The 56,006-nt window shown below is 69.4% G+C and carries 60 protein-coding genes and 1 pseudogene (1 of these 61 running past the window's edge); 41 read left to right on the top strand and 20 right to left on the bottom strand.

Annotated features, from left to right (window positions below; genetic code table 11):
• On the bottom strand, nt 1-805 hold an 805-nt coding region (locus tag DL991_RS34910; RefSeq protein ID WP_255433410.1), incomplete at its 3' end, for an amidase family protein.
• Between the two features lie 75 nt (nt 806-880).
• Between DL991_RS34910 and DL991_RS34915 the strand changes: the two genes are divergently transcribed.
• On the top strand, nt 881-1,885 hold the full coding sequence (locus tag DL991_RS34915; RefSeq protein WP_125788630.1) for a D-cysteine desulfhydrase family protein: 1,005 nt from the start codon (nt 881-883) through the stop codon (nt 1,883-1,885).
• Between the two features lie 78 nt (nt 1,886-1,963).
• On the opposite strand, the pseudogene DL991_RS34920 reads toward DL991_RS34915, so the two are convergent.
• Both DL991_RS34920 and DL991_RS34925 read right to left on the bottom strand, forming a co-directional pair.
• Nucleotides 1,964-2,515 (bottom strand): annotated as a pseudogene (locus DL991_RS34920) (DUF998 domain-containing protein); the annotation flags it as partial.
• 53 nt (nt 2,516-2,568) lie between these two features.
• Entirely contained in the window at nt 2,569-3,342 is a 774-nt protein-coding gene (locus DL991_RS34925; RefSeq protein ID WP_125788631.1) for a protein phosphatase 2C domain-containing protein, read from the bottom strand.
• A gap of 62 nt (nt 3,343-3,404) precedes the next feature.
• On the opposite strand from DL991_RS34925, the gene DL991_RS34930 reads away from it, so the two are divergent.
• The gene (locus tag DL991_RS34930) at nt 3,405-3,614 is read left to right on the top strand and encodes a sigma factor-like helix-turn-helix DNA-binding protein (protein WP_004559389.1); all 210 of its coding nucleotides are present in this window, start codon (nt 3,405-3,407) and stop codon (nt 3,612-3,614) included.
• The gene (locus tag DL991_RS34935) at nt 3,614-4,138 is read left to right on the top strand and encodes a Clp protease N-terminal domain-containing protein (protein ID WP_125788632.1); all 525 of its coding nucleotides are present in this window, start codon (nt 3,614-3,616) and stop codon (nt 4,136-4,138) included. Before DL991_RS34930 ends, DL991_RS34935 begins: the two co-directional genes overlap by 1 nt.
• Before the next feature lie 114 nt (nt 4,139-4,252).
• Here DL991_RS34935 and DL991_RS34940 read toward each other — a convergent pair whose 3' ends face one another.
• Nucleotides 4,253-4,885, bottom strand: coding sequence for a YitT family protein (locus tag DL991_RS34940; RefSeq protein WP_125788633.1), 633 nt, complete (start codon nt 4,883-4,885; stop codon nt 4,253-4,255).
• A gap of 61 nt (nt 4,886-4,946) precedes the next feature.
• On the opposite strand from DL991_RS34940, the gene DL991_RS34945 reads away from it, so the two are divergent.
• A complete protein-coding gene (locus DL991_RS34945) occupies nt 4,947-6,401 on the top strand; it encodes a PLP-dependent aminotransferase family protein (RefSeq protein ID WP_125788634.1) in 1,455 nt (484 codons plus the stop codon).
• Between the two features lie 513 nt (nt 6,402-6,914).
• Here the strand turns inward: DL991_RS34945 and DL991_RS34950 are convergent.
• Entirely contained in the window at nt 6,915-8,003 is a 1,089-nt protein-coding gene (locus tag DL991_RS34950; protein ID WP_233599178.1) for a hypothetical protein, read from the bottom strand.
• 376 nt (nt 8,004-8,379) lie between these two features.
• Here DL991_RS34950 and DL991_RS34955 point away from each other — a divergent pair, with 376 nt between their 5' ends.
• On the top strand, nt 8,380-8,853 hold the full coding sequence (locus DL991_RS34955; RefSeq protein WP_125788635.1) for an RNA polymerase sigma factor: 474 nt from the start codon (nt 8,380-8,382) through the stop codon (nt 8,851-8,853).
• A gap of 12 nt (nt 8,854-8,865) precedes the next feature.
• On the opposite strand, the gene DL991_RS34960 is transcribed toward DL991_RS34955, so the two are convergent.
• The gene (locus DL991_RS34960) at nt 8,866-10,029 is read right to left on the bottom strand and encodes a pyridoxal phosphate-dependent aminotransferase (RefSeq protein ID WP_125788636.1); all 1,164 of its coding nucleotides are present in this window, start codon (nt 10,027-10,029) and stop codon (nt 8,866-8,868) included.
• A 29-nt stretch (nt 10,030-10,058) separates the two neighbouring features.
• On the opposite strand from DL991_RS34960, the gene DL991_RS34965 reads away from it, so the two are divergent.
• Nucleotides 10,059-11,357, top strand: a complete 1,299-nt coding sequence (locus tag DL991_RS34965) for a DUF445 domain-containing protein (protein ID WP_125788637.1) — start codon at nt 10,059-10,061, stop codon at nt 11,355-11,357.
• A 357-nt stretch (nt 11,358-11,714) separates the two neighbouring features.
• Here DL991_RS34965 and DL991_RS34970 read toward each other — a convergent pair whose 3' ends face one another.
• On the bottom strand, nt 11,715-12,215 hold the full coding sequence (locus tag DL991_RS34970) for a CGNR zinc finger domain-containing protein (RefSeq protein WP_125788638.1): 501 nt from the start codon (nt 12,213-12,215) through the stop codon (nt 11,715-11,717).
• Between the two features lie 60 nt (nt 12,216-12,275).
• On the opposite strand from DL991_RS34970, the gene DL991_RS34975 reads away from it, so the two are divergent.
• From DL991_RS34975 to DL991_RS34985, 3 genes are read left to right on the top strand one after another with little or no spacing between them, the layout of a single operon-like run.
• Nucleotides 12,276-12,644: a VOC family protein gene (locus DL991_RS34975; RefSeq protein ID WP_125788639.1), complete on the top strand. Its 369-nt coding sequence runs from the start codon at nt 12,276-12,278 to the stop codon at nt 12,642-12,644.
• Between the two features lie 33 nt (nt 12,645-12,677).
• Nucleotides 12,678-13,052 (top strand): zf-TFIIB domain-containing protein, encoded by a 375-nt coding sequence (locus DL991_RS34980; RefSeq protein WP_125788640.1) that lies wholly within the window; start codon nt 12,678-12,680, stop codon nt 13,050-13,052.
• Between the two features lie 2 nt (nt 13,053-13,054).
• Nucleotides 13,055-13,711, top strand: coding sequence for an AAA family ATPase (locus DL991_RS34985; RefSeq protein ID WP_125788641.1), 657 nt, complete (start codon nt 13,055-13,057; stop codon nt 13,709-13,711).
• Here DL991_RS34985 and DL991_RS34990 read toward each other — a convergent pair.
• Nucleotides 13,676-14,806 carry a methyltransferase domain-containing protein gene (locus DL991_RS34990; RefSeq protein ID WP_125788642.1) on the bottom strand — a complete coding sequence of 377 codons (1,131 nt, stop codon included), beginning with the start codon at nt 14,804-14,806 and terminating at the stop codon, nt 13,676-13,678. The two genes, DL991_RS34985 and DL991_RS34990, sit on opposite strands and share 36 nt — an antisense overlap.
• 151 nt (nt 14,807-14,957) lie before the next feature.
• Here DL991_RS34990 and DL991_RS34995 point away from each other — a divergent pair, with 151 nt between their 5' ends.
• From DL991_RS34995 to DL991_RS35015, 5 genes are all read left to right on the top strand, one after another.
• On the top strand, nt 14,958-15,365 hold the full coding sequence (locus DL991_RS34995) for a helix-turn-helix domain-containing protein (protein ID WP_125789044.1): 408 nt from the start codon (nt 14,958-14,960) through the stop codon (nt 15,363-15,365).
• Nucleotides 15,362-16,042, top strand: coding sequence for a hypothetical protein (locus tag DL991_RS35000; RefSeq protein WP_125788643.1), 681 nt, complete (start codon nt 15,362-15,364; stop codon nt 16,040-16,042). Before DL991_RS34995 ends, DL991_RS35000 begins: the two co-directional genes overlap by 4 nt.
• An 86-nt stretch (nt 16,043-16,128) precedes the next feature.
• A complete protein-coding gene (locus DL991_RS35005; protein WP_125788644.1) occupies nt 16,129-16,422 on the top strand; it encodes a DUF2516 family protein in 294 nt (97 codons plus the stop codon).
• Nucleotides 16,423-16,435: 13 nt separating this feature from the next.
• Nucleotides 16,436-16,990, top strand: a complete 555-nt coding sequence (locus DL991_RS35010) for a YbaK/EbsC family protein (protein ID WP_125788645.1) — start codon at nt 16,436-16,438, stop codon at nt 16,988-16,990.
• Nucleotides 16,987-18,420 (top strand): aromatic amino acid lyase, encoded by a 1,434-nt coding sequence (locus DL991_RS35015; RefSeq protein ID WP_125788646.1) that lies wholly within the window; start codon nt 16,987-16,989, stop codon nt 18,418-18,420. The genes DL991_RS35010 and DL991_RS35015 overlap by 4 nt, the downstream gene beginning before the upstream one ends.
• Here DL991_RS35015 and DL991_RS35020 read toward each other — a convergent pair.
• Nucleotides 18,417-19,133 carry an ABC transporter permease gene (locus DL991_RS35020; protein WP_125788647.1) on the bottom strand — a complete coding sequence of 239 codons (717 nt, stop codon included), beginning with the start codon at nt 19,131-19,133 and terminating at the stop codon, nt 18,417-18,419. The genes DL991_RS35015 and DL991_RS35020 overlap by 4 nt on opposite strands.
• Nucleotides 19,130-19,813: an ABC transporter permease gene (locus DL991_RS35025; protein WP_199754229.1), complete on the bottom strand. Its 684-nt coding sequence runs from the start codon at nt 19,811-19,813 to the stop codon at nt 19,130-19,132. The genes DL991_RS35020 and DL991_RS35025 overlap by 4 nt, the downstream gene beginning before the upstream one ends.
• A gap of 173 nt (nt 19,814-19,986) precedes the next feature.
• On the opposite strand from DL991_RS35025, the gene DL991_RS35030 reads away from it, so the two are divergent.
• The 3 genes from DL991_RS35030 (at nt 19,987) to DL991_RS35040 (ending at nt 22,577) form a co-directional block, all read left to right on the top strand.
• On the top strand, nt 19,987-20,883 hold the full coding sequence (locus DL991_RS35030; RefSeq protein WP_125789045.1) for an ABC transporter substrate-binding protein: 897 nt from the start codon (nt 19,987-19,989) through the stop codon (nt 20,881-20,883).
• Nucleotides 20,884-21,039: 156 nt separating this feature from the next.
• A complete protein-coding gene (locus DL991_RS35035; protein ID WP_125788649.1) occupies nt 21,040-21,474 on the top strand; it encodes an SRPBCC family protein in 435 nt (144 codons plus the stop codon).
• A 104-nt stretch (nt 21,475-21,578) separates the two neighbouring features.
• Nucleotides 21,579-22,577 (top strand): NADP-dependent oxidoreductase, encoded by a 999-nt coding sequence (locus DL991_RS35040; protein ID WP_125788650.1) that lies wholly within the window; start codon nt 21,579-21,581, stop codon nt 22,575-22,577.
• 78 nt (nt 22,578-22,655) lie between these two features.
• Here the strand turns inward: DL991_RS35040 and DL991_RS35045 are convergent, their stop codons facing one another.
• From DL991_RS35045 to DL991_RS35065, 5 genes are all read right to left on the bottom strand, one after another.
• Nucleotides 22,656-23,285 carry a pyridoxamine 5'-phosphate oxidase family protein gene (locus tag DL991_RS35045; protein ID WP_125788651.1) on the bottom strand — a complete coding sequence of 210 codons (630 nt, stop codon included), beginning with the start codon at nt 23,283-23,285 and terminating at the stop codon, nt 22,656-22,658.
• Between the two features lie 15 nt (nt 23,286-23,300).
• On the bottom strand, nt 23,301-24,185 hold the full coding sequence (gene purU / locus DL991_RS35050; protein ID WP_199754208.1) for a formyltetrahydrofolate deformylase: 885 nt from the start codon (nt 24,183-24,185) through the stop codon (nt 23,301-23,303).
• The gene (locus DL991_RS35055) at nt 24,163-24,822 is read right to left on the bottom strand and encodes a DedA family protein (RefSeq protein ID WP_125788653.1); all 660 of its coding nucleotides are present in this window, start codon (nt 24,820-24,822) and stop codon (nt 24,163-24,165) included. Before DL991_RS35055 ends, purU begins: the two co-directional genes overlap by 23 nt.
• Before the next feature lie 63 nt (nt 24,823-24,885).
• Nucleotides 24,886-25,683 (bottom strand): class I SAM-dependent methyltransferase, encoded by a 798-nt coding sequence (locus DL991_RS35060; protein WP_125788654.1) that lies wholly within the window; start codon nt 25,681-25,683, stop codon nt 24,886-24,888.
• Complete coding sequence (locus tag DL991_RS35065; protein ID WP_125788655.1) at nt 25,665-26,162, bottom strand: DUF2505 domain-containing protein; 498 nt, start codon at nt 26,160-26,162, stop codon at nt 25,665-25,667. The genes DL991_RS35060 and DL991_RS35065 overlap by 19 nt, the downstream gene beginning before the upstream one ends.
• A gap of 26 nt (nt 26,163-26,188) precedes the next feature.
• Between DL991_RS35065 and DL991_RS35070 the strand changes: the two genes are divergently transcribed.
• From DL991_RS35070 to DL991_RS35100, 7 genes are all read left to right on the top strand, one after another.
• Nucleotides 26,189-27,253 (top strand): UDP-N-acetylmuramate dehydrogenase, encoded by a 1,065-nt coding sequence (locus DL991_RS35070; RefSeq protein WP_125788656.1) that lies wholly within the window; start codon nt 26,189-26,191, stop codon nt 27,251-27,253.
• A gap of 209 nt (nt 27,254-27,462) precedes the next feature.
• Nucleotides 27,463-28,638 carry an Ig-like domain-containing protein gene (locus tag DL991_RS35075; protein ID WP_125788657.1) on the top strand — a complete coding sequence of 392 codons (1,176 nt, stop codon included), beginning with the start codon at nt 27,463-27,465 and terminating at the stop codon, nt 28,636-28,638.
• Between the two features lie 111 nt (nt 28,639-28,749).
• On the top strand, nt 28,750-29,562 hold the full coding sequence (locus DL991_RS35080) for an alpha/beta fold hydrolase (RefSeq protein ID WP_125788658.1): 813 nt from the start codon (nt 28,750-28,752) through the stop codon (nt 29,560-29,562).
• Between the two features lie 21 nt (nt 29,563-29,583).
• Complete coding sequence (mshA, locus tag DL991_RS35085) at nt 29,584-30,888, top strand: D-inositol-3-phosphate glycosyltransferase (RefSeq protein ID WP_199754210.1); 1,305 nt, start codon at nt 29,584-29,586, stop codon at nt 30,886-30,888.
• Nucleotides 30,885-31,400: a YbjN domain-containing protein gene (locus tag DL991_RS35090; protein WP_125788659.1), complete on the top strand. Its 516-nt coding sequence runs from the start codon at nt 30,885-30,887 to the stop codon at nt 31,398-31,400. Before mshA ends, DL991_RS35090 begins: the two co-directional genes overlap by 4 nt.
• Nucleotides 31,401-31,467: 67 nt before the next feature.
• Nucleotides 31,468-32,400: a DUF4349 domain-containing protein gene (locus DL991_RS35095; protein ID WP_125788660.1), complete on the top strand. Its 933-nt coding sequence runs from the start codon at nt 31,468-31,470 to the stop codon at nt 32,398-32,400.
• Nucleotides 32,401-32,865: 465 nt separating this feature from the next.
• A complete protein-coding gene (locus DL991_RS35100; protein WP_125788661.1) occupies nt 32,866-33,615 on the top strand; it encodes a phosphoglyceromutase in 750 nt (249 codons plus the stop codon).
• Nucleotides 33,616-33,684: 69 nt separating this feature from the next.
• Here DL991_RS35100 and DL991_RS35105 read toward each other — a convergent pair whose 3' ends face one another.
• Nucleotides 33,685-34,602 (bottom strand): hypothetical protein, encoded by a 918-nt coding sequence (locus DL991_RS35105; protein WP_125788662.1) that lies wholly within the window; start codon nt 34,600-34,602, stop codon nt 33,685-33,687.
• On the bottom strand, nt 34,599-35,246 hold the full coding sequence (locus tag DL991_RS35110) for a DNA-binding response regulator (protein WP_125788663.1): 648 nt from the start codon (nt 35,244-35,246) through the stop codon (nt 34,599-34,601). Before DL991_RS35110 ends, DL991_RS35105 begins: the two co-directional genes overlap by 4 nt.
• A 292-nt stretch (nt 35,247-35,538) precedes the next feature.
• Between DL991_RS35110 and DL991_RS35115 the strand changes: the two genes are divergently transcribed.
• From DL991_RS35115 to DL991_RS35165, 11 genes are all read left to right on the top strand, one after another.
• Nucleotides 35,539-36,771 (top strand): cell wall metabolism sensor histidine kinase WalK, encoded by a 1,233-nt coding sequence (locus tag DL991_RS35115; RefSeq protein ID WP_199746233.1) that lies wholly within the window; start codon nt 35,539-35,541, stop codon nt 36,769-36,771.
• Entirely contained in the window at nt 36,768-37,457 is a 690-nt protein-coding gene (locus DL991_RS35120) for a response regulator transcription factor (protein ID WP_125788664.1), read from the top strand. Before DL991_RS35115 ends, DL991_RS35120 begins: the two co-directional genes overlap by 4 nt.
• A 129-nt stretch (nt 37,458-37,586) precedes the next feature.
• Nucleotides 37,587-38,576, top strand: coding sequence for a Ppx/GppA phosphatase family protein (locus DL991_RS35125; protein WP_125788665.1), 990 nt, complete (start codon nt 37,587-37,589; stop codon nt 38,574-38,576).
• Nucleotides 38,577-38,681: 105 nt separating this feature from the next.
• Nucleotides 38,682-40,268 (top strand): hypothetical protein, encoded by a 1,587-nt coding sequence (locus DL991_RS35130; RefSeq protein WP_125788666.1) that lies wholly within the window; start codon nt 38,682-38,684, stop codon nt 40,266-40,268.
• 22 nt (nt 40,269-40,290) lie between these two features.
• The gene (locus DL991_RS35135; RefSeq protein WP_125788667.1) at nt 40,291-41,088 is read left to right on the top strand and encodes a sugar phosphate isomerase/epimerase; all 798 of its coding nucleotides are present in this window, start codon (nt 40,291-40,293) and stop codon (nt 41,086-41,088) included.
• Between the two features lie 141 nt (nt 41,089-41,229).
• Nucleotides 41,230-42,060: a thioesterase family protein gene (locus DL991_RS35140; RefSeq protein WP_125788668.1), complete on the top strand. Its 831-nt coding sequence runs from the start codon at nt 41,230-41,232 to the stop codon at nt 42,058-42,060.
• A 24-nt stretch (nt 42,061-42,084) separates the two neighbouring features.
• Nucleotides 42,085-42,900: a pyrroline-5-carboxylate reductase gene (proC, locus tag DL991_RS35145; protein ID WP_125788669.1), complete on the top strand. Its 816-nt coding sequence runs from the start codon at nt 42,085-42,087 to the stop codon at nt 42,898-42,900.
• 366 nt (nt 42,901-43,266) lie between these two features.
• A complete protein-coding gene (locus DL991_RS35150; RefSeq protein WP_005151704.1) occupies nt 43,267-43,491 on the top strand; it encodes a helix-turn-helix domain-containing protein in 225 nt (74 codons plus the stop codon).
• A 145-nt stretch (nt 43,492-43,636) separates the two neighbouring features.
• Nucleotides 43,637-43,738, top strand: a complete 102-nt coding sequence (locus tag DL991_RS35155; protein ID WP_007030867.1) for a 30S ribosomal protein bS22 — start codon at nt 43,637-43,639, stop codon at nt 43,736-43,738.
• Between the two features lie 286 nt (nt 43,739-44,024).
• The gene (locus DL991_RS35160) at nt 44,025-45,074 is read left to right on the top strand and encodes an NAD-dependent epimerase/dehydratase family protein (RefSeq protein WP_125788670.1); all 1,050 of its coding nucleotides are present in this window, start codon (nt 44,025-44,027) and stop codon (nt 45,072-45,074) included.
• Nucleotides 45,071-46,174: a lysophospholipid acyltransferase family protein gene (locus tag DL991_RS35165; protein WP_125788671.1), complete on the top strand. Its 1,104-nt coding sequence runs from the start codon at nt 45,071-45,073 to the stop codon at nt 46,172-46,174. The genes DL991_RS35160 and DL991_RS35165 overlap by 4 nt, the downstream gene beginning before the upstream one ends.
• A 95-nt stretch (nt 46,175-46,269) precedes the next feature.
• Here DL991_RS35165 and DL991_RS35170 read toward each other — a convergent pair whose 3' ends face one another.
• From DL991_RS35170 to DL991_RS35180, 3 genes are all read right to left on the bottom strand, one after another.
• The gene (locus DL991_RS35170) at nt 46,270-47,172 is read right to left on the bottom strand and encodes an HAD family phosphatase (protein WP_199746234.1); all 903 of its coding nucleotides are present in this window, start codon (nt 47,170-47,172) and stop codon (nt 46,270-46,272) included.
• A gap of 96 nt (nt 47,173-47,268) precedes the next feature.
• Nucleotides 47,269-48,357, bottom strand: coding sequence for a DUF5667 domain-containing protein (locus tag DL991_RS35175; RefSeq protein WP_125788672.1), 1,089 nt, complete (start codon nt 48,355-48,357; stop codon nt 47,269-47,271).
• A gap of 109 nt (nt 48,358-48,466) precedes the next feature.
• The gene (locus tag DL991_RS35180) at nt 48,467-49,177 is read right to left on the bottom strand and encodes a sigma-70 family RNA polymerase sigma factor (RefSeq protein WP_125788673.1); all 711 of its coding nucleotides are present in this window, start codon (nt 49,175-49,177) and stop codon (nt 48,467-48,469) included.
• Between the two features lie 293 nt (nt 49,178-49,470).
• Here DL991_RS35180 and DL991_RS35185 point away from each other — a divergent pair, with 293 nt between their 5' ends.
• The 6 genes from DL991_RS35185 to hemC all read left to right on the top strand — a co-directional run.
• Nucleotides 49,471-50,955: an AMP-binding protein gene (locus tag DL991_RS35185; protein WP_125788674.1), complete on the top strand. Its 1,485-nt coding sequence runs from the start codon at nt 49,471-49,473 to the stop codon at nt 50,953-50,955.
• 11 nt (nt 50,956-50,966) lie between these two features.
• On the top strand, nt 50,967-51,203 hold the full coding sequence (locus tag DL991_RS35190; RefSeq protein WP_125788675.1) for a glutaredoxin family protein: 237 nt from the start codon (nt 50,967-50,969) through the stop codon (nt 51,201-51,203).
• A gap of 58 nt (nt 51,204-51,261) precedes the next feature.
• Nucleotides 51,262-52,797, top strand: coding sequence for a molybdopterin-dependent oxidoreductase (locus tag DL991_RS35195; RefSeq protein ID WP_125788676.1), 1,536 nt, complete (start codon nt 51,262-51,264; stop codon nt 52,795-52,797).
• Nucleotides 52,798-53,145: 348 nt separating this feature from the next.
• Nucleotides 53,146-53,973: a redox-sensing transcriptional repressor Rex gene (locus DL991_RS35200; RefSeq protein ID WP_005151741.1), complete on the top strand. Its 828-nt coding sequence runs from the start codon at nt 53,146-53,148 to the stop codon at nt 53,971-53,973.
• A 1-nt stretch (nt 53,974) separates the two neighbouring features.
• On the top strand, nt 53,975-55,285 hold the full coding sequence (locus DL991_RS35205) for a glutamyl-tRNA reductase (protein WP_125788677.1): 1,311 nt from the start codon (nt 53,975-53,977) through the stop codon (nt 55,283-55,285).
• Nucleotides 55,282-56,006 carry the 5' portion of a hydroxymethylbilane synthase gene (gene hemC / locus DL991_RS35210; RefSeq protein WP_199746235.1) on the top strand. The gene runs 223 nt beyond the window's last position, so the window shows 725 of its 948 coding nt (coding positions 1-725); it begins with the start codon at nt 55,282-55,284; its stop codon lies off the right edge, out of view. The genes DL991_RS35205 and hemC overlap by 4 nt, the downstream gene beginning before the upstream one ends.

Raw genomic sequence — 56,006 nt, forward strand, 5'->3', positions numbered from 1 at the left:
GTGTGGACGGCCAGATCCGCGCCCGGCCGGGTTCGCGGGGGGCGGCGGACTGGAACGGGGGGCGGGTGCCCGCCGCGACGTCGAGCAGCAGGGCCGCGTCGGCGACGGTGCGCGCGAGCGGGCCGACCACGGTCAGGCCGTGGAAGAGTTCGCGTTCGGTCGGGACACGGCCGCGCTGCGGTTTGATCCCGACCAGATCGGTCCACGCGGCCGGGATCCGGATCGACCCGGCCCCATCGGAACCCAGCGCGGCGGCGATCACCCCCGACGCGATGGCCGCCGCCGCGCCGCCCGAGGAACCGCCCGGGGTGCGTTCGGTGTCCCACGGGTTGCGGGTCGCGCCGAACGCCGGGCCTTCGGTGAACGGCCACTGGCCGAGTTCCGGGGTGTTGGTCTTCCCGATCAGCACCGCGCCCGCCCGCCGGAGCGCGGCGACGGGCGGGGAGTCCGCCGTCGCGACGGAGAAGTCGCCTTCGCAGCCGAACGCCGTGGGCAGCCCGGTGACGTCGAGGTCGTCCTTGATCGCGGTGGGGACGCCGAGCAGGGGAGCGGTTTCGCCGGCGGCGAGTCTCCGGTCGGCCTCCTCGGCCTCGCGAAGGGCTTCTTCGGCGCGAAGGCATTTGAAGGCGTTGAGAACCGGCTGACTGGCTTCGGCCTTTTCGAGCGCCAAGCGCGTGAGCTCGACTGACGTCGTGACTCCGGCGACGAGCATCGAGGCCTGTTCGGCCAGGCCGGTGAACGCGAGGTCCGAGGCACTTTTTACCGCCGAGGGCCCATCGACGAGGTCCGCCTTCGAGGTGGTCATGGGATCCCCCTGCACGTCTCGTTCGTTCAAACGAACGATACCACCGAGTAGCTTCGATGTGGTTACGTGACTTTCATGAACCTCGATCGCTTCCCCCGCGTCGACCTCGGCGGCTACCCGACGCCGCTGCATCCGGCACCCCGGCTGGGCGAGGCCCTCGGTCTGCCGAACCTGCTGCTCAAGCGGGACGACGTGCATCCACTCGGCGTGGGCGGCAACAAACTGCGCAAACTCGAGTTCCTGCTCGGCGCGGCGATCGAGAGCGGCGTCGACACGGTGATCACCTTCGGCGCGCTTCAGACCAACCATGGCCGCCAGACCGCCGCGGCCTGCGCGAAGCTGGGATTGCGGTGCGAACTCGTGCTCACCGCGAAGGTCCCTCGCGACGGCGACGCGTACGAGCGGTCCGGCAACGTGTCCCTCGACCACCTCTTCGGCGCGAACGTGCACATCTGCCGCGACGGCGAGGAGACCGGAAGGACCTACGAGCGGCTGATCACCGAGGCCGCGGCCGAGGGCCGCGAGGTGGCCACGTTCCCGGTCGGCGGTTCCGACGGCGTCGGGGCGCTCGGCTACGTGGCTGCCGCGCGGGAGATCGCCGGGCAGCTCGCCGAGCTGGGCATCACCAAGGCACGGCTGGTCGCCCCGCACGCCAGCGGCGGGACCTCCGCCGGGCTCATCGTCGGAACGGCGGACCTCGACTGGCTGACACTGGACATCGCTTGCGTCAGCCATCCGGTCGACGAGGCCCTCGACAACCTGGCCGATCTCACCATCGCGGCGTCGGTACTGCTGGGGACCGAGCCGCCGTCACTCGACGGCCTGCATATCGACGACCGCACGATCGGCCCCGGCTACGGCATCCCGACCGACGGGACCTGGGACGCGGTGCGGCTTTTCGGCCGTACGGAAGGGATCGCGCTCGATCCCGTGTACACCGGCAAAGTGGGCGCCGCGCTGATCGACTGGGCCGCCGAAGGCCATTTCGCGGCCGACGAGCACGTTGTCTTCCTGCACACGGGCGGTTTGCCCGGCCTCTACGGTTACGCCCCCGAATTCGCCGACGCGGTGAGCCGCTGACGCGACCTTCAGCATCCCGGCGATCAGGACCACGTGCGCCACCAATGAAACCCGCTGCATGACACCGACCGGCGCGATGTCGGTCAGCGTCTTGAAGAACGGGATGTCGGACAGGCGCACGAAGATGAAACTGAGCCCGAAGACGATCAGCCCTGCCGCGCTGCCCCACGCCAGGCGGCCGACCAGCTTGGCCGCGGGCGTTCCGCGCAGGTTGTCGCGCAGGGTGAATCCGGCGGCGGGCAGGCTGAGGAACGCGATCAGGCACGCGTACAGGTGGATCTCGCCGCTGACCGGATCCGGGAATTCGGGGTAGCTCGCCGGGAAGATCGCGGCCGCCGCCAACCCGAGCGACCACAGCACGAACAGCAGTTTCGTGGTGCGGCTGAGCTGGATCCCGGCCGCGGCCAGCGCGCCGAGCGCGGTGAGCGAGCCGATCGACAGGGAGAGCACGCTGGCACCGAGCATGCCGGTGCCACGGTCGACGTAGGCGTAACTGGACAGCGTGTCGAACACCGGATCGCGTGAGCTGATCAGGTGGAGCACGACCATCGTGAACAGTGCCCAGCCGATGGCCGCGCCAGACGCGATCAGCCAGGGCTTGGTCCTCGATCTCTCCCCAGGGAACGTCATGCGTTCAGCGTGGTCGTGCCGTCGCGGATTTCCGATCCGGGAAGCCCCCGGTTTTACCCTGGGGCTACCCCGAAGTCGACCAGTACCAGTAGCTGGTCATCGTGCCTTTTCGCGCGGGGCCAGCGCTCGCCGTCCGGGTCCTGTTTCTCCGCCGTGCGCACCGCGTCGAGCACGGCGTCCGGACCACGCTGCCTGCTGATGTCGAGCACTTCCGGCCAGTCGAACAGCTCGTACTCGTCGACACCGATCGCGACACCGTCCGTCGCCAGGAGCAGGGCGTCGACCTCCGAGCGCGGCCAGCTGCGGCGTACGGCTTCGGCGGCCGCCTTCGGTTCCGCTTCGGCGACCCAGAAGCCGTCCGGCGCGTTGCGTTTCGCGCGGACGTCGGCGCCTGTACGGAGCTGGCCGCCTTCGCGCAGGGAGACCAGCCTGTCGTCGGTGAGCGCATCGGCACCCGAAGGACCGAAGGCGACGATCGGGCTGTCGGCGAGCACCAGCCCGTCGACGGTGTCGTCCGTCCAACGTGCGATCGCGACCGTGCTCGACGGCGATCGCCCCGGTTCGAGGCCTTCACGACGTGCGACGTCGGCTATCGACTCGGCCAGGAGCACCGCGAGATCCGCCTGGGGTTCCGTGCTCAAAGCCCGCGACAGACTGTGAACGAGCAGGCTCGCGTACCAGCCGCCGGACGGCAGATCCGGCCGCGGCGCGGTCGCCCCGTCGAGCACCACCACGGCGTTACCGAGTACGGCGACATGGTCTTCGGTCGGGCGCGTCGCTCCGTCCGCGCCTACTCCGTCCCTTTCCGCCACTGAGATCTGGGGCATGTCCCCGACCCTAACTGTCAACCGAGGTTGACGTGGGCGTGATGTCAACGTAGGTTGACGTCATGACCGAAGCGACAGATCTGGCCGCGCGAGCCGGTGACCGCGATCCCCGAGTGGGATTGCGCGCCGTCGCCGCCTTGCGCCGGCTGTTGGAACAACTCGAGGCCGTGCAGGTCCGCAGCGCGCGGGTGCACGGCTGGTCCTGGCAGGAGATCGCGGCCGAGCTGGGGGTCAGCAGGCAAGCGGTGCACAAGAAGTACGGGAGGCACTGATGTTCGAACGCTTCACCACCGAAGCCCGCGAAGTCGTCGTCGGAGCCCAGCGCGTCGCGTCGGACGAGGTGTCCGGGAACGTCGACCCACTGCACCTGCTGACGTCCCTCGCCCGGCACACCGGCGTGCTCACCGCACTGGGCTGCCCGGCGGACGAACTCGCCGACGACCTCCGGCGAGTACGCCGCCGGGGTGGGATGAGCGACGCCGACGTCGAAGCACTGAGCGGCTTCGGCATCGACGTCGAGCACGTCGTCGAGCGGGTCGAGCAGACCCACGGCCCCGGCGCGCTGACCGGCGGCCGTCGTACCGGGCGCGGCCATCGGCCGTTCACACCGGAAGCGAAGAAGGTGCTGGAGAAGAGCCTTCGCGAAGCCATCGACGTCGGCAGCAAGCGCATCGAAGGCGAGCATCTCCTGCTCGCGATGACCGCCGTCCCCGGCGTGGCCGCCGACGTCCTCGCGCAGCGGGGTATCGACTACCTCGCCGTCCGGCGCCTGCTGGACCAACGGGAGGCCAGCTAGTGTCACCGGACTCGCGTGATCCGAGGCCGCACACGCGAGTTACGTCTCCAAGCACGCGAGTTACGCCTCTGATCACGCGAGTCACGTCCCTGATCACGCGAGTTACGCCTCCGATCACGGGTGGGTGCGCTCCCGCCAGATGACGTACGGCAGGAACGCCTGCGTCAGCGGTCCGATGGCGAGCGCGTAGAGAACCGTGCCGACGCCCACGGTGCCGCCGAGCAGCCAGCCGGCGGCCAGGACGGTGATCTCGATGAGGGTCCGGACGAGGCGGATCGACTTGCCCGTCCGGGCCGACAGCCCGGTCATCAGACCGTCGCGGGGGCCGGGGCCGAGCCGCGCGCCGACGTAGACCGCGGCGCCGAGACCGTTGAGCACGACACCGGCGACCAGGTTGAGGAGCTGCCAGCCGAGCACGTCCTGGTCGGGCAGGAAGAGCCGCACGAAGTCGACGGTGAGCGAGATGACCACGATGTTGGCGACGGTGCCGATCCCCGGCCGCTGCCGGAGCGGGATCCACAGCAGGAGCACCAGGACCGACGCGATCGCGGTGACCGTGCCGAACGACAGGCCGGTGATCTTCATCAGGCCTTCGTGGAGCACGTCCCACGGGTCGAGGCCGAGTCCTGACCTGGTCAGCATGGCCATGCTGCCGCCGTAGAGGACGAGTCCGGCGACGAGCTGGATCGAGCGGCGGATGGTGTCTTGGGAGATGCCGACGGGTCGGAGATCGAGTTTCAGTGCCACGAGTGCACGATCGGGGGTAAGTGGCTACCTTGACCATGGCCAATCTGGAACAATTGGCCTTATGGAACCGCTGATCCCGCTGACTGGACGCGTTTCGGGTGCGAAATTGGCCGTTTTGCTGGGGAATTGGCGGCAGAGTGGTTCTCGACACGGTGCGGCGGATCTCGCGGCCGCCGTCGAGCTGCTGGTCCTCGACGGCAGGCTCCCGCTCGGCACCAGGCTCCCGGCCGAACGCGAGCTCGCCGACGCGCTGGAGGTCAGCCGCACGCTGATCGGTGCCGCGCTGGACAAACTGCGGGCCGACGATCTGGTCGCCAGCCGTCGTGGAGCCGGTTCCTGGATCGCGTCACCCGGCGGCCGCGGCCGGGACCCGATCCTGCCGACCGGCGAGGACCTCATCGACCTCGCGCAAGCCTGTCCGCCTGCCATCCCCGGCCTGGTGCCCGCCGTGGACGCCGCGCGGAAGGCGCTCGTGGATCACCTCGGCGAGAACGGCTATCACGTACGCGGCCTGCGGATCCTGCGTGAGCGGATCGCTCGGCGCTACACCGAACGCGGGCTGCCGACGAACGCCGATCAGGTGATGGTCACCAACGGCGCGCATCACGCGTTCGTGCAGGTCCTGCGCATGCTGGCCGGTCCCGGCGACCGGGTGCTGGTCGAGCAGCCGACGTACCCGAACTCGCTGGAGGCCATCGGCGCCGCGCACGCCATCCCGGTCCCGGTGCCGCTGGATCCGGTCACCGGCTGGGACATCGTCGGGATCGAGGCCGCGCTGCGGCAATCCGCGCCGAGGCTCGCGTACTTCGTCGCGGACTTCCAGAACCCGACCGGTCTGCGCCTGGACGCCGTCGGCCGGGAGCGGCTCGCGGCCGCGCTGAGCCGTGCGCGGACCCCGGCGATCATCGACGAGACGCTGGTCGAGCTGGACCTCGAAGGCGATCCGGTCGACGGGCCGCCGCCGCTGGGCGCGTTCGCGGGCGATCTCGGCATCACGATCGGCTCCGCGTCCAAGTCGCATTGGGCGGGGCTGCGGCTCGGCTGGATCCGCGCTTCCGAGGACGTCATCGGCAGGCTGATCGCGGCGCGGTTCGCCGTCGACCTGGGGTCGCCGGTCTTCGAGCAGCTCGTCCTCGCCGAACTGCTCGACGACGGCGGGTCCGCGCTGGCGCACCGCCGCCAGGAGACGCTGGCCCTGCGTGACGCGTTGACCGGCGCGCTGAACTGGTACTGCCCGGACTGGACGTTCACCGTGCCGCCCGGCGGGCTTTCGCTGTGGTGCCGTCTGCCGGAGCCGATGAGCACGCGGCTGGCCGTCGCGGCGGCGGGGCACGGGGTGCAGGTGGCGCCGGGCTCGCGGTTCGGTGTCCACGGTGGACTGGAGCGCTGGCTGCGGCTGCCGTACGCGCTTCCGGCCGAGAGGCTTTTCGAGGCCGTACGGCGGCTGGGCGCGGCCGCCGCTTCGGTGGCCGCGACACCCGCGACGGTCGCCCCGGTGGCCGTCCAGGTCACCTGACTCCCCGCAATTCGTCACCTACTTGCGAAGGGTGAAAGCCGCAAGTAGGTGACGAATTGCGGGAAAGGGGCGGAAACGGAAATAGCCGGTGCGCCGGCGGGGCGGCCGATGCTCCAGGGAGGGCATCGGCGCCGCACGACCAGCGCACCGGCTATCCGGCCCGCCCCGAGGTCGAAACCCCGGGACGGGCACCGCGGCGGTTACCCGGCACAGCCCCTCGACGTGCCGGGAACCGCCCGCGGTTCAGGCGGACTTCGAGCTTGGCCGGCTCCTGCTCGGCGCGGTGAGCAGAAGCCCCCGAAGTCCACCCGGTGCTGGTCCCGGCGCCGCAGGGGCAGCGCGGCGCCGGGGCCGGGATCCGAACCGGCCGGGCGCGGTCGGCCGTTCGGAAAGACAAAGGGGTTGCCTGAAAGAGGGGCAGGCGAAAGCGGCTTGTGCCAGAGGAGTCAACGGACGTCGAAAACCGAAGTTGATCTTGGTTTGGACGTACTTCTCCCCGGCGACCCGGTCAGGTCAGTCGGGGGAGGTGGCGGGAAGCGCGGCTTCCCTGCCGGTGCGCTCGCCTTCGTGGTCGCAGCCGGTTCCGAGGAGTTTCAGCTGCGTGGCGGGGATACCGGCGTCGAGCACGGCGAGCGGCCCGCGGCCGCCACCGGTGTTGTCGTGCCCGGGCTGGGCGGTCGTCGTGGGCGCGATCGGGGCCACCGGCGTGTTCGGCATGCCGCCACCGCCGCCCGAGCCGCCGCCATCGGGGGACGCGTGCGTGTCGGACTCGGCGGGCGCGCCCGGAGCGGGCTGGACGTCGGACTTGACCCGGACCGGCAGGGTGACGCGGTGGTTCTGGGCCGCCGTCGCCGGAACGGGCGCCTCGGCGGGAGCGGACGGACTCGGCGCCGGGGTGTTCGGCGCGGGCGTGTTCGCCGTGGCGGTCTTGGCCGGGACGGCGATGCTGACCGAGCCGCTCGCCGACCCACCGGAGCCGCCGCCGAAAACGGGATCGAGCATGTCGCCGGTGCCCGGCAGGATCACCGGGTCACCCCCGCCGCAGCACGGATTCGGCGTGAGGATCGGCGCGACGACCTGGTCGCCGATTCCGCCGACGACCCCGCCGACGGTTTCGACGACGCCGCCGACCGTGTTGGTGACGACGTTCAGCACGCCGCCGATGAGGCCGCCCAGCAAACCGTTGGACGACTTCGCGGTCTTCGCCACAGGCTCCGGAGAAGAGGTCTTCTCGACGGAACTCGCGCTCGAAACGGCCTCTTCCTCGACAGCGGCCTCAGGCTCCTCGTTCACGACGGGAGCAGGCTCGGTTGCCGGGGTTTCGGTGGTCTCAGCGGATTTCGGAATCTCGGTCTCGGTGGAGTCCGAAGTGGACTCAGTGGGCTCCTCGGGAGTAGTCGTTTTCCCGGATCCGGCTTCGTCCGAAGGCTGGACCACGGAGGTCTCCGGCGTCACGGGAGACTTCTCGTCGGCCGAAGCGGGGGCGCTCAGGACGGCGCCGAGGATCCAGCCGGAGAGCGCGAGCCCGCCCGCGAAAAGGATTCGCGCGCCGGTTTTCGGTGCACTGAGGCCGCGACGGCGCACGACTGCCGGACCAGTCACAGCAATCACCACCGTCCGCGCCTGAAGCCCACGTTTTCCGCGTGAGTTCGATCTTGCTTTGGGGTCTCTTCCGGTCAGGTCACAGTTCCCCGGGGCTGCACCAGTTTTAGCACCGGAGGGGAGTGTTTCACTTCAGCCGCCGCCGATCCAGCCCGTTAGGCGGAACGACGCAACCGGCTCCGGTGCCTGGAGTACCGAAGTCGATCACTCTCGGTATGTGACAGGCGGCCATCCGGGGAGGGGTGGAACTACTCAAATCCTCGGTGACCTGATGTTTTCAACCCTCGAGCCGGATCCCTGCTGCGGTGCGTGCCGTCGAAGTCGCGTTCGGTGATCGGCGCGGCGGGCGCAAGCCGCCGGGAGGGGAGAGTCCGGGATGTGGGACGTGAACGCGGTGTCGGCCGTGGTGCTCAAGGCGCTGAAGGCCTACCGCTTGAGCGAAGCCGATGCCAGGGACGTTTGTCAGGACGCCTGGCTGGAACTGCTTCGCGCACCTGGCGCGCTACGTGACGAAGCGAAGCTCAGAGCTTGGCTGACGACCACCGCGCGACGCCGTGCGCTCCGGATGATCACCAGGAACAGGCGCGAAATACCGCGTCCGCTCCCCGATGCGGAGACGACCCCGGAGTCCGAGGTCATCCGGGCGGAACGCGACCGCGCGCTCTGGATGGCGGTCGATCGTCTGCCGGACTCGCATCGACGGCTGATCCGCCTGCTCGCACACCGGCCGGAGCTGTCCTACGCCCAGATCGCCGGGGAACTGGGCATCAGTCCGGCCAGTGTGGGCAGGGTGCGAAGACGGTGTCTCGACCGGCTCAGACGGATGCTCGCAAAAGGCGGCTGGGCGTGAACATCGGACGAGTCACCGGAGTTTGCGCAAACGGGTGACCGCTTCGTCGATGACCTCGTTGCGTTTGCAGAACGCGAAACGCAGCAGGTGTTTCCACTCTTCCGGGTGATCGGTGAACACCTTTACGGGCACGGCCGCCACGCCCACCCGTTCGGGGAGCTCCCAGGCCAGTTCGGCGGCGTCTTCGAAACCGAGCGGGCGGACGTCGACGCAGACGAAATACGTCCCGGCGGTCGGCCGGACCGCGAACCCCGCGTCCGCGAGGCCCGCCGCGAGCCGGTCCCGTTTGTCCTGGAGGCTCGTGCGCAGCTCTTCGGCCCACGGCAGTTCGTGGTCCAGCGCGTGGGCCACGGCCGGCTGGAGCGGGCCGCCCGAGACGAAGGTGATGAACTGCTTCGCCGCTTTCACGGCCGCGACCAGTTCGGGGCTCGCGCAGACCCAGCCGATCTTCCAGCCGGTGCAGTTGAACGTCTTGCCCGCGCTGGAGATCGAGACGGTCCGTTCGCGCATGCCGGGCAGGGTCGCCAGCGGCAGGTGCTCGGCGTCGTCGAAGACCAGGTGCTCGTACACCTCGTCGGTGATCGCGATCAGGTCGTGTGTCACGCAGAGCGCGGCGACGGCTTCCAGTTCGGCGCGCGTGAACACCGTGCCGGTCGGATTGTGCGGTGAGTTGATCAGGATCGCCCTGGTCCGGTCGGTGACCGCGGCGCGCAGGCCCTCGACGTCCAGCGCGAACCGCCCGTCGCGTTCCACCAGGCCGACGACACGCCGCTCCGCGCCCGCCATGGCGACCGCGGCCGCGTACGAGTCGTAGTACGGCTCGATGACGATGACCTCGTCACCCGCCTGGGTCAGCGCGATCAACGACGCCGCGATGGCCTCGGTGGCGCCGGCGGTGACCAGGATCTCCGTGTCGGGGTCGTACGCGGTGCCGTACCGCAGCCGGTGCCGCGCGATCGCCGCGCGCAGCTCGGGACGGCCCGGACCCGGCGGATACTGGTTCGCGCCGCCGAACAGCGCGTTCTTGGCGGCTTCGAGCATTCCGGCCGGCCCGTCGGTGTCGGGAAAACCCTGGCCGAGGTTGACGGCTTCATGGCGGACGGCCAGTGCCGTCATCTCCGCGAAGATGGTCGAGGTGAAGGGCTGGAGGCGGGGTACGAGGACAGGTTCGCGCACGATCAGCCATCCTCACGGACAATGGCGGTGTGGAGCAACTGACGCCCGCCAAGGTGACCCCAGCCGATCCGCCCGGTGGAACCGCCGCTGAGGAGGAAAAGGCGCGCGGCCTGCGCAAGATGAAGATGGTCGCGCTGTCGTTCCTGCTCGGCGCGACGGTGATCTTCCTGCTGACCAGCTGGGCCGAGGCCGCGGGCTGGCCGGGCTGGGTCGGCTACGTCCGCGCGGCCGCCGAAGCCGGGATGGTCGGCGCGCTCGCCGACTGGTTCGCGGTGACGGCGCTGTTCCGGCATCCGCTGCGGATCAAGATCCCGCACACCGCGATCATCCCGAACAAGAAGGACGCGCTGGGCAGCAGCCTCGGTGACTTCGTCGGTTCGAACTTCCTGTCCGAGTCCGTGATCCGCGAGAAGCTGAGCCGGGTCGAGGTCTCGAAGCGGCTCGGCGGCTGGCTTTCGCAGCCCGCCAACGCGGAGCGGGTGACGTCCGAACTGGCCACCGTCGTTCGGGCCGCGGTCAAGGTGCTCCGCGACGAAGACGTCCAGGCGATCATGGAACAGGCCGTGGTCAAGCGGATCGTGGACAAGCCGTGGGGCCCGCCGCTCGGCAAGATCCTGGCCGGCGTGTTCGCCGACGGGGCGCACCACAAGCTGGTGGACCTGATGTGCGACCGCGGCTACGAGTGGGTGCGGGACAACCACTCGACGATGCTGCGCGTGGTCTCGGACCGGGCACCGAGCTGGTCGCCGAAGTTCGTCGACGAGATGCTCGCGGACAAGGTCTACGGCGAGGTGCTGTCCTTCGTCTGGGCGGTGAAGACCGACGTCAACCACCCCATGCGGCTGGCGCTGGACAAGTTCCTCGGCGAATTCGCCCTCGACCTGCAGACCAACCCCGAGGTGATGGCGCGCGCCGAACAGGTCAAATCCCAGATGCTGGGGCATGACGAGGTGCAGAAGCTGATCGGCTCGGCGTGGGCGACGGCGAAGGAGATGCTGCTCAACGCCGCCGAAGATCCGTCGAGCGAGCTGCGGCGCCGGGTGCGCACCGGTCTCGAGGCCCTCGGCGGGCGGCTCGTCTCCGACGACCACATCCGGTCCAAAGTGGACACCTGGGTGGAGGGTGCGGCGGCCTACCTGGTCACCCACTACTCCCAGGAGATCACCACGATCATCACCGACACCGTGGAGCGCTGGGACGCCGAGGAGACCTCGCGCAAGATCGAGCTCCAGGTCGGCCGGGATCTTCAGTTCATCCGGATCAACGGCACGGTGGTCGGCGCGCTCGCCGGACTCGTCATCTACGCGGTCGCGCAGCTGCTCTTCTGAGCGGCGGCGCGTATACCACACTCCGGAACCCTTACCGCGAGTTGTCCACAGGAAGTGGAGTCATCCCCAGGGTTATCCACAGCTTTTCACGTTTTTGGCCTAACGGTGTGCACAACCCCTGGGGGTAACTCGGGGGTGGGTGACACCAGAAGTTGTGGTCGCGGGATGCGCGGCGACACGCGAGCTCCGGTCGGCAGCCCGTAACTCGCGTGCTTGGAGCCGTAACTCGCGTGATCAGAGGCGTAACTCGTCGGATCACGCGAGTTACGCCTCCGATCACGCGAGTTACGGCCTCAAGCACGCGAGTTACGCGCGGCTCACGCCCGCAAGTAGGTGACTACTTGCGGGTCAGGGGCCTCAGGTCGAGACGTCCGCGGTCCGTGCCCGCCAGGCCCGCGCCTTCTCCCGGTTCCCGCAGGCCCGCATCGAGCACCACGTCCTGGACCGGTTGCGCGATTCGTCGTAGAACGCCCACAGGCAGTCGTCCGCCGGGCAGATCTTGAGCCGGATCCAGTCGCCGAGCACGGTCAGCCGGGTCGACGCCGCCAGCGCGGCCTCGGTGACCGTTTCCGCGGCCAGGAGCGGGCCTTCCTGGCCGAGGATGATCTCCGCCGGTGCGCGCAGGCTGAGCCGGGGCAGTCTCGGGTCGCCGATGGCGGCGCGCAGCGCGTCCCGGGTTTCGCGCGCGGCCGCGGGGGTATCCGCTCGCAGCCGGTGATCCCTGGCCCAGCGTTGCCAGGACTCCAGATCGTCCAGGAGGTCGGTGCCGCGTTCGACGTTCACCGTGTTCAGAAACTCGACCACCAGGGACGCGTCGGTGTTCACCTCGCCCAGTGTACGGGCGGCACCTGTTGTCATCGGCTCCGATAACCCGCATACTCAGTTCGCTGGTTACTCGATCATTCAGGAGGCTGAACCATGGGTGCGGTACCGACCTTCGGCGCGGTGGCCCTCGACTGCCCTGATCCGGTCGCGCTGGCGGAGTTCTACCGCGAGCTGCTCGGCTGGAAGCCCGCCGAAGTCGCCGAAGACGGCCATTGGGTGACTCTCCGGAATCCGGAAGGCGGCGCGCGGCTCTCGTTCCAGCGCGTGCCGGACTACCGGCCGCCGGAGTGGCCGTCCGCGGAGAACCCGCAGCAGGCGCACCTCGACCTCGACGTCACGGACATGGAAGCCGCGCACGAGCGCGCGCTGAAGATCGGCGCGAAGCTGCTCGACGACGCCCCGGAGACCTTCCGGGTGTACGCGGATCCGGCCGGACACCCGTTTTGTCTGTGCGCCTGCTGACCTCGGACGCGAAAAATGCGTAATCTCTGATACGTGATTTGTCCGAAGTGCCAGAACGCCATGAAGACCGTCGACAAGAACGGTGTCCACATCGACCAGTGCCAGGGATGCCGCGGCATCTTCCTGGACAGGGGCGAGCTGGAGGCCATCGCCGGTGCCGAGAACTCGTACTACGGCGGGCACCAGCCCCCTCCGCCGTATCAGGGAGGTGGCCACGCGCCCGCGCCGCACTACGGCCGTCCGGACTCCCCGCGCCCGCACCGGGGCGGGTACGCCGACTCGCCGAAGGGGTACCGCGGCGGGTACGCGGACTCGCCCAAGGGACACCGCGGGGGCTACGCGGATTCGCCGCACGGCTACGGCCACAAGCGTCGTAAGGGCGGCTTCCTCGAGGGTCTCTTCGACTGACCGTGGTCCTCGATCTCAAGATCTGCCCGGCCTGCGGTGATCGCGCCGAACGGCCACAAGTCGAGAGCGGGCTGCTGGTGTGCGCGGTGTGCGCGCACCGGTGGCCGTTCCGGCGGCTTCCGCTCTTCGCGCTGACCGGGCCGAGTGGAGCAGGCAAGTCGACGGTCGGGCCGCGGCTGGCGGAACGGCTCGGCGATCTCGCGCTCGTGGTCGAGCAGGACGTGCTGTGGACGGGAGCGCTGCGCGACGACGTCCCCGGCCATCCCGCGTTCCGCTCGACCTGGTTGCGGATGGCGGCGATGCTGCACCAGAACGGCAGGCCGGTCGTGCTCTGCGGCACCGTCGCGCCGCCCGAATTCGAGCGGCTGCCCGAGCGCGTCTTCTTCTCCGACATCCACTACCTGGCGCTCGTCAGCGAGCCCGACGCGCTGCGCAAGCGTTTGCTCGCGCGGCCCGCCTGGCGCGAGTGGGACGAGGAGCGGGTCGAGGAGATGCTGGAATTCAACGAGTGGCTGCAAGCGGAAGCGCCCTCGATGGATCCGCCGGTCGAACTGTTCGACACCACCAGCCTTCCGGTGGACGACGCCGTCGACCACGTCGAGAAGTGGGTGCGTGGCCTGCTTTCAGGGGCGCAACGGCCAGCTGCGGCCATCGGGTGAATCCAGCCAGATCACCTGGTCTTCGCCGTCGAGGCTGAGCCCGAACCGGTCCCGCCCAGGCTCGCCGAGATCGCGCCACTCCTCGTACGCGCTCTCGACGATCTCCCACAGCCGTCGCGGGCCGCCTTCGGCCACTTCGAACTCGCTGCCCTTCTGCCGATGTCGCAGCCATGAGCCGTCCGGGTGAATCAGGGTGGTGCTCTGGCCTTCTCGTGCGGCCGTCACGCCCGGAAGCTGGAGCCCGGCGAAGAACTCGAAGCGGCTGCGGACCTCGGTGATCGCTCCCATCGGCAGCCGCGTCGGCCGCCAAGCGACGTCGCCTTCGAGCGCCTTCGACGGCTTGAAGCGGTGCGCGCGCAGCGGCATGAAGCGGCCGTCGCGGGCGAGCACCCGCCCTTGTCCCGTCGCGCCTTCACCGGCGACGATCCGGACGAGCCCGCCGCCGATCGGCCGGTTCAGCGTGGTGACGATCAGTCCACCGGGCATGGTCTGTTCCAGCCACGCGGGCGGGATCGACGACACCGAGCACGTGCACAGCACCCGGTCGTAGAGCACGCCCGCCGGGAAACCCTCGGCGCCGTCGGCCGCCACGCACGAGGGCGCGAACCCGATCTCCGAGAGCCGCTTACGCGCGGCGTCGACCAGCTCCGGGTCGATGTCCACTGTGTACACCAGTCCGGAACCGAGCCGATGGCACAGCAGGGCGGCGTTGTATCCGGTGCCCGTGCCGATCTCGAGGACGCGGTGCCCGTCGGCGACCCGGAGCTCTTCGAGCATGATCGCCATGATCGACGGCTGGCTGGACGAACTGGTCGGCGTTCCCGGTTGCGCGCCGAGATAGCGCGCCCGTTCCCAGAGCCCGGAGTCGTCGTCGAGCTGGACGACCAGCACGTCGGGGGAGTAGACGCGGCGCAGCCACCCTTCGTCGCCGTGCTCCATCGCGGCCCAGCCGTTCGACGCCGGGACGAAGATCCGCGGCAGGAAGACGTGTCTCGGCACGGAGCGGAACGCGGACATCCAGTGCGCGTCGTGCAGCACGCCCTCGGCGAGCAGATGCTCGACGAGGCGCCGCCGCAGCCGCGTCGCGTTCGACATCCCTCCACGGTAGCGGGGTGAGCACCAACACACCCGATGGTTGCAAGCAGAGTGCTTGCAATAGCTAGCACTCGGGCGTAGCGTTGAACACGTCGCGAGGAGGTGACCGATGTCAGACACCAACCGGGACCAGCCCGCATCGGGCGGGCCGATGGAGAAGGTCGCGGACATCGCTTCCGACATCGGCGAGTACATCCGCCAGCAGCGCAGCAACGCGAAGATCTCCTTGCGGCAGCTGTCGAAACTCGCCGGCGTGTCCAATCCGTACCTGAGCCAGATCGAGCGCGGGGTCCGCAAACCCAGCGCGGAGATCCTGCAGCAGATCGCCAAAGGCCTGCGAATCTCGGCCGAGGCGCTCTACGTGCAAGCGGGAATCCTCGATCTGCCCACGGGCGGCCCGGTCGGCGACGCGATCCGCGCCGACCTCGAGCTGACCGAACGGCAGAAGCAGGTCCTGCTCGACGTCTACGAATCGTTCCGCCGCGAGAACGCCGCCGCGAAGCCAGAACCGGTGGCGACAACCCCAGAACCAGCCACCGAATCCAAGGAGTCAGCATGACCACGGCCACGAAGAACAAGACCGACCGCAAGCACACCGCCCTCGACCAGGTCCGCACCCCGCTGCTGGCCGCCCTCGGCGCCGGCAACCTGGCAGGCCAGGCCGTCGTCGACGCCGTGTCGAAGGCCAAGGAGCGCGTCGTCGAGGGCAGCGAGAGCGCCCGCAAGAACATCGAAGAGCTGCCGCACGACGTCGAGGGCCTCCGCGAGAAGCTGGACCCGGCCGAGCTGCGCAAGGTCATCGACGAGTACACCGAGGCCGCGCTGAAGCTGTACAACAAGCTGGCCGAGTCCGGCGAGCAGGCGTGGGACAAGATCGCCGCGCAGCCGCAGGTCAAGAAGGCCATCGAGCAGCTCGAGGACGCGCTGAGCACCGCGCAGGACCGCGTCGAGGACGCCACCAGCGATGCCCGTGAGCGCATCGACACCGTGCTCGGCAAGGTCACCAAGGGCACCCGCTCGGCGGGCGAGAAGACCGCCCGCAAGGTGACCGAGGTCGCCGGCGAGATCGCCGACGAGGTCGAGGAGATCGGCGACGACCTCGCGCACGAGACTCGCTCGGCTTCGCGCAAGGTCGCCAACAAGACCGCGCCGAAGACCACGGCCCCCGCGCGTCGCACCACCAGCAGCCCGGTCGCCAAGAAGCCGGCCACCGCGCCGAAGACCACCGAGAAGTAAAGATCCGCGTGGACTCCCGGGCCCCTGGCACCGCCTTCGGTGCCAGGGGCCCGGGTCATTCGCCCGGTTTGACGTAAGCTGACTTCGTGTTCGTTGCCACCTGGATCCTCATCGCCATTCATTGGGGCGGCGCACTGACGGGGCTGTTCGCTTTCGTGCATGCGCTGCTGCAGCGCGCGGACGCGTATTCCGCCGCCGATCGCAAGACCAAACCCATCTGGATGCTCATCACCGGCGGGGCCACCGTGGTGCTGACCTTCTTCGAGTTCTACGGCGGCGGCATGATCCTGTGGCTGCCCGCGCTGGTCGCGGTCCTGGTCTACCTCGTGGACGTCCGCCCCAAGCTCATCGAGGTCCAGCGCGGCGGCCGCAACTGGTGATTAGGGTGGCGGTGTGACTGACTGGACCATCGCCGGAACCCTCACCGTCGTCCCCGCCCTCTCCCGCACGGACCTGCTCGCCGAGCCCGTCGCCAAGGCGCTCGCCGCCCTTCCCGATCCGGACGCCGTCGGCGTCGTCGAGATCGACGCGGACCTGGCCGACACCGCCGCCTTCTGCGAGGCGTACGGCTCACCGCTCTCCGCGTCCGCGAACTGTGTCGTCGTCGCCGGCAAACGCGCCGGCGAGGTCCGGTTCGCCGCCGCGATGATCCTCGCGACCACCCGCGCCGACGTGAACGGCGTCATCAAGCGCCGCCTCGACGTCCGCAAGGCCTCCTTTGCCCCGATGGACGAGGCCGTCTCGCTCACCGGCATGGAGTACGGCGGCATCACGCCGGTCGGCCTGCCGGAGGGCTGGCCGATCCTGATCGACCAGCGCGTCGCGGACGAACCCGAACTGGTCATCGGCAGCGGCGTCCGCGGCGGCAAGCTGCTGATCTCGGGCTCGACCCTCGCGTCCCTGCCCGGTGCCGAAGTGATCGACGGTCTCGCGCGTCCCGTCGAGTGAGACTGTCCACTAAGGACTTCTCGCTGGCTTCGGCGTTCGAGGCCGAATTCCTCGAGATCGACGCCGCGTTGCTCGTCGGCCTCGGCGAGAACCGCGCCCGCGTCCTCGCCGCGCTGTCCGACCGCCCTGTCTACGGCGTGAACACCGGGATGGGGCGGCTCGCGGGAGTCGCTTCGCCCGCATCGAGCGCACACCAGCGGAATCTGCTGATCGGCCGGGCCGTCGGCGGTCCGCCGTGGCTCTCGGCCGCCGAAGTGCGGTGGCTTTTGCTGGTGCGCCTGCGGGATCTGCTCGCGCCCGAGGCCGGCGCGAGCCCGGAGCTGGTGACGTTCCTCGTCGACCGGCTGAACGAGGGGTTCACGCCCGCCGTGCCGAGGACGGGCCTGGGCAGCGCCGGTGAGATCATCCCGCTGGCGCATGCCTTCCAGACTTTTCTCGGCGTCGGAACCGTGCTGGTGGACGGCGTCGAGACGCCCGCGTCGGAGGTGCTGGCGGAGCCGTACGAGCCGGGTCTCAAGGAGGGCGCGACCCTCATCCAGGGCTCGCCATTGGCCGAGACTCTCGCGGCGTTCGCGCTGACCGAAGTCCGGCAGGTGGTGGACTTCCAGACGCTGGCCGCCGCGATCGCGATCGACGTCCTCGGTGCGCCGCAAGCGATCTATCGCCCCGCGCTGGCGGGAGACGACCGCGTGCTGGAGTCGGTGCTGTACGAGATCGGTGGTTTGCTCGACGGTTCCACCGTGCGTCCGGAAGTCGTCCAGGCGCCGATCTCCGTGCGCGTCGCGCCGCGGGCGATCGCCCACCTGACGCGGGTGAACGACGAGCTGGGTGCCGTCCTGCGGCGTTCGACGCCGACCGACTCGCCGTCCTTCCTCGACGGCGAATTCGTGTCCACGACGGGATTCCACGCCGTCGAACTCGGGCTGCGAATGGACGCGGTGACGGCGGCGCTCGTGCATCTCGGTGAAGTGAGCGTGCAGCGGACGCACCGGTTGCTCGACGAGCGGTTCAGCGGCCTGTCCGCGCAACTCGCGGTGGAGCCGGGGCCGCAGGCGGGGTTGGTGCCGTTGCACAAACGTGCGGTGGGGGAACTGCACGCGCTACGGCGGCTGGCCACGCCCGCGACGTTGGGTTCCGTCGACACCTCCGGTGGGCAGGAGGACGTGCAGGCGTTCGCCTGGGCGGCGGGGAATCAGCTGCGTGACGCTTGTGCGCGGATGTTCGCCATCACGGCCTGCGAACTGATCACGGGTTCGCAGGCGCGATTCCTGGCATCCGGGGATGGTTCGCCCTGGCTTCGTGTCGCTTACGAGTGGCTGAGCGGGCTGGTTCCACCGGTCGTGGCGGATCGGCCGCTGGGGCCCGAGGTGACCGCGTTGGTCGCCGTGCTGCGGGACTCGTACTTCAACGACCTGACGACCTTGGACTAGGTCCGGGCATCCGCGCGGGACTGGAGCGTCAGCCCGCGCGGAGTCACCCAGCGAGTGACGAGCGCGAAAACGCCCTCGCACACCAAAGCCAGGATGACGACCGCGATGCCGCCCGCCAGGATCTCGCCGTGGCCCGGATCGCCGAGCGCGAAACCGTCCACAATGTACCGTCCGAGCCCGCCGCCGTCGTTGACGATCGCGCCGATCGCGACGGTCGCCACCAGTTGCAGGAACGCGACGCGGGCACCCGCGAGGATGACCGGTGACGCGAGCGGCAACTCCAGGCGCAGCATGATCTGCCACTCGCGGTAACCGGTTCCGCGCGCCGCGTCGACGGTTTCCTGCTCCAGCTGCAGGACGCCCGCGTAGGTGTTCGTGAACAACGGCGGCAGCGCCAAGGCCACCAGCGCGAGCATCAGCGGCCAGAACGTCGTGTCGACCTCCAGCCGGGAAGCCAGGAACCAGAACAGGATCACCAGCCCGAAGCTGGGAATCGCGCGGCCGATGTTCACCGCGCTCGTCGCGAGGAACTGAGCGCGGCGGTAGTGCGCCAGCCACAACGCGGGCGGGATCGTCAACACCGCCGAGATCGCCAGCGCCACCAAGGAGAACTGGAGATGCTCGACCGTCCGGTACGGCACCCCCGCCGGTTCGGTCCAGCTCCAGCGATCTGGTTCGCCCAGCCACTCGATGGCCTGGTCGATGATGCTCATCGCGCCGCCTTCCGCGACCACGGCGCGAGCGCGCGCCCACCGAGCCACAGCAGCAGATCCGCCACCACGGCCAGTACCACGGAAAGCCCGACGCCGACGATGATCGACGTCGGATTCGGTGTCGCGGTCTGGATCCCGTTACGGATGAAGTACCCGAGGCCGCCCTTGCCGAGCATGGAAGTCACCGTCACCAGCCCGATCGTGGTCACCGCCGCGACCCGCAGCCCCGCGATCACCACCGGCAGCGCGAGCGGTAGTTCGACCTGCCACAGCAACCGCGAACGCGTGAAACCCATGCCTATGGCGGCTTCCCGGACTTCCTTGGGCACTTGTTCGACGCCGGTGACGATGTTGCGGATGAGGATCAGCAACGTGTACGTCGCCAAAGGGATGACCGCGGTCGCGAAGGACGTCAGGCCGGTGAAGGGCACCAGTACCGCGAAGGCGCCGAGACTCGGGATGACGTACAACGAACCAGCCACGCTCAGCGCGAAGACGTAGAACCACCGGCGACGCAGCGAAACCACGGAAACACCGATCGACACCACCAGCCCGATGGCGAGCGCCGCCGCGGTCAACGTGATGTGCTCGCCGAGCCGTTCGAAGATCTCGTCGAGATGGCGGTCCACCCACCGCCACTCGAAGAGCGGCCGCCCGCCCTGGGCGGGAACGGGGAACACGGAGGATGCTCGCACCGGCCGACCTTACCCCGATCGGGGCGCCGAATTCCGTTCTCTGGGAGCGGACGGGGCGCAACTCTCAAAACGTGGATTCTGTCGTGACCCGGAGATACTGTCCATTCCTCTGAACGAGTCATAGGAGTGTGCACGTGCGCTGGACACGGAATGTTCGAGTGGGCGCGGTGCTCGCCGCCGCCGTCCTCGGTATGACCGCCTGTGGGGGTGGCGACGACGCGGCGGCCCCGGCCGCGCAGAGCAAGGGCGGGGCGCCGATCGTGGTCGCCTCCTTCAACTTCACCGACAGCGTGATCCTCGCCGAGCTGTACGCGAACGCGCTGGAGGCCAAGGGCTATCCGATCACCCGCAAGCTGAACCTCGCTTCGCGCGAGCTGATCTACCCGGCGCTGAAATCCGGTGAGCTCCAGTTCGTCCCGGAGTACCAGGGTGCCGCCATCAGCACCGGATTCGGCAAAGAAGCCGCGAAGGACGCGAAGGGCGAACACGAGCAGCTCAAGAAGTTGTTCGAGCCCGACGGCATCGCCCTGCTGGAGCAGTCACCGGCGGAGAACAAGAACACCTACATCGTGAAGGCCGATCTCGCCAAGGAGAAGGGGCTGGCGAAGATCAGCGATCTGGCCAAGATCGACAACGTCGTCGTCGCCGGTGCGCCCGAGTGCGCGGAGCGGCTCCCCTGCTTCAAGGGTTTCACCGACGTCTACAAGCTGAAAGCCACCTTCCAGACGGTGCAGGAAGCGGGCCCGCGCGTCGAGCAGCTGCGATCCGGGAAGGTCACCGTCATCCCGGTCGACTCGGTGAGCCCGCTCGTCGGCGACCCGCAGTTCGTGGCGCTGGAGGACGACCTCGCCATCGTGCCGACCGAGAACGTCGTACCCGCGGTGAAGCAGAAGGTCCTCGACGAGCGCGGCGCCGACTTCGCGGCCGCCGTCAACGCCGTGAGCAAGGCCCTCGACACCGAGCAGTTGCGTGAGCTGAACAAGCGCGTCGACGCGGACGGCGAGAAGCCGGGCGACGTCGCGAAGGAGTGGCTGAAGGAGAAGTCCCTCATCTGAGGCTCTTCCTCGCGAGTGCCATGAAAGGTCCTTTCCTCGCAAAATTTGCAAGGAAAGGACCTTTCATGGCGTTCGGGGCAGGGGGCGCCCGCTCCGGCCGCGGACAGCGGTGCAATCGTGGACGCTGTCGTTGCAACACGGGTGAAAGGGAGTGGGATGGGAAAGGTCACGGCCATCGCGGAGCGCACCATCGAGGCGCCGGCGGACAAGGTCAGGGCGCTCGTCGCGGACTACACCGAAACCCGGCCGAAGCTGCTGACGGAGCACTACCGCGACTACGAGGTCACCGAAGGCGGCGTCGGCGCGGGCACGAAGGCGAGCTGGAAGCTTCAGGCGACGTCGAAGCGTGTGCGTGACGTCGCCGCGACGGTGACCGAGCCGTCCGAAGGCACTCTCGTCGAGACCGACGCGAACTCCAGCATGGTCACCACGTGGACCGTTCGCGAGGTGCCGGAGGGCAGTCTCGTCCGCATCGAGACGACCTGGGACGGCGCGGGCGGCATCGGCGGCTTCTTCGAGAAGACCTTCGCGCCCGGCGGGCTCAAGCGGATCTACGAGGGCGTGCTCGGCAAACTCGCCGAGGTCGTGTAGCGCTCGCCACAATCGGAATGGTCGCCCCGGTTAGCTCGTTGTACCCGTCGTGAATACGGGGCGATCGCCCCGCTTGAGGTTCGCAACAGACTTGGAGTTACCCCGTGAACGCAACCGAGATCCGGCTCGCTTCCCGTCCGCACGGTGTCCCGACGCTCGAGAACTTCGAGATCGCCGACGTCGAGATCCCGACCCCGGGCGAGGGGCAGATCCTGGTCCGCAACCAGGTGCTGAGCGTGGATCCGTACATGCGCGGCCGGATGAGCAGCGCGAAGTCCTACGCCGAGCCGTACGAGGTCGGCAAGGTCATGCACGGCGGCGCCGTCGGTGAAGTGCTCGAGTCCACCGTGGACGATTTCAAGCCGGGCGACATCGTGCTGCACGGCCTCGGCTGGCGCTCCCACGCCGTCGTCGCCGCGAAGCACGCGGTGAAGGTCGACCCCGAGGCCGCGCCGGTCAGCGCGTACCTCGGCGTGCTCGGCATGACCGGGCTCACCGCGTACGCCGGACTGCTCGAGGTCGCGGAGTTCAAGGAGGGCGACACCGTCTTCGTGTCCGGCGCGGCGGGCGCGGTCGGTTCCGTCGTCGGCCAGCTGGCGAAGCTGAAGGGCGCGAAGCGGGTCATCGGCAGCGCGGGCACCGACGAGAAGGTCAAGTGGCTGACCGACGAACTGGGCTTCGACGCGGCGTTCAACTACAAGGACGCCCCGGTCGCCGAGCAGCTGCGCGCGGCGGCGCCCGAAGGCATCGACGTGTACTTCGACAACGTCGGCGGCGAGCACCTCGAAGCGGCCATCGACTCGATCAACCTGCACGGCCGGATGGCGATCTGCGGGATGATCTCGGTCTACAACAACACCGAACCGGCCGCCGCGCCGCGCAATCTCGCGTCGATCATCGCGAAGCGGTTCACCATGCGCGGCATGCTGGTCGGCGATCACTTCGCGCTGCAGCCGCAGTTCGTGAAGGAGGTCGCGCCGCTGGTCGCCTCCGGTGGGCTCAAGTACTCGGAGACCATTGTGGACGGTATCCGCAACGCGCCGCAGGCGTTCCTGGACCTGCTGGGCGGGGCGAACACCGGCAAGATGCTGGTCCGCGTCTGACCCGCCCTCACGTGCAATGAAGGGGCCTTTCATAGCAAAATTTGCTATGAAAGGCCCCTTCATTGCACGCGCGGAGGCTCAGTACTGCGTCGTGAGGGCGCCTTCGGTCAGCGCGGCGTCCAGCGCCTCCGCGGTCATGTCCAGCTTCATCTGGTCCCGGAAGATCTGGCCGGCGGTCGGCAGGCTGGACCGCTCCGGCCAGGTTTCCGGCTTCCACAGCGAGGACCGCAGGAAAGCCTTGGCGCAGTGTATGTAGAGCTCTTCGACCTCGACCAGGATCGCCAGCGCGGGCCGTTTCCCCTTGACCACGAGGTCGTCGAAGAACGGCGCGTCCGCGACCAGTTTCGCGCCGCCGTTGATCCGCAGCGTTTCGTTCATCCCCGGGATCAAGAACAGCAGCCCGGCGTGCGGATTTTCGAGGATGTTGGTCTGGCTGTCGAGCAGCTTGTTGCCAGGCCGGTCCGCCAGCACCAGCGTCTTGTCGTCGAGCACCTTCACGGAACCGGCCGGGTCGCCGCGCGGGGAGACGTCACAGGTCCCGTCGGCCGACGCCGTCGCCAGCAGGTAGAACGGCGAGTGTTCGATCAGCGTTCGCGCGTGCTGGTCGAGGAAGGGGATGATCTTCCCCTTGGTGCGCTCGGCCGGGTGGCCGAGGTGTTCACGGAGCGCTTCGCGCGTCTCGATCACTTTGATCTCTGAGGTCCCCATGACCTTAGTGAACCATCAGAAGACGACAGTCCGGTTCCCGTGCACCAGCACGCGGCCCTCGAGATGCCACCGCAGCCCGCGCGCCAGTGTCACCTTCTCGATGTCGCGGCCCTTGCGGACCATGTCCTCGACCGAGTCGCCGTGGTCGACGCGGATGACGTCCTGGTCGACGATCGGGCCCGCGTCGAGGTCGGCGGTGACGTAGTGGCAGGTCGCGCCGATGAGTTTCACCCCGCGCGCGTGGGCCTGGTGGTACGGCCGCGCGCCGACGAACGACGGCAGGAAGCTGTGGTGGATGTTGAGCGCCCGCCCGGCCCACGCCTCGCACAGTTCCGCGGGCAGGACCTGCATGAACCGGGCGAGGACGACGGCGTGCGGGTTGTGTTCGGCGACCAGTTTCCGCACCTCGGCGAAGGCGGACGCCTTGGCCTCCGCGTCGCCGGCGGGGAACGGGACGTGGTGGAACGGGATGCCGTGTGCGCGGGTGATGTCACCCAGTGACGCGTGGTTGCCGATGACGGCGGCGACGTCGACGTCCAGTTCCCCGGAAGCGACCCGGCCGAGGAGGTCGTAGAGGCAGTGCCCGGCCTTGGAGACGAGGATCACCACGCGGCGGCGCTCGCCGGTGTCGCTGACCTGCCAGCTGGACTCGGCCGAAAGCGACGTCGCGACCTCGGCGAAGCGGGTGCGGAGTTCGGTGGCGTCGAACGGGAGCGAGTCGGCGCGGACGACCTGGCGGGTGAAGAACCAGCCGGTGTCCGGGTCCGTGTGGTACGCCGCTTCGACGATCCAACCGCCGTGTTCGGCGAGGAAACCCGAGATCCGGGCGATGATGCCCGTGCGGTCGGGGCAGCCGAAGGAGATCACATAGCGACGTTCAGGGTTCGACACACACACCATTGTCGCTGGTCCCGGCCGCCGCGCGGCGCCGGGTCAGGATGCGCACGCGGACCCGCCGCCCGATCTCGATCGCCGCGACCAGCAGCAGGCCGAGCGCGAAGGAGAGCAGAAGGCCCTTCTCCGGCTCGTCCGCGAAGGCCGCTCCGCCGACGAGACCGATGAGGACGCTGTACACCGCCCAGATGCTCGCGCCGAGGGCGTCGAGCGGGACGAACTTGCCCGGCGGGTACCCGAGGCTGCCGTTGGCGAGCCCGCTCGCGACACGGCCGCCGGGCAGGTAGCGGGCGGCGAGGATCAGCAGGACGGCGTTGCGCCGCACCTGGATCTTCGCCCATTCGTAGCGCCGGATCCCGTCCGGTCCGCGTTGCAGGCGGGCGAGCGCTCGCGGTCCCGCGGCCGCGCCGAGGGTGTAGCCGAGACAGTCGCCCAGCCAGGCGCCGAGCGCGGCGACCAGCGCGAGTAGCGCCAGCTGGGGGAAGTCCGTGCCGATCAGGACGGCGACGGTGATGACCGTGGTCTCGCTCGGCATGAACGGCAGGAGCGCGTCCAACCCGGACACGAGGAACACGATCACCCACAACCAGGGCGATCCGAGCGTGCCCTCGAGCAGCCCGGTGACGTACTCCAGCAGTTCCACGGTTCCATCGTGATCACCGCAGGTCGCTTTGGGGTGACGGAGCGGGGTTCGACCGATGAATTCCTAGTCCGGGGCCACCGACGACCACGGCACGGTGAGTTCACCAAGCCGCCACCGCGACGGCCTGTTCAGCACCGGCCAGCCCCGGGCGGTGAGCAGGTGCACGGCGTGCGCCCAGCGGGCACGGACGCCGAAGTTCTGGTGCGGCGCAGCCGTCGCCCAGCAAATGTCCAGAGTGGACAGTAGTTCGTGGACGCGTTCGCCGGGGACGTTGCGATGGATGAGGATCTTGGGCAGTCGTTCGGCCACTGTGGACGGACGTTCCAGGCTGGCGAGGTGGACGGAAAGGGTCAGGGTGCGTGGCCCGTCGGAGCCGACCGCGACCCAGCTGCTCAGCCGTCCGATCTCGTCGCAGGTGCCTTCGACGAGCAGTCCGCCCGGCGTCATCGCGTCCAGCATCAGCGACCAGGCGCCCGGGACCTCGGCTTCGTCGTACTGCCGCAGCACGTTGAACGCGCGTACCAGCACCGGCCGCGTCCCGGCGAGCTCGAAGCCGCCGCGCCGGAAGTCCAGCCACGGCCGGTCGACGGCGGTTTGCGCGACGGCGACCCGTTCGGCGTCCAGCTCCAGGCCCAGCACCCGGACGTCGCGCCGGACCGTGCGCAGCCACCGCGCCATCTCGACCGTGGTCACCGGTGAGGCGCCGTAGCCGAGGTCCACGACGAGCGGTTCGTCCGCGCGGCGCAGCAGCCGCGTCACCCCGGGGTCGCTCGCGAGCCACCGGTCCACGCGGCGGAGCCGGTTGGGGTTGGTCGTGCCTCGTGTCGGTGCCCCGACCGGCTTCAGCGCCCGGCCAGCCACTTCGCGACGAATTCGGCCTCGCGTTCCAGCAGTTTGGTGACCTGTTCGGCGATCACGCCTTCCAGCTTCCCGCCGACGAACGGGATCCGCACCTTGACCTCGCCGCTGTTGACCAGCGTCGCCTGCTCGCCTTCGCCGGTCAGCGACGTCTTCGCGGTGATCTCGCCCGGCACGCCCGAGACCGACGCCGTCGCGGTGCCGGTGTAGCCGGCTCCGGCGGTCTTCCAGGTCTGCTCGCGCTCGACGACCAGATCGCCCCGGTGCAGCGTCCGCACGGCCGAGGGGAGCTTGTCCGAGCTGATGCCCTGACGCAGCTTGTAGCGCACGCCGTCGTCTGCCGGGACGAACTCCAGCAGCTCCGCGTCGTCGCCGCCGATCTGCTCCAGCCTTGCCCGCAGCGCCGCCTCGCTTGCGACCGCGTCGAACGTGGTCGCGACGTCGGCGGAGAACGTTGAGCGGTGCTCGATACGGGAGGCCATGGCGCCAGACAGTACCGTTCACGGGCGTGAGCACTGCCGAAACTCCCACCCAGCACGCCGCCCTCGCCGACCACACCACCCTGCGGCTCGGCGGTCCGGCGCGGCGTTATGCCGAGGCGAAGACCGTGCAGGCCCTGGTCGAGGCGGTCCGCGAGGCCGACGAAGCGGGCGAGCCGGTCCTGCTGCTCGGCGGCGGTTCGAACCTCGTCGTCGCCGACGACGGCTTCGACGGCGCGGTACTGAAAGTCGGCAACACCGGCTGGACACGTGACGGAGATCTCGTCGAGGTCGCGGCGGGCCAGAACTGGGACGGTTTCGTCGAGGGGCTGGTCGCCGAGGGCATCGGCGGGCTCGAATGCCTCTCCGGCATCCCCGGTTCGGTCGGCGCGACGCCGATCCAGAACGTCGGCGCGTACGGCTGCGAAGTGGCCGAGTCGCTGGTCTCGGTCGACCTTTATGACCGCGCCACCCGCGAGATCCGCACGCTGACCGCAGAGGAACTCGGCTTCGGCTACCGCACGTCGATCCTGAAGGGGACTGACGCCGGCGTAGTGCTCACAGTGCGCTTCAAGGTCAGCGAAGACGGTCTCTCGGCCCCCATCCGCTACGCCGAACTCGCCCGCACGCTCGGCGTCGAGATCGGTGACCGGGTCCCGACGGCCGACGCGCGCGAAGCGGTCCTCGGCCTGCGTCGCGGTAAGGGCATGGTCCTGGACGCTGACGACCACGACACGTGGAGCGCGGGCTCGTTCTTCACCAACCCGATCATCGGGGAGGCACGGCTGGCGAAGGTGCTCGCCGGGATCGTGGATGTCGTCGGCGAGGACGTGCGCGTGCCGCAGTACCCGGCGCCCGGGGGCACGAAGCTGTCCGCCGCGTGGCTGATCGAGCGGGCCGGGTTCGCGAAGGGCCACGAAGGGCCCGGCGGCAGGGTCTCGCTGTCGACGAAGCACACGCTCGCGCTCACGAACCGGGGCAAAGCCTCGACAGAGGACCTTCTCGCTCTGGCGCGCGAAGTGCGCGACGGCGTCGAGGCTCGCTTCGGTGTTTCGCTGCACCCCGAACCCCTGCTCATCAACTGCTCGCTCTGACCCCCGCAATTCGTCACCTGCTTGCGGTCCCTTGCATGCGCAAAGATCGCAAGCAGGTGACGAATTGCGGGTGGGTGAACAACCCCGCGCCGGTCACGTGCGTCTATCCCAAAGAGCGGGGCGGGTGACTTCCGTCGCCGCGGGTAACGTCGGAGAGGTTCCCAGCGCTGAGCGGGTAGGGGCTCGCGGGGAGCTAACGGGAGGTACACGTGATCGAACGGCGCACGGTGTTCAAGGCCGCGCTCGCCGCGGGGGCGGCCATGCTGGCCGCGGCCTGCTCCAGCGAAGAAGGCGGCAACGCCAAGCCGGAGGGCAGTGGTGGCGAAGAACAGACCGCCGCCCCGGTCGCCAAGATCACCGCCGAACCCGCCGCCGACGCCAAGGACGCCTCCGTGGTGACCCCGGTCGTGGTGAAGGTCGCCGACGGCAAGCTCACCGAGGTCAAGGTCAGCGGGGATGGCGGTAAGGACGTCAAGGGCGAACTTTCCCCCGACGGACTCACCTGGACCAGCTCCGAAGTCCTCGGCTACGGCAAGACGTACACGTACGCCGCGAAGGCCACCGGCAGCGACAACAAGCCCGCCGAGTTCAAGGGCTCCTTCACCACGGTCAAGCCCGCCAAGGAGATTCGCGCCACGCTGAACCCGACCGACGACGCCGAAGTCGGCGTCGCGATGCCGATCAGCGTGAAGTTCGCGTCCCCGGTCAAGGACAAGGCGGCCGCCGAAAAGGCGCTCAAGGTGAAGACCGACAAGGACGTCGAGGGCTCCTGGGGCTGGCTTTCGGACACGCAGGTCGACTGGCGGCCCAAGGAGTACTGGCCCGCCAACATCAAGGTCAGCGTCGAGGCGAAGCTCTACGGCGTCGCGCTCGGCGGCGGCGCGTACGGCAAGGCCGACGTGACCACCGACTTCAAGATCGGCCGCAACCAGGTCGTCAAGATCAACACCCCGGACCACGTGATGAAGGTCTACCGGGGCGGGTCCGAATCGGCGAGTTACCCGTGTTCGAACGGGCTCGACTCCGACGTCCAGCGCAACACCCCCAACGGCACGTTCATCGTGATGACGAAGGAGCCGACCGCGCGGTTCGACAACGCGCGCTACGGCTACACCAACGTCAACAAGAAGTGGGCCTGCCGGATCTCGAACAACGGCGAGTACATCCACGAGAACCAGGACAACGCGGCGAACATCGGCAAGGCCAACACCTCGCACGGCTGCGTGAACCTGCTCGACTCGGACGCTAAGAAGTACTTCGACACGGCGATGATCGGCGACCCGGTGGAGATCACCGGGTCGAAACTGGGCAGTCCGACCAAATCGGACGTCAAGAACTGGTTCTACGACTGGAAGTCGTGGAAGGCCTTGTCCGCCGTCAAGTAGGTGGATGAGGGCAGCGGTGGCGAGTGGGGCGCGTTGGTCGTGAGTGGCGATTCGGGTTCTAACCCGAATCGCCACTCACGACCACCCCGGCCGACCTCCTAAAGTGCGGGCATGAAGACCGAGGTAGTCGGCTACGGCGGGACCCGCATCGGCTTGTGGGTCGAAGGCGCCGAGAACACCCGTCCGATCGTGTTCGTGCACGGCTGGGCCCAGTCCGCCAAGGCATGGGCGCCGCAGATGGCGGACCCCGCCCTCAGCGAGCGGTTCCGCCTGGTCGCGATGGATCTGCGCGGTCACGGTGACTCCGAAGTGCCCTCCGCCGGTTACGACGATCCGCGCGTCTGGGCGGAGGATCTCGCCTCCGTCCTCGACTTCGCCGGTGACGACGCGATCGTCGTCGGCTGGTCCTATGGCGGGCTCGTGATCACCGACTACCTCCGCGTGCACGGCTCGTCGCGGCTCGGTGGCGTCGTTTTTGTGGGCGCTATCACAGAAATCGGCAAGAACCGGCCCGGCGGCAAGGTCGGCCCCGCGATGCGCGAGGCCATCCCGGCGGTGCTTTCGGACGATCCGTCGGTCGCGATTCCCGCGTTGGTGCAGTTCAGCGGGCGGATGACCGCCTCCCCGGTATCCGGCACGCTCACCCAGTCGCTGCTCGGTGCCAGCCTTTCCACTCCGCCCGCGGTGCGCTCCGCGCTGTTCCGGCGCGACGTCGGGAGCGAGGACGTACTTCGCGATCTGGACAAACCGGCACTTATCATCCATGGTCTCGCGGACGCTGTGATCGATCCGACGTCGGCGGAATACACGGCCGGGAAGATTCAGGGGGCCGTCGTGCGTTGGCTACCTGAGGTGGGGCATCTGCCGTTCGCCGAAGCGGTGGACGAGTTCGGTGAACTGCTGCGCGGGTTCGCCGATCAGTAGGACTTCGGGAGTGTTGACCAGGTGACGATCCCTCTGCACGGGTTCGATGCCGCGCCAAGGCGCGTCGCGGTGCTGTCTTTGCACACCTCTCCGCTGGAGCAGCCGGGTACCGGCGACGCCGGGGGGATGAACGTCTACGTGAGCCAGACGGCCATCGAGATGGCCCGCCGCGGCGTCGAGGTCGAGGTGTTCACGCGCGCGACGTCCTCGGATCAGCCGCCGGTCGCCGAACTGGCGCCCGGCGTGCTGGTGCGGCACATCCCGGCCGGGCCGTTCGAGCCGCTGGGCCGCGACGAGCTGCCCGCGCAGCTGTGCGCGTTCACCGCCGGGGTGCTGCGGGCCGAGGCGTTCCACGAGCCGGGCTACTACGACCTCATCCATTCGCATTACTGGCTTTCCGGTCAGGCCGGCTGGCTCGCCCGCGACCGCTGGGGAGTGCCGCTGGTGCACACCGCGCATACGCTGGCCAAGGTCAAGAACGCCGCACTGGCCGAGGGGGACACCCCCGAGCCGCGCACCCGCGTGATCGGCGAGGAGCAGGTCGTCGAGGAGGCGGACTGCCTGGTCGCGAACACCCGCGTCGAGGCGCGCGAGCTGATCGAGCTGTACGACGCGGACCCGCATTCCGTGCACGCCATCCCGCCCGGCGTCGACCTCGACCGGTTCACCCCCGGTTCCCGTCCGGCCGCGCGCCGGGCGCTGGGGCTGCCGCAGGACGCGATCGTCCTGGCCTTCGCCGGCCGGATCCAGCCCCTGAAGGCGCCGGACGTCCTGCTGCTCGCGGCGGCCGAAATGCTGCGCGAGCGGCCGGAGCTGGCGTCGCGGCTGGTGGTGCTGATCGTCGGCGGCCCGTCCGGGACCGGGCTGGATCAGCCGCAGGCCCTGCGCGAGCTGGCCGTCTCCCTCGGGATCGAGGAGCAGACCCGGTTCATGCCGCCGCAGCCCGGCCGGTCGCTGGTCAACGTCTACCGCGCGGCCGACATCGTCGCCGTGCCGAGCTACAACGAGTCGTTCGGGCTGGTCGCGCTCGAGGCGCAGGCCTGTGGGACGCCGGTGATCGCGGCCGAGGTCGGCGGGCTGCCGGTCGCCGTGCCGCACGGGGTTTCCGGGTTGCTCGTGCCGTCGCACGATCCGAAGGACTGGGCGCGCGCGCTCGCGAACGTCGCGCTGCGGCCCGGCTGGCGTGCCGAACTCTCGGCCAACGCCGTCGTCCACGCGCGGCGTTTCTCCTGGCGCCGTACGACGGACCGGCTGCTGGACACGTACGCTCAGGCGACCGGCGCGTTCCGGCGTGCCCTCGAACAGCGCGCGGAGGTGGCGGTTTGACGCTCGACGAGACCTTGCGGTCCTCTTTGGACAACGCGGGCCTGGAATACGACAGGCGCGGCGAGGGGAAGTACTTCGTCACGTTGCCCGGCACCAAGAAACTGCAGACCAACTGCTGGCTGGTCGCCGGGGACCACGCCTTCGCCGTCGAAGCGTTCGTCTGCCGCCGACCCGATGAGTCCCATGAGGACGTTTACCGTTTTCTGTTGCGCCGCAACGCGAAACTGTACGGCGTGCACTACACGGTGGACGCGATGGGCGACATCTACCTGGTCGGCCGATTCGGACTGGACACGGTCACCGAGTCCGAACTGGACAAGATCCTCGGGCAGGTGCTGGAGGCCGCCGACGGCGACTTCAACACCTTGCTGGAACTCGGCTTCGCCGAATCGATCAAACGCGAATGGGATTGGCGGGTTTCCCGCGGCGAGTCCCTGGCGAACCTGCAGGCGTTCAAACATCTCGTCGAGCCCGCGAACGGGCACGAACCCGGAGCCTTGACCGACTCGTGACCCGAACGGTGCAACGGGCCTGAGCCCGGCTCCGTCTCTTTCCTCAGCACTGGAGGGAGAAGGACGGATGCGCAAGCGATTGAGATGGGTGGCCGCGGCAGGCATCGTGCTGGCGCTCGCGGGCTGCTCGGCGAACGATTCCGGCAGCAGCGAGTCCGCCGCGATGCCGATGTCGGCCGACACCAAGCAGGCGGCGCCGAATCAAGGGGCGCCGGGCAAAGGCAACACGGAAAGTACCGACAGCGCCGGCAAGGCGGGGTCGGGCAAGAACCCTGCGCCGGTGGGGCAGCCGGGGATCACCGACCGCAAACTGGTGCGCACGGCGAGCCTGGAGCTCACCGCGCCGAACGTCGCCGACGTGATCTCACAGGTCCGCGTCATCACGCAGGGCGCCGCCGGCTACACCGGGCAGGAGAGCACGCAGGAGAAGCGGGCGACGGTCAACGTCGTCGTGCCCTCCGAACGCCTCGACGGCGTGCTGGACCAGCTGGGGAAGCTGGGCAAGCAGGTGAGGCGCGAGGTCACCGCGACGGACGTGACCGAGCAGATGGTCGACATCGAATCGCGGCTGGCCACCCAGCGGGCGAGCGTCGAACGCGTCCGCGCGCTGCTCGCGAGGGCGACGTCGGTTTCGGAGATCGCTTCGGTGGAGAGCGAACTGACGAGCCGCGAGGCCGAACTCGAGTCGCTCCAGAAGCGGCGTGAGAGCCTGGCCGGAAGTGTCGCCATGTCGACGATCTCGCTGCAGGTGAAGGCGGAGACCGTCGTGGCGGAGGAGGAGTCGCGTAGCGGGTTCTTCGGTGGCCTGACGAACGGCTGGGACGCGTTCCTGACCTTCGGTGGCGGCCTGCTGACCGTGCTCGGTGCGATGGCCCCGTTCGTGCTGGTCTTCGGTGTCCCCGCGGCCGCGCTGGTGTGGTGGCTGCGCAAGCGGCGTCGTCCGGCGGAGCCCGCGATGGCGACCGCTTCGGATCTGCCGTCCGCGCCCCCGCTGGACTGAAGCCCCCACTTTGGCCGGGATTCCCCGGAAAGTGAACAGGCGGGACGGCTCGAGGGAGGGGGGAGTCGCGATCTCGAGCCGCCCCGCTGAAGTTCCCGCCAAGGTGGACCCGGTGACGAGGGGGATGCCAACGGGGCCGGCGGGCGCCGCGACTCGGCAGGGGGGAGACGAGTCGCGGTCGTCACCCACGTCGAGCCGGGGAGTGCGTGGAATCCGGCCGCGCGGGACTTAGTCAACCTGTCAGATCTCCACCTGTAATCACAAGACTACCGGTTAGGCCGTTCGAGTGAACTTCGAAAACGGGGATAACGGAGTGCAGCCTGTTTGTCGGAGATCGGGACTTGTTGGCACCCCGTCTTCTGGACGGGTGAAGGTGTTACTCGCGGGTAACGCACTCTCCGTAGAAGAAGGGGCAATCCCGGCCCTCTGACCGGCGCATCCGCTCACTCTGGCAGGGTGGGGCGCATGGCTGAGCTTGGGACTCTGGTGCTGCTGCGTCACGGGCAGAGCACGTGGAACGCCGAAAACCTGTTCACCGGTTGGGTGGACGTGCCGCTGTCGGAACAGGGCGAGCAGGAGGCGCGCAAGGGCGGGCAGCTGCTCGCGGAGTCCGGTCTGCTGCCGGACGTCCTGCACACCTCTCTGATGCGCCGGGCGATCTCGACCGCCAACCTGGCGCTCGACGCCGCCGACCGGCACTGGATCCCGGTGAAGCGCGACTGGCGCCTCAACGAGCGGCACTACGGCGCGCTCCAGGGCAAGAACAAGAAGCAGACCCTGGACGAGTTCGGCGAGGAGCAGTTCATGCTCTGGCGCCGCTCCTACGACACCCCGCCGCCCCCGATCGACCCGGCCGACGAGTTCAGCCAGGTCGGCGACGCGCGCTACGCCGACCTCGGCGACGCCGCCCCGCTGACCGAGTGCCTCAAGGACGTCGTCGCGCGGCTGCTGCCGTACTGGGAGTCCGCGATCGTGCCGGATCTGCGTGCCGGCAAGACCGTGCTGGTCGCCGCGCACGGCAACTCGCTGCGGGCGCTGGTGAAGCACCTCGACGGCATCTCCGACGACGCGATCGCCGGGCTCAACATCCCGACCGGCATCCCGCTGCGCTACGACCTGACGGACGACCTCAAGCCGGTCACCGCCGGCGGGACGTACCTGGACCCGGAGGCCGCGAAGGAAGCCGCGGCCGCCGTGGCGAACCAGGGCCGCTGACCGCACGCAATTCGGCACCTGGTTGCGATAGTTCGAGTGCGAACGATCGCAACCAGGTGCCGAATTGCGTCAGGGGAGGCTCGCGACCAGTTCGATCCCGGCCGCCTTCCAGCCTTCGGGCAGCCGCTGGAGACGCAGGACGACCGGCAGGTGCTTCTTCGTCGACTGCCCGGCCGCGTCGGTGACGTCGGACGTCGCGTGGAGCAGCACGCTCGCCTTGTCCTCCACGACCTCCATGACCGCGGCCGCCGGATTCGGCGCCAGCGACGACTTCGCGCCCGCGGCCCGGATCTTGCCCACCCCCGTCGCCTTGTCCTGCCGGAACTGGGTCAGCAACTGCCCGGTCGACACGGACTCGTAGCGGGCGTACGTGCCTTCGGGATCGGCCGGATCAACGCTCAACAGGGCTTGTGCGGCACGCAGAGCGCCGTCGCGCGCGGAATCCCGGACCCGCGCGAGCACCCGGTCACCCGCGCCGGGTTTCTCCACCGCGGGCGGCGACCCGGCCGGGTTCACCTTGATCTCGCCGATCCGCCAGCGGTCGCCTTCGCGCACGGTCGCGAGCAGTACCGACGCGATGCCCTTGCTGGTGGCCCCCGCCCGGGTGCTGCTTTGGTCGAGCACGGTCAGCACCTGCGCCTTGTCCGGCGCCTGCTCGACCGCGGCCGAGACGATCACCCTGGTCACCAGCTTGATCGGCTCCGCAGACTTCCGGACCTCGGCGAACAGTTTCGCCATTTCGTCGCGTGCGCCCGGCGTCAGGTTCTCGGCGATCGCCTTCTCGTAGGCGGGCACGGCCGTGCTGTCGTAGGAGAACACCGCTTCGGTCGCCGTCTTGACCGCTGTCAGCACCGACGCCGTCCGCGCCGGATCGACCAGCGCGAGGTTCGACGGCGGGGTTTCCGGTTCGGGCCGGGCGGCGCCGGAGACCGTGGTCGTGCAGCCCGCGAGCGCGAGCAGTACGGCGAGGCCCGCCCAGCGCCTCACAGGAGGCCGAGCTCCCGCGCCCGCGCGTCGACCTGGAGCCGCGAGGTCACGCCGAGCGCGACCAGCAGTTCCGAGACGCGCCGCTGATAGGTGCGCACGCCCATGCCGAGGCTCTTCGCGGCCTTGTCGTCCTTGCAGCCGGTGGTCAGGAACTCGAGGATCTGCGGTGCCTCCATCCGGATGTCGGCGAACCGCGCGTCGAACGTCTCCAGGGTCGCGGCCGCCTGCCAGGCGGTTTCGAACAGCGACAGGATGCCCTGCACCAGCTCCGGACGCGAGATGACGCTGTACGAGCGCACCGCCTTGCCCTCGTCGCCTGCCATGATCGCGACGCGCTCGTCGAGCAGGATCGTCTCGTTGATCTCCTCGGTACCGATCCGGATCTGCGCGCCGAGGCCGGACAGATGGTGCAGATGCCGCGCGGTCTGCTCGTTCAGCAGGACGCCGGGCCGGTACAGCTTGCGGATCCGCTTGTCGCGCACCAGCCGTTCGCCCTGCCGCGTGAGCGACGGCCGGGAAAGTGCCCAGGTGTAGAGGTCATCGGCCGCGCACGCGATGTCGGTCGCCGCGACGAACAGATGAGCCGTCCGGTCGAACAGCTCTTCTTCTCCGCGAATCAGGGAGATGTCACTGACGAGTTCCACGGCGACAGTCTTCCAACATTCACCGGCGACCGTGACGGGAACGTCGCTATTCGCCGGTGAGTGGGCAGCACACGGTCCGGATAGTCACGACGAAAGTCGGGATCCGGGCACGAACCGGCATCGATGTCCCCGTTTCGGGTGACTCGCCTCACCCAGGAGGTCTCGGCGAGGGGTCGGTCACGTGAACGGGGTCTGACCTGCAGGCGAACAGGGTGTCCCCAGGTGTCATAGGCATCACGAGTACGCGGCCGGGACTAGGCCGAAAGACTACCCACGCGCTTACGATTCCCCTGTGACCACGCCTGTTGCACTCGCCCTGGCCGTCGGCGGACTGATCGTCGGTGTGGTTTTCGGTTTCCTGATCGCGAGGAGCCGCACCCGCCGCGAGGAACGACGACCGGCCGGACCCACCGTGGCCGAGCTGCTCGAACGCCTCGTGCGGTCCAGCAACAACGGCGTCGTCGTGCTCAACAAGTTCGGCGACATGGTCCTGCACAACCCGCGTGCCTACGAGCTGGGACTGGTGAAGGTCAACCAGGCCGATCCGCGGGCCCGCAAGGCCGCCGAGCAGGTGGTCGAGACCGACGAGCCGATGGAGATCGACCTTTCCCCGCTGGAGGCGAGGGGCCGTCAGCCCGAGGCCGTCCTCGGCGAGGTCCGCCCGCTCGGCGACGGGTTCACCGTGGTCGAGGCCGTCGATCACTCCGAGGCGACCCGCCTCGAAGCCGTCCGGCGAGACTTCGTCGCGAACGTCAGCCATGAACTGAAGACGCCGGTGGGCGCGATCGCGCTGCTCACCGAGGCCATCCTCGACGCCGCGGAAGACACCGAGGAGGTCCGCCGCTTCGGCGGCAAGATCCTCCGCGAATCGACGCGGCTCGGCCAGCTCGTCACCGAGCTGATCGCGCTGTCACGGCTACAGGGTGCCGAGCGGCTGCCCGATCTGAACGTGGTCGAGGTCGACGCCGTGGTCCGCGAGGCACTCGGCCGGACGACGCTCTCGGCGGAATCCGCCGAGATCACCATCACCACCGACGCGGCCAGCGGGCTGCTCATCGAGGGCGACCGGACGCTGATGGTGACCGCGCTGTCGAACCTGCTGGAGAACGCCGTCGCGTACTCGCAGCCGGGCAGCCCGGTGTCGATCAGCAGGCGGCTCGTCGACGGGAAGGTCGAGATCGCGGTCACCGACCGCGGCATCGGCATCGCCGAGGACGAGCAACAGCGTGTCTTCGAGCGGTTCTACCGCGCGGACAAGGCGAGGTCACGGGCGACCGGCGGCACCGGGCTCGGCCTGGCGATCGTCAAGCACGTGGCCGCCAACCACGGCGGTTCGGTCGGACTCTGGAGCCGTCCCGGCACCGGATCGACCTTCACCCTGCGGATCCCCGCGCACATCCCCGCCGAACCGGCCGCGGCCGTGAAACAGGCTCCGCCGGCATCCCGGCCGGAGAAGACCCCCGAGCGGACACCCCGTCTCGTGGCAACAGGGCAAGAAAGCCCCGACCATGGAGGAAACCTGTGACGAGGGTTCTCATCGTCGAGGACGAAGAGTCGTTCGCCGATCCGCTCGCGTTCTTGCTCCGCAAAGAGGGCTTCACCGCCGCCGTCGCCGTGACGGGGCAGCAGGCGCTCGAGGAGTTCGACCGGAACGGCGCCGACATCGTCCTACTCGATCTCATGCTCCCAGGCATGAGCGGCACCGACGTCTGCAAGCAGCTCAGGCAGCGTTCCGCGGTGCCGGTGATCATGGTGACCGCACGCGACAGCGAGATCGACAAGGTCGTCGGGCTGGAACTCGGCGCCGACGACTACGTCACCAAGCCGTACTCGGCCCGTGAGCTCATCGCGCGGGTCCGCGCGGTGCTGCGACGCGGCGGCGAGCCGGGCTCCGAAGGCGACCTGGCACCGCTCGTACTGGCCGCCGGGCCGGTGCGCATGGACGTCGAACGGCACGTCGTCACCGTCGACGGCGAGGAGGTCTCCTTGCCGCTGAAGGAGTTCGACCTGCTCGAATACCTGCTGCGCAACGTCGGCCGCGTGCTCACCCGCGGGCAGCTGATCGACCGGGTGTGGGGTGCGGACTACGTCGGCGACACCAAGACGCTCGACGTCCACGTGAAGCGGCTGCGGTCGAAGATCGAGCCGGACCCGGGTTCGCCCCGGCACCTGGTCACCGTCCGCGGCCTTGGCTACAAGTTCGAGACGTGATCCATAGCGCGTGAAGGCCCCCTTCCCTCGGCTCAGCCGAGGGAAGGGGGCCTTCACGCGGAGCCCGTGCGATACAGATCACGGTTACGGTTTCGTGACCTGACGTGGGGGCGGGTACCGTAGACGCTCGTGCGCCTAGGGGTACTCGACGTCGGTTCCAACACCGTCCACCTACTCGTGGTCGACGCCCACCGTGGCGCCCACCCGACCCCGATGCATTCCGAAAAGGCCGTCCTCCGGCTCGCCGAGCAGATCACCCGCAACGGCGACCTGAGCCGCGCGGGTGCGGACAGCCTCGTTCGGGCGGTCGAATCGGCGAAGGCGGCCGCGGCCCGGCTCGGCTGCGAAGAGGTCATGGCGTTCGCGACCTCCGCGGTCCGCGAAGCCAAGAACGCCCCGAAGGTGCTGGCGAAGGTCCAGGAACAGACCGGCGTCGAGCTGAAGGTGCTCTCCGGGATCGACGAATCCCGCCTCACCTTCCTCGCCGTCCGCCGCTGGTTCGGCTGGTCGGCGGGAAAACTGCTCGTGCTCGACATCGGCGGCGGCTCGCTGGAGATCGCGATGGGCCGCGACGAGGAGCCGGATCTGGCCGAATCGCTGCCACTCGGCGCCGGCCGGACCACCCGGACGCGGTTCCAGCACGACCCGCCGACCCGCTCGGAGCTCATCGCGACTTCGGCGTGGCTCGAAGAACAACTCACCCCGCTCGCGAAGAAGGTCGCCAAATTGGGTGAACCCGATCGTGTCGTGGCGACGTCCAAGACGTTCCGGTCGCTCGCCAGGCTGACCGGAGCGGCGCCGTCGGCGGGCGGGCCGCATGTGCGCCGTACCCTGACCGACACCGCGTTGCGCCAGCTCATCGCGTTCATCTCCCGGATGACCGCCCATGACCTGGCACAACTCGAGGGCGTCAGCGCGGGCAGGTCGCATCAGCTGGTGGCCGGAGCGCTCGTCGCGCAAGCCACCATGCGGGCGCTTTCCCTGGAAGAACTGGAGATCTGTCCGTGGGCGCTGCGAGAAGGTGTCATCCTTCGACGGCTGGACCATTCGAACGGTGCGGACGAGACTGTGGGCGGCAGCGCCCGACTGGACTTAGTCGACGGAGAACGGGCACGGTGAAGAGGTGACGGAAATGCGGATGACGGTGGATAGCGCGCGCGACGCCGCCGATGCTCCGTCGCGTGCCGGTTCACAACGGCCGGAGCGCGCATTGGACAGCACGGTATGACGGACGAGACAGAGAGCGGCCGGCCACAGAAGACCGTGGCGGAGCTGCTCGCGCAGCATGGAGCCCAGCCGGAAGGCGGGCGCCGCAGGCGACGCCGCGCGGCCGACGACGAGGACGAGGCTCCCGAGCCCACTCGCGGCAGGCGCGCGCCGTCGGTGAGCGACACCGCGCCGCAGGCGATCATCGACAGGGTGTCCGGCGACACCCCGCCGCCGCCCAACCGTCCACCGCGCCGCTCGCGCCCACAGGATTCGGGACCACGTCCGCTCCCGCAGCCGCAGCAGGATTCGGGTGCGCGGCCGCTTCCGCAGCCGCAGCAGGACTCCGCGCCGCTGCCGGTGCCGCCGGACGTCGCGTCCACCCCGACCCGGCAGACGCCGCCGGTGCGCCCGCCGCAGGAGCAGAGCGGCTATCAGCAGCGCCCGCCGCAGCAATCCGGTCAGTTCGGACGGCCGACCCCGCCGCAGGAACAGAGCGGCTACCAGCAGCGCCCGCCGCAGCAATCCGGTCAGTTCGGGCGGCCGGCTCCGCCGCAGGAGCAGTCCGGCTATCAGCGTCCGCCGGACTCCGAGGGCCTGCCCCCGCGTGGCCGTCCGCGTCCGGAGGAGACCCGCGGCGCGGTGCCGCCGGTGCATCGGCGCCCCGAGCCGCCCGCCGGACCCCCGTCCTCAGGGCTGTCGGCGAGACTCGACGGCGGCCTCGATGCCCCGTCCGAAGACGTGCAGGACCAGCCGGGTCCGATGGCCAGCGGTGGCTTCGCGACGCCGCCCGCCCAGCCGGCGCGCCGCCGTCGTCCGCCGGTCCGTCCCGCCCAGCCCAAGGCCGAGCCGAGCACCGAGCAGTTCGCCGCGGTCGGCGACGAACCCGCGCCCGACCCCGAGGCGTCCGCGCCCGTCAAGCCGCCGTCGCCGCCCGCCGGGCTCGCCGGATGGCGTAAACGCAGGCAGAAGGTGCAGTCCGAGGACACCGAGATCGGCGGGATCCCGCCGGTGCCGCCCCCGGTCGCGCCCGTCGAACCGGACACCGACCCCGAACCGGATCCGTTCGACGCGGGCCCGCCGACCATGGCTTCTACCCACCAGTCCCACCCGGCGCCGATGCCGTTCGTGCCACCGCATTCGCTCGACGACCGCGCGCGGCAGGACGACCTCGACGACTACGAGCGCGAGTTCGCCGACCCGGCGTACCCGGACGGCGGCCCTGACTTCGGACGCGACGACTACGGCTACCGCGCCGACGAGTACGAGGACGACTACGAAGACGACCGGGCCGAGGATGTCGTCGAGAACGACGAGCCCGCGGCGCCCGCCGAGAAGGTCTCGCCGGGGAAGCAGTGGCTGGCGTTGGCCGGCCAGCTCGCCCTCGGCGTGGTCGGCGGCGCCGGTGTCTGGCTGGGCTTCAACTGGCTGTGGGTCAACATCCCCGCCGCCGCGCTGGTCGCCGCGCTGCTGGTGATCGTCGCGCTGGTGTGGATCGTCCGGAAGATCCGCAAGGCCGAAGATCTCCAGACCCTGGTGCTCGCGGTGCTGGTCGGGCTGGTGGTGACGGTCTCACCGGCCGCACTCCTCTTGGTCGCGCGCTAGCGGCCTCGGGAAGAATGCCGGAATGGCTCAGCAGGTTCCGGTAGGCCTTTCGACGGCGTCCGTCTGGCCGTTGCGGGCGGGCACGGCCTTCGAACTGGCCGCCGACCTCGGCTACGACGGCGTCGAGGTGATGGTCTGGGCCGACCCGGTCAGCCAGGACATCTCCGCGTTGCGCCGGTGGTCGCGCCGCACCGGGGTGCCGGTGCTGTCGATCCACTCGCCGTCGCTGCTGATCACCCAGCGCGTGTGGTCGCCGGATCCCGAGGTGCGCCTGCGGATGTCCGTGGACGCGGCACAGGAACTGGGCGCGCGCACGGTCGTGGTGCATCCGCCGTTCCGGTGGCAGCGCCGCTACGGCGACGCGTTCGGCGACCTCGTCGACGAGCTCGAAGACGCCAGCGGGATCGAGATCGCGGTCGAGAACATGTTCAAGGTCCGCCCGCCCGGCGGCTCGCGGACGTCCCGTGTCTCGGCCTTCCGGCCTTCGATCGACCCTACGGACGTAGGGTTTCGCCACTACACGCTCGATCTGTCCCATACAGCGGCAGCCGGGATGGACGCTCTCGCACTCGCCGATCGAATGGGTTCCGGGCTCGCGCACGTCCATCTGGCGGACGGCACGGGACTCCCGAAGGACGAACACCTGGTGCCCGGACGCGGGATCGAACCCTGCGCCGAACTCCTCGAAAAGCTCGTGAACAGCGATTTCTCCGGACAGATCGTGCTGGAGATCAACACCCGCCGGTCGCCGAGCGCGGCGCGGCGCTCACGAGACCTCGCGGAGTCACTCTTGTTCGCGAGGCTGCACCTCGGCCAGTGACAAAGATCGTCTCCAGGTGCGGAGAATCATTCCTCCCTGCGCCCGAGGCGCTGGTACACGTAAAGTTCCGACCGTGAACCAGCTGCGCTTGTTGATCTCCCGCACCCCGATGGATCGGCTCGTGGCCTGGGTCAGTGCTCGGTGAGCGCGGCCGACGATACGAGCACCTCCTTCGACGCTGCCTGCGCGACGAGATCACTGGGTGACGGTACTTTCACGGCGGTACTCCGTACCGAATGGTCGATCGGCGGACATCCGCACGGCGGCTTCCTGATGGCCCTGATGGCCAGGGCCGCTCTCACGTTCCTTCACGAACGCGGCGAGCCGCCGTCCGAGCCGCTGGCGATCAGCGCGGAGTTCCTGCACCCGCCGGCGGTGGGGCCGGTGTTGCTGCGCATGGAGACCCGGAAGGTCGGGCGGCGCGCCTCGGTCGTCGCGGTCCAGCTGGAGCAGCGGGGCCGCAGCTGCGTCGAGGCCAGGGTGACCACCGGGCGCCTGCCGATGCGGCGGCCGGAGTGGACCGACGTCCCGGCCATGCCCGTGGAGCCGCCGCCCGGCGCCGTACCCATGACCGGTGAGACGTCCGAAGGCCTGTTCAACCTCGCGAAGGGCTGCGAGGTCCGGCTCGATCCGGCGAGTGTCGGCTACCTGCACGGCCGGATCGGGGACCCGCCGAAGATCCGGCTGTGGGTCCGGCCGCGGCACGGGCTCCCGGACCCGTATTTCGCGCTGCTCGCGAGCGACGTGAACCCGCCGGTGGTCTACAACCTCGGCCGGGTCGGCTGGGCGCCGACCGTGCAGCTGACCGCGTTGCTGCGCACCCGGCCGGCGCCGGGCTGGCTGCGGGTGATCGTCGAGAGCCAGTCGGTGCACGAGGCGTGGTTCGACTCGGACGCCCTCGTGGTGGACTCGCAGGGCAGGCTGGTCTGTCAGGCGCGGCAGCTGGCGCTCGCCCCGGCGCCTGGAGCCTGACGGCGGTTTGGCACGCTGAAGCGCATGACTGTGATCGCGGTTCTGGGTGCCGGGAAGATCGGGGAGGCCCTGCTCTCGGGCCTGCTGCACGGCGGGCACAGCCCCGCCGACCTGCTGTTCACCGAACGCTATCCGGCGCGCGCGGCCGAGCTGACCGAACGCTACGGCGTGCACGGCGTCACCGTCGCGGACGCCGCGCGACGGGCCGACGTGCTGGTCGTCGCGGTCAAACCGCAGGACATCGAACCGGTGCTGGACGAGCTCGCGCCGCTGCTCGGCAAGGAGTCGCTGGTGGTCTCGCTGTGCGCGGGCCTGCCGACCGCCCTGTACGAGCGCAGGCTGGCCGAGGGCGTCCCGGTGGTGCGGGTCATGCCGAACACCCCGATGCTCGTCGGAGAGGCGATGAGCGCGGTCTCCGCGGGTGCGCACGCGACCGCCGAGCACATCGCGGTGGTGAAGGACCTGCTCTCGCACGTCGGGCAGGTCGTCGAGGTGCCGGAGTCGCAGCAGGACGCCGTCACGGCGCTGTCCGGATCCGGGCCCGCGTACTTCTTCTACCTGGTCGAGGCCATGATCGACGCCGGGATCCTGCTCGGCCTTCCCCGCGCGCTCGCCGGGCAGCTGATCATCCAGTCGGCGGTCGGGGCGGCGAAGATGCTCGCCGAGTCCGACGAACACCCGGTGCTGCTGCGCGAAGCCGTCACCTCGCCGGCCGGGACGACCATCAACGCCATCCGCGAGCTGGAGAAGCACGGCGTCCGCGCGGCGCTCCTGGCCGCCATCGAGGCCGCGAAGGACCGCTCGACCGAGCTGGGCGCCGCCCACGACCCCCGCGATTAGGCCGTGTCCGGTAAGTCTGTTCGATGGGCTTCGTGATCCAGGTGGTTCCTGACGGCACGGGCGGGCCGGCCTCGTACCGGGTCGTACTCGGCCGCGCCCGCCCGTGCCGTCAGGGACCACCTGGGCGTGAAGACCGCGAACATGACTTACCGGACACGGCCTAGTCACCTACTTGCGCCGGACGAGGACGCGCCCGAGGAGGTGCCCTCGCAAGTAGGTGACGAATTGCGGTCGTACGGGCCCATCTCGGTGACTCGCGTCGCTTTAGTCACACGTGTCCCGCTACTCTCAGGAGAGCACGTGCGTGTCGATACCACAGGTGGGGAAGCCTCGTGGCGCGACACGTGTCGAAGGACACGGTGAATCATGCCGCCGAACAAGAAGGATGACCTGGCCAAGGTCAACACAGTGGGCCAGGTCCAGTTCCTGACGGTCGCCGAGGTGGCCACGCTGATGCGGGTCTCCAAGATGACCGTCTACCGCCTCGTTCACTCGGGCGAGTTGCCCGCGGTGCGCGTCGGGAAGTCGTTCAGAGTGCCCGAAAAGGCTGTTCACGAATATCTCCAAGGCGCGTACTTCGACGTGGGCTGAGGCCCGCTTCGCGGAGCACAACGTGCCCGCCCGAGGGCGTCTTCCGGGGCGCGAGTACCCTGGAAGACCGCTCGTGCCTGTGCGCTCCACCCGTTGGACGCTGCGCCGGGCAGCGTGACCGACGACGAAGGAAGGAGCGCTCTCGATGGGCTCTGTGATCAAGAAGCGCCGTAAGCGCATGTCGAAGAAGAAGCACCGCAAGTTGCTGCGCCGGACGCGCGTTCAGCGTAGGAAGGCCGGCAAGTAAGACACAGCCGGTGAATGGCCCGTCCAGTTTCTGGACGGGCCATTCCCATTCGGCGGGCGGTTTCCGCCCATTCGAGTGAGACGTGCATCCCCTCTGCGAGCAGCTGGTTAATAGCATGTAAGCGCTGGGTCGACTACCCCTAATGAGCGGTAACATCTCAAGGGCAGCCGCGCGATGCTTCCCATGAGTGCAGGTACGCGCACACTCGGTGGCTCGACCAGCGCTCAAGGTCATCAGGACCCCGTGATCGAAGTCCGAGAACCGCCCAAACGCCGCAGGGAGTCCTATGCCGTCGAACATCGTGCTCGTGACCGGGGTCGGGGGAGACCTTGGCGGGAAGCTGCTCGCCAGACTCGGCAACAATCCGGAGTTCGAGCGGGTGATCGGCGTCGACACCACGCCTCCGCAGAAGTCGGTCCTGCAGCGGATGGGCCACGCCGAATACGTCCGTGCCGACATCCGCAACCCGCTGATCGCCAAGGTGATCAGCACGGCCAAGGTCGACACCGTGGTGCACGCCTCGTGCACCGCGCATCCGGCGGGCCCCGCTCGCCGGACGGCGATCAAAGAGGTCAACGTCATCGGCACGATGCGGCTACTGGCGGCCTGCCAGCGCTCGCCGCTCGTGCGCAAGCTCGTGGTGAAGTCGACGGCCGCGGTGTACGGCGCCGGAGCGCGCTCCCAGGCCGTCTTCACCGAGGATTCCGAGCTCATCCCCACCTCCGCCAGCGGCTACGCGAAGGACGCCGTCGAGATGGAGGGATACGTCCGAGGGCTCATGCGCCGTCGTCCCGACATCACGACGACGTTGCTCCGGTTCGCCAACATCATCAGCCCCGAGATCGACACCGTGCTCTCGCGCTACTTCGCGCTGCCGGTGGTCCCGACCGTCTTCGGCTACGACGCGCGGATCCAGCTGCTCCACGCCTCCGACGCGCTGGCCGTGTTCGAGCAGGCGACGCTGAACGACAAGCCCGGCGTGTTCAACGTCGGCTCGGAAGGGGTGCTCACCCTTTCCCAGGCGATCCGCCGGGCCGGGCGGCTCGAGCTGCCGATGCCCAGCGGTGTCGTGCCGTCGGTCGGCAAGGTGCTGCGCGGCGCCAGGGTGGTCGACTTCTCCGCCGATCAGGTGCGGCTGCTGAACTTCGGTCGCGTCGTGGACATCACGAAACTCAAGAAGGACTTCGGCTACACCCCGCGCTGGACGACGCGGGAAGCGTTCGACGACTACATCACCGGCCGCGGGCTCCGGCCCGTGGTGGACGGCGGCAAGCTCGCCGGGCTCGCGGGCAAGGTGCTGGTGGCCGCGGCGACCGGACAGGCGACGCACCGATGAGCAGGCCGCACGAGAACAACCCCGAAAACTCTCATGAAGGCGAGGCGGAAAACGTGAGCGGCGCTGAAGCGCAGGTCATCCCGTTGCACGGCCCCGGCAGAGAGAAGCCGGACCCGGCCGTCCAAGCGGATCGGGATCTTCGCGAGTCCGAAGAGGCACAAGAGCATCTGCGGCAGGAACGCCGGGCGGACGCGCCCGTCGTCGAGTTCCCAGGGACGGCGCGGGTCTCGCCCGCCCGGACCAGCCCGGCCGACGCGGACCTCCTCCCGGCCTCGCTCAGGACGGCGCTGGGGTTCCTACGGGACCGGCTGACCGGCGACTACACCGTCGACGAGTTCGGCTTCGACGCCGAGCTCACCGAAACCCTGCTGTTGCCGCCGCTGCGCGCGCTGTACGAGAAGTGGTTCCGGGTCGACACCTTCGGCGTCGAGAACCTGCCTGCCGACGGCGGCGCGCTGCTGGTGTCGAACCACTCCGGCACGTTGCCGCTCGACGCGCTGATGACCGCCGTCGCCGTGCACGACCACGCTCCCGGCGGCAGGCATCTGCGCGGCCTCGGCGCGGACCTGGTGTTCCAGATGCCGCTGATCGGCTCCTTCGCCCGCAAGTCCGGGCAGACGCTCGCCTGCAACGCGGACGCGGAACGCCTGCTGCGCAAGGGAGAACTCGTCGGCGTCTGGCCGGAAGGGTTCAAGGGGATCGGGAAACCGTTCTCGTCGCGGTACAAACTGCAGCGGTTCGGCCGCGGTGGTTTCGTGTCCGCCGCGCTGCGAACCGGGGTGCCGATCATTCCCGTGTCGGTCATCGGCGCGGAGGAGATCTACCCGAAGGTCGGCGACATCAAGCTGCTCGCGCGGGTGCTCGGCCTGCCGTACTTCCCGGTGACGCCGTTCTTCCCGCTGCTCGGCCCGCTCGGCGCGATCCCGCTGCCGACGAAGTGGAGCATCGAGTTCGGCGAGCCCATCCGCACCGACACCTACGACGCGGACGCCGTCGACGACCCGATGCTGGTCTTCACGCTGACCGACCAGGTCCGGGAGTCGATCCAGCAGTCGCTCTACAAACGCCTTTCGCAGCGGCGGAGCGTCTTCAAGGGCTAGCGCCCTCCGCAATTAGTCACCTACTTGCGTGGGCACGTGCTCACGCGCGGCCGCAATCGGCGCAAGTAGGTGACTAATTGCTCAGGGGTGACGGGTCAGCGGCGCCGGTAGGCCATGCCCGCCGCGACAGCGCCGGCCACGACGCCGACGCCGAGCACCGAAGGCACGCCGATCTTCGCGGCCTTCCGGCCGGTCCGGAAGTCGCGGATCTCCCAGCCGCGCGCCCGCGCGACGTCGCGGAGACCGCCGTCGGGGTTCACGGCGACCGCGGTTCCGACGACCGACAGCATGGGGACGTCGTTCTGCGAGTCCGAATACGCTGTGCAGCGCTTGAGATTCAGCCCTTCGCGTGACGCCAGCGCCCGCACGGCGTGGGCTTTCGCGCGGCCGTGCAGCAGGTCGCCGACGAGACGGCCGGTGTAGACGCCGTCCTTGGTCTCCGCGACGGTGCCCAGCGCGCCGGTGAGGCCGAGGCGCCGCGAGATGATGGCCGCGAGTTCGATCGGGGTCGCGGTGACGAGCCAGACGCGCTGCCCGGCGTCGAGATGCATCTGCGCGAGCGCCCGGGTGCCGGACCAGATCTTGTCCGCCATCAGCTCGTCGTAGATCTCTTCGCTGATGTCGGTCAGTTCCTGCACGGTGCGACCGGCCACAAAGGACAGTGCGCGCTCGCGATGGGTTTTGATGTCCTCTTTGTTCTCACGGCCGCCGAGCCGGAATTTCACCTGCTGCCAGACGAATCCGGCCAGATCGGCGGAGGTGAAGAACTTGCGTGCGGCCAGTCCTCGGGCGAAGTAGAAGATCGACGCGCCCATCATCATGGTGTTGTCGACGTCGAAGAACGCGGCCGCCGTCAGGTCCGGCGGAGCGGGCGGCGCGGGCGGTTCGAGGGCTTCGGCGGACGCGGTCGCCATGGCGGCCTCGGCCGACGCCTCGCCCGCGAGCTCGGCCAGCCGTTCGAGCTCTTGACTCTTGTCCCTGCCCCGCCAAACTGACACGCACACCGCCTCCGGAATCCCAGGTGCCTACGCACAGCGTAGCGAGCGGCCGAGCACGGTGTCCCGGGTGTGGCGCCTGCCTCATGTGACACCGCGTCAGCCGATGATTATCGGCGGTAACCCCGGGATGAGCGGCGGAATCGAAATCAGCGGCGGCTTCGGGGTGGCGGTCGGCGTCGGCAGGGGCGGCAGGTTCGTCGGGCCGGGGGTGGGCACCACGGGCGGCGGCGTGCCTCCGGTGGGTGGCGCGATCGGTCCGGTCGGGGCGGCGGTGCCCACGACGGAAGACGGCGGCGGCACCGACGTCGGCGAAGGCGAACCGGTCGGCGCGGACGACGGCGGGGGAGACGACACCGGTGGCACGGCCGCGTCGGGGGAATCGGGATCCCGGACGCAGTCACCGGCGGCCGGGACCGCGCCCAGTTCGTCGGAGGAGCCCGTGGTGATCGTGTAGCAGACCAGCCGCGAGCCGAGATCCGTCGTGCGCGCCTGGACTTTGTCGAGCAGGCTGCGGGTCGCGGCGAACTTGTCGCGGGCCTCGGCGGGGGCCTGCCCGACCTGGACGCCCAGCCGGTCGGACTGCTGCCGCGCCCAGGAACGGAGTTCGGTCAGCCGCGTCTGGCCGCCCTGATCGGTGACGATCGCCGTCAGCCGCGAGACCCCGGCCCGCAGATCCGTCTCGAAATCGGTGAGGCCGGTGAAATACGCGTCGGTGGGGGCGTCCTGCCGGGTCAGCTCGGCGAGCTCGCCGACGCGGTTCGCGGCGAACTCCAGATGCTTCTTCGCCTTGTCCTGCTCGTCGAAGGTGAGCCCGAGTGCGGCCGATTCACCCGCTCGTTTGATGCCGTAGAGCGGATCGCCCGGCAACGCGTCCTTGGACAGCAGCAGGGTGATGCCGCCCAGCGCCAGTACGAGCGCGACGGCGGCCGCGGCGAGGTTGGCGACGGTGTGACCGCGACGCTTGGGCGTGGCTTCGGCTTCGGCGAGCCGTCCGGCGATCTCGTCGCGGATCCGTTGCCGTGTCTCGGCGTCGGGAGCGCCGCCGGCGCCCAATTCGCGCAAGCCGCCGACGAGGGCGAGTTCGTGGGCGAACTCGTCGTCCTCCGGGGACGCGGTGCCGTCGACAAGGTCGGCGAAGCGGTCACCGTCCGCCCGCTCCCGCGCGAACCATCCCGGCACGCCCACGGCGAAGTCTCCATCTGCTCAGCCCGGTCCTGACACCGGTCTGGCTGGGAAAACGAGCGGGGACGCCCCAGGGTTACGGCAAGGCCCGGTCAGGAGTAAATATGGGACTTTAACGCAATCCGGTGGGCAGAAGTTGTGCCAAACGGCGTACCGCGCGGTGCTGAAGGGCCTTGATGGCGCCTTCGTTGCGCTTCATGATCGCCGCGGTCTCGGCGACCGAGAGCCCCTGCATGAACCGCAGCACGATGCACTCGCGCTGGTCTTCGCCGAGTTCGGCGACGCAACGCAACAGCTCGGCGCGGGTGGCGCGGGTGATGGCCTGCTGTTCGGGCCCGGCGACGGCCTGCACGCCGACGTTCCCGATCGGTGCCCCGTTGGGCTCGGCGACCTCGTCGGTGACGACCTCGAGGCGGAACCGGCTCGACTTCACGTGGTCGAGGATGATGTTGCGCGCGATCGTGACGAACCAGGCGCCGACGTCACGCCCCTGGTAGCTCACCGACGTGATGCGGCGCAGGGCGCGGAGGAAGGTCTCGCTGGTGACGTCCTCGGCGAGGTCCCGGTCGCCGAGGCGGAACAGGACGTAGCGGTAGACGACGTCGACGTAGCGGTCGTAGAGCCGTCCGAAGGCGGAGGTGTCGCCGCCCTGTGCGGCGCTGACCAGTTCCCAGGCTTCGGCCTTCGCGGCTTCGGCGGCGGCGTCCGGAACGTCGGAGGCGTCGCCGGCCTTGGGCCGGGACGGCGGCGCCGCGGGGAAACCGCTCCGGCGGAGGATGTGGCCCGCCAGTACGGAGACGGGGTTCGGCGCGGGAAGGGTCACGGTCCACCTCCCGTTCCGGACAGGGAGTACCGGCCCGCATGTCCCACCGCCGCGTGGGCCTGCAAGATCTGCACGTCCGGACTCCCTTTCTCACCATCGAGTGATCAACACCACTCGACGACGTCCAGCAGCATACGTGTAGCTACCGCGAAGTAGGTAGCGGTTCCGGGGTTACGGAACTGCGACGAAACCGAGTGACCCCCATGACGATGGCCGAGATGACAAACTGACAACGCCGTCGATCCGAGGGAAGAGGTTCGCAGTTGAGCGCGGAGCAGGTTGCCGAAGGAAGCGTGCCCACCTTGCTCGTCGAGGCCGCCCGCCAGTGGCCCGGCAAGGCGGCCGTCCAGGAGACCGGGGGTGGGGTCGCGCTGACGTGGGCGCAGCTCGACAACGCCGCCCACGCGCTGGCCCACGCCCTGCTCGACGCGGGAATCGAACGCGGGGACCGGGTGGCGTTGCGGCTGTCGACGTCGGCCGCGTTCGCCGTCTCGCTGTTCGGGGCGCTCCGGGCGGGCGCGGTGGTCGTCCCGATCTCGCCGCAGGCTCCGGCGGCGGAGCTGAACGGGCTGCTGGAGCACAGCGGCGCGCGGCTCGTCCTCGAACGCGAAACGACCGAGGGGCTCCCCGACGGAGTGACAAGCCTCTCACCGCCTGTTACCTCGGATGGAGCAGCCGAACCGGTCGACGCCGCCGGATCCGGTGAGGACATCGCGGTCATTTCGTACACCTCCGGCACGACCGGTCCGCCGCGCGGCGTGATGCTGTCGCACCGGGCGCTGCTGGCGAACCTCGACCAGCTGAACCGGATCGTCCCCACGCCGCTCGTGCACGGCGATCGCGTGCTCATCACCATCCCGTTGTTCCACGTCTACGGACTGGGCCCGGGCCTGCTGCAGACCACGGCGGTCGGCGCGACGGCGATCCTCTCCGAGCGTTTCCTCGCCGAGCGGACGCTGGCCGACTGCGCCGAGTACCGGGTGACCTCGATCGCCGGCGTGCCCGCGATGTACGCCGAATTCGCCGCGATGGACCCCGAGGAGCTCGGGCAGGGCCTGTCCACCGTCCGGCGGATGACGTCGGGCGCGGCGCCACTGCACCCCAAGATCCTCACCGCGCTCCGCGGCGCCACCGGGCTCGACGTCTACGAGGGCTACGGCCTCACCGAATGCGCGCCCGTGGTCACCACGACGCTGGTCACCGGCTATCCGAAGCCGGGTTCGGTCGGGCGGCCGCTGCCCGGCGTCGAGCTCCGGCTGGTCGACAGCGACGGCGACGCCGAACCCGTCCCGCTGGACCCGGACGACCTCGGTGACGCCTTCGACGAGGACGGCGGCACCGGCCTGGTGTCGATCCGCGGCGCGAACCTGTTCTCCGGCTACTGGCCCGACGGCTCGCACGGTCCCGACGAGGACGGCTGGTTCCGCACCGGCGACGTCGGCTACCTCGACACCGACGGCGACCTGCACCTGGTGGACCGCGCCAACGACCTGATCATCGTCAACGGCTTCAACGTCTTCCCCCACGAGGTCGAGAACGTGATCTCGATGCTGGACGAGGTCGTCGAGGCGGGTGTCGTCGGCGTCGTCGACGAGCGGACCGGTGAAGCGGTGAAGGCCGTCGTCGTTCCCGCGCCCGGCGCTTCGCTTTCGGAGCAGCAGGTCGTCGAGCACTGCGCGGAGCACCTGGCCGGGTACAAGGTGCCGCACACCGTCGAGTTCGCCGAGTCCCTGCCGCATTCCGCCACCGGGAAGCTTCGGCGTATGCGCCTCAGGTAAGGATTGAACGCATGGCCCATCACGTGACCGTCATGACCCGCGCGGGTTGCCACCTGTGCGAGGTCGCGGAACAGGACATCGAGCGGATCTGCGGCGAACTGGGCGTCGCCTGGTCGGCGGAGGACGTCGACAGCGACGCCGAATGGCGTGCCGAATACGGCGACCGCGTGCCGGTGATCCTCGTCGACGACGCCGAGCACGGCTACTGGCGAGTCGAAGAGGACAGGCTCCGGAAGGCACTGGCGTAACAGTCTCGTAAGGGGCGATCGGCCTACCTTCGGGCCTATCGCTGACGAAGATGGAGACGTGGACGACGAACGCAGGCTCAGCTTCCCGCAAGCCGCACTGACCGGGCTCCTGTCACTGGCGGCCGCTCTCGGCGTCGGTCACCTCGTGGCGGGCTTCGTCGGGTACACGGCTTCGCCGTTCGTCGCGGTGGCGAACTTCGTCATCGACCACAGCCCGCACGCGGTGGTCGCCTGGGCCGAGCAGACCCTGGAGACCTGGGACAAGCCCGTCCTCAAGATCGGTCTCGCCGTGGTGCTGGTGCTGTTCGCGCTGCTCGCCGGACAGCTTTCGCGCCGCAAGCCGCTGCCGGGCCAGGTGATCGTCGGCTTGCTCGGCGCGGCGGGCGTCGCCGCCGTCTTCGTGCGCACCGACCTCGGACAGATCGCGCTGCTGGCGCCCGTGGCGGCCGTGGTCGCCGGGCTCGTCGTGTTCACGTGGCTGCACCGGTTCTTCCTGCCTGTCGTGCTGTTCGACGTCCGCGAGGGCGAAGGGCCGGATCGGCGGAAGGTGCTGATCACCGGGGCCTCGGTCGCGGCGGGGGCCGGTGTCGCCGCACTGGCCGGCCAGCTCGTCGGAACCAGGAAGAACGCGGAGGAGTCGCGTGCCGCCGTCGGCAGGCTCGTCGCCGCGAGGACAGCGCCGCCGATCCCGCCCGACGCGGACTTCGCGAAGCTCGGCACCCCGCCGTATCTCACTCCTTCGAAGGATTTCTATCGGATCGACACGGCACTGGTCGTCCCGCAGGTCCGCACCGAGGATTGGAGCCTGCAGATCCGCGGGATGGTCGATCGCGAAGTCACCTATAGGTATGAAGATCTCCGCTCGCGGCCGCTGATCGAACGCGACGTCACCCTCTGCTGCGTCTCCAACGAGGTCGGCGGCCCGTACATCTCGAACGCCCGCTGGATCGGCATCGACCTGCGAGACCTGCTGAACGAGGCGGGCGTCAAACCCGGTGCCGAGCAGATGTTCGCGACCAGCGTCGACGGCTGGACCTGCGGAACCCCGATCGAAGCCGCCCTCGATCCGCGACGTGGCGCGATGCTCGCCCTCGGCATGGACGGCGAACCTCTCCCGATCGAGCACGGCTTCCCCGCGAGGATCGTGATCCCCGGGCTGTACGGCTACGTGTCCGCCACGAAATGGGTGACCGAGCTGGAGATCACCACCTGGGAGGAACGGCAGGCGTACTGGCTCGGCCGAGGCTGGGCCAGGGAAGCGCCGGTGAAGACGCAGTCGCGGATCGACGCGCCCGGCTCGGCGGTGAACGCGGGCAAGGTCGTCGTGTCCGGGATCGCGTGGGCGCAGCACACCGGCGTCGCGAAGGTCGAGGTCCGGGTCGACCAGGGGCCGTGGCAGGAGGCCGTCCTGTCGGCCGAGACGTCGAAGGACACCTGGCGGATGTGGTGGACCGAGGTCCAGATCCCCACCGGTCAGCACGAGATCGCCGTCCGGGCGACGGACCAGTCGGGCTACACGCAGACGCAGGAGCTCGCCGGAACCGTCCCCGACGGCGCCACCGGCTGGCACACGGTGTCCTTTAACGCGCGCTGACGGAAACATTTCGCAGGGCGCCAAGGCCGAGCTGCACGTCACCCCGGTGCGAAGGGCGCCCTACAAAATGTTTCCGTGGCCTTCGGCCAAGAGCGGCGCGCGCTGGTGAAGTCCCTCGTCGCGCTGACGCGCTCCCGAGCGACGGTCTGCCGGTGCCGTTGAAGCCCCTACGCGACATTGAGCACAGCTGCGACCTGTGACTTTGTGCCTGCGTTCACAAGTGGCTACCGTAGATACGTCGCCTCCGAAAGCGCCCGGCATCGAACCGGACTCAGCGCGGCGGGTCAAGAGCCGGTTTCCAGGTTCAGGCGATTCATGTCGTCAGCAGGACCAGAGGAGCGGACAAGCGTGGTGTCGCAACGAGGCCGGCGCACCCGGGTGACACCGGACGCCGACAACGCGCCCACCGCGGAGATGCCCGCCGTCGAGGCCGCCGCCGAACCGGAAGCCGTTCGCGCGAAGTCGATCCCCGAGGCCGCCGTCGCCCGCCTCGCCGTCTACCTCCGTGTCCTCTCCGGGCTGGCCGAGCAGGGCGCGACGACGATCTCCAGCGAGGAACTCTCGCAGGCCGCGGGCGTCAACTCCGCGAAACTGCGCAAGGACCTTTCGTACCTGGGCTCGTACGGCACCCGCGGCGTCGGCTACGACGTGCAGGTGCTGGTCAGTCAGATCGAGCGGATCCTCGGCCTGACCCGCAAGCACAAGGTCGCCGTGGTCGGCATCGGTAACCTCGGGCACGCGCTGGCCAACTACGGCGGGTTCCCCGGCCGCGGGTTCCCGGTCGAGGCGCTGTTCGACCTCGACCCGGATCTGGTCGGTGTGCCGGTCGGCGGTCTCCCGGTCTCGCATCTCGACGAGATCCCCAAAGTCTGCGCCGAACGGCAGATCTCCATCGGCGTCATCGCCACTCCGCCCACCGCCGCGCAGTCGGTCTGCGACCGCCTTGTCGCAGGTGGCGTGCAGTGCATCCTGAATTTCGCCCCGGTCGTGCTGCAGGTTCCGGCACATATCGAGGTGCGCAAGGTGGATCTCGCGGTCGAACTGCAGATCCTGTCGTTCCACGTCGCTCGCCGCGCGGATCTGGCCGCCAACGGCAACGGCGGAGGAGACGGTGGCCCCGGAGGCGCCGAGAATGGCAGCGTGAACGGCCACGGCAACGGAATGGTGGTGCGCTGAAATGAGCGTGTTGGCGGTCGGGCTCTCGCACCGCAGTGCCGAGCTGAACACCTTGGAGCGTGTCGCGGTCCCCGCGACCGACGTGACCAAGGTGCTCCACGAACTGCAGCAGGCCGAACACGTCAGTGAGGCGATCCTCGTCTCGACCTGCAACCGCATCGAGGTCTACGCGGTCGTCGAGACCTTCCACGGCGGTCTGAACGACGTTTCCGACGTGCTCGCCCGCCAGGCCGGGATGCAGCCCGCGGACCTCTACGACTCGTTGTACGTGCACTACGCGGGCGCCGCGATCGAGCACCTGTTCTCGGTCACCTCCGGCCTGGACTCGATGGTCGTCGGCGAGACGCAGATCCTCGGCCAGATCCGGTCCTCCTACGCCACCGCGCGCGAGGCGGGCACCGTCGGCCGCACCCTGCACGAACTGATCCAGACCACGCTGCGCGTCGGCAAACGGGTGCACAGTGAAACGGGCCTGGATCAGCTGGGCGCGTCGGTCGTCTCCGAGGCGCTGGCCGCGGCCGGGGACATCGCCGGCAAGCACGCGCTGATCATCGGCGCCGGTTCGATGGGCGCGCTGACCGCTTCCCACCTGCGTAAATCCGGGATCGGCGAGATCACCATCGCCAACCGCACCGAAGCGCGGGCCGCCCGGCTCGCCGCCGCGAGCGTCGAGCAGGGTGTTCCCGCGAAGGCCGTCCAGATGAGCGGGATCGCGGACGCGGTCGCCGAGGCGGACGTCGTCGTCTGCTGCACCGGCGCGCAGGCCGCGGTGTTCACCACCGCGCACGTGCCCGCCCGCGCCGGGCGCCCGCTGGTCGTCTGCGACCTCGGCCTCCCGCGTGACGTCGAGCACGAGGTCGCCGAGCTGGCCGACGTCACCGTGGTCGACCTCGAGACCATCCAGCGCCGTATGCGCGACAAGGGCACCCCGACCACCGAACGGCAGACCGCCAAGGCCACCGGCATCGTGCTCGACGAGGTGCGCGAGTACCTCGCCGGACAGCGCAGCGCCGAGGTCACCCCGACCGTGACGGCGCTGCGGCGCCGGGCGGCCGAGGTGGTCGACGCCGAACTGCTGCGGCTGGACAACCGTCTGCCGGACCTCGAAGCCGGGGTCCGGGAGGAGGTCGGCCGCACGGTCCGCCGCGTGGTCGACAAGCTGCTCCACGCGCCGACGGTGCGGGTCAAGCAGCTGGCCGCCGAGACGGCCGACACCGATTACGCCAACGCGCTGCGCGAGCTGTTCTGCCTCGACCCGCAGGCGCCCGCCGCGGTGGCGAGTCCTACCGCAACGAAAGACAGTGACCAGTGAGCAGAGTCATCCGCATCGGGACGCGCGGCAGCAAACTCGCCCTCGCGCAGACCGGCACCATCGCCGACGCGCTGCGCGCCACCGGCGCCGAGGTCGAGCTCGTCACCGTGACGACGCCCGGTGACAAATCGTCCGCGCCGATCCCGACGATCGGGGTCGGCGTCTTCACTTCCGCCCTGCGCGAGGCCTTGCTGCGCGAGGAAGTCGACGTCATCGTGCACTCGTACAAGGACCTCCCGACGAAGCCGGAGCCGGGCATCACGCTTGCCGCCGTGCCGCCCCGCGAGGACCCGCGTGACGCACTGATCGCCCGTGACGGGCTGACTTTGGGCGAGCTGCCGCCGGGTTCGACGGTCGGCACCGGCTCGCCGCGGCGCACCGCGCAACTGCGTGCGCTCGGTCTCGGTTTGGAAATCGTGCCGATCCGAGGCAATATCGACACCCGCATGCGCAAGGTGAGCGACGGAGAGCTCGACGCCGTCGTCCTGGCGCGTGCCGGACTGGCCAGGATCGGCCGGGCGGAGGAGATCACCGAGACCCTCGACCCGATCCAGATGCTGCCCGCCCCCGCGCAGGGTGCGCTGGCGGTGGAGTGCCGGACCGGTGACGTGGACATCGAGCACCTGCTCGGGTCCACAGTGGACGATGAAGGCACCCGCGCCGTGGCGACCGCCGAGCGGGCGTTGCTCGCGGCGCTGGAAGCCGGGTGCAGCGCACCGGT

It is taken from the genome of Amycolatopsis sp. WAC 01375, assembly GCF_003947325.1.
GTDB lineage: Bacteria > Actinomycetota > Actinomycetes > Mycobacteriales > Pseudonocardiaceae > Amycolatopsis.

Excerpts from the sequence above, each read along its gene's own strand:
- DL991_RS34925 (WP_125788631.1), bottom strand. The coding sequence starts at position 3,342 with ATGCCCCAGATCTCAGTGGCGGAAAGGGACGGAGTAGGCGCGGACGGA.
- DL991_RS34945 (WP_125788634.1), top strand. The coding sequence starts at position 4,947 with ATGGAACCGCTGATCCCGCTGACTGGACGCGTTTCGGGTGCGAAATTG.
- DL991_RS34935 (WP_125788632.1), top strand. The coding sequence starts at position 3,614 with ATGTTCGAACGCTTCACCACCGAAGCCCGCGAAGTCGTCGTCGGAGCC.
- DL991_RS35165 (WP_125788671.1), top strand. The coding sequence starts at position 45,071 with ATGAGCAGGCCGCACGAGAACAACCCCGAAAACTCTCATGAAGGCGAG.
- DL991_RS34975 (WP_125788639.1), top strand. The coding sequence starts at position 12,276 with ATGGGTGCGGTACCGACCTTCGGCGCGGTGGCCCTCGACTGCCCTGAT.
- DL991_RS34970 (WP_125788638.1), bottom strand. The coding sequence starts at position 12,215 with ATGACAACAGGTGCCGCCCGTACACTGGGCGAGGTGAACACCGACGCG.
- DL991_RS35035 (WP_125788649.1), top strand. The coding sequence starts at position 21,040 with ATGGGAAAGGTCACGGCCATCGCGGAGCGCACCATCGAGGCGCCGGCG.
- DL991_RS35150 (WP_005151704.1), top strand. The coding sequence starts at position 43,267 with ATGCCGCCGAACAAGAAGGATGACCTGGCCAAGGTCAACACAGTGGGC.
- DL991_RS34995 (WP_125789044.1), top strand. The coding sequence starts at position 14,958 with ATGGAGAAGGTCGCGGACATCGCTTCCGACATCGGCGAGTACATCCGC.
- proC (WP_125788669.1), top strand. The coding sequence starts at position 42,085 with ATGACTGTGATCGCGGTTCTGGGTGCCGGGAAGATCGGGGAGGCCCTG.
- DL991_RS35020 (WP_125788647.1), bottom strand. The coding sequence starts at position 19,133 with ATGAGCATCATCGACCAGGCCATCGAGTGGCTGGGCGAACCAGATCGC.
- DL991_RS35155 (WP_007030867.1), top strand. The coding sequence starts at position 43,637 with ATGGGCTCTGTGATCAAGAAGCGCCGTAAGCGCATGTCGAAGAAGAAG.
- DL991_RS35190 (WP_125788675.1), top strand. The coding sequence starts at position 50,967 with ATGGCCCATCACGTGACCGTCATGACCCGCGCGGGTTGCCACCTGTGC.
- DL991_RS35130 (WP_125788666.1), top strand. The coding sequence starts at position 38,682 with ATGACGGACGAGACAGAGAGCGGCCGGCCACAGAAGACCGTGGCGGAG.
- DL991_RS34915 (WP_125788630.1), top strand. The coding sequence starts at position 881 with ATGAACCTCGATCGCTTCCCCCGCGTCGACCTCGGCGGCTACCCGACG.
- DL991_RS34930 (WP_004559389.1), top strand. The coding sequence starts at position 3,405 with ATGACCGAAGCGACAGATCTGGCCGCGCGAGCCGGTGACCGCGATCCC.
- DL991_RS35045 (WP_125788651.1), bottom strand. The coding sequence starts at position 23,285 with ATGGGGACCTCAGAGATCAAAGTGATCGAGACGCGCGAAGCGCTCCGT.
- DL991_RS35205 (WP_125788677.1), top strand. The coding sequence starts at position 53,975 with ATGAGCGTGTTGGCGGTCGGGCTCTCGCACCGCAGTGCCGAGCTGAAC.
- DL991_RS35095 (WP_125788660.1), top strand. The coding sequence starts at position 31,468 with ATGCGCAAGCGATTGAGATGGGTGGCCGCGGCAGGCATCGTGCTGGCG.
- DL991_RS35080 (WP_125788658.1), top strand. The coding sequence starts at position 28,750 with ATGAAGACCGAGGTAGTCGGCTACGGCGGGACCCGCATCGGCTTGTGG.
- DL991_RS34990 (WP_125788642.1), bottom strand. The coding sequence starts at position 14,806 with ATGTCGAACGCGACGCGGCTGCGGCGGCGCCTCGTCGAGCATCTGCTC.
- DL991_RS35135 (WP_125788667.1), top strand. The coding sequence starts at position 40,291 with ATGGCTCAGCAGGTTCCGGTAGGCCTTTCGACGGCGTCCGTCTGGCCG.
- DL991_RS35100 (WP_125788661.1), top strand. The coding sequence starts at position 32,866 with ATGGCTGAGCTTGGGACTCTGGTGCTGCTGCGTCACGGGCAGAGCACG.
- DL991_RS34955 (WP_125788635.1), top strand. The coding sequence starts at position 8,380 with ATGTGGGACGTGAACGCGGTGTCGGCCGTGGTGCTCAAGGCGCTGAAG.
- DL991_RS35000 (WP_125788643.1), top strand. The coding sequence starts at position 15,362 with ATGACCACGGCCACGAAGAACAAGACCGACCGCAAGCACACCGCCCTC.
- DL991_RS35065 (WP_125788655.1), bottom strand. The coding sequence starts at position 26,162 with ATGGCCTCCCGTATCGAGCACCGCTCAACGTTCTCCGCCGACGTCGCG.
- purU (WP_199754208.1), bottom strand. The coding sequence starts at position 24,185 with ATGGTGTGTGTGTCGAACCCTGAACGTCGCTATGTGATCTCCTTCGGC.
- DL991_RS35160 (WP_125788670.1), top strand. The coding sequence starts at position 44,025 with ATGCCGTCGAACATCGTGCTCGTGACCGGGGTCGGGGGAGACCTTGGC.